We start from the raw sequence: 42,518 nt of genomic DNA on the forward strand, positions 1-42,518 counted from the left end.
TGAAAGAGGAAATATTACAATATATTTATTATTATAATCAAGAAAGACCACACCAAAGTTTAAATGGTGTGGCTCCTAATATTTTTAACCAAAATTGTCAACGAATTAGTTAACCTTTACAATTTCGTCTTCAATTAAAACACTATTATTATGAAACGAATTGCAACCATCTTTTTCTGCTTTTTTGTGTTAAGTTCTTTTGCACAAAAAGAAAACTTTAAAACATTTTACCGATCTAATAAAGGTAGAGCAGAGGTATCTTTAAATATTCCTAGTTTTTTTGCCAATATGTTCATCTCTGATGAAGATACTAATGAGTTTGGGGTCTTCTTAAAGAAATCTAAAAATTATAAAATCATGGTGTTCAATAACAACATGGCTTCAGTACAAAAAGATTTTAAAAAATATGCTCGAAGAAATAATTTAAAAACTTTAGTAAGAGTAAAGGATGGTAAGGAAAGGGTAACGGTGTATTTTAGAGAAACAAATGATCGTATTAAAGAAATTATCGTCAATGTTCATGATAAAAGTGACGAAATGGTATTGTTAGGAATTAAAACCAACCTTACTATGGATGAACTATCGGCTATGGTAAAAGCATCTACAAAAAATAAAAGTATAGCTTCAAATTAGAAGACTTCTATGTTCCCTGAACGTAGTCGAAGGGAAGTATATAAAGTAGCATTATAGAAAACTCCGACATTTTACAGTCGGAGTTTTTTGTTATTTAACCCACAAGTTCTTTTAGGTTCTCTACTACTTTTTTACTGTTTCCAATAAAAATTTGGTCATCAACAATAAAAACTGGGCGTTTTAAAAAAGTGTATTCATCTAAAATATACTGTTTGTAATCAGCTTCCGTTAAATTTTGATTCTTTAAATCCATTTCTCGATACAGTTTAGCACGTTTATTAAATAAACTTTCGTAGCTGTCTGTTAACTCGCGCATTGATTCCAGCTGAGCAACTGTAATTGGGTTGGTTTTTATTTCTTGCTTTTCAAATCCGTTAATATTTACTTCTTTTAAAATTCTTCGACAAGTATCACAAGTTTGTAAAAAATAAACTTTTTTCATCTGTTTACGTTTTTATTGTATTGGCTATAGTTTAGTTTTAACCATTAAATAACAAACACTCATTGTAGGTTTTCATGGCTAAATAGGTATCTTTGAAATAGCTAAAATAACTAGAAAAATGAACAAACAATTTGAAGTTTTAAAAAAATCGAGAGCGTTAGTTTTAAAAAGAATAGAAGGTTTATCGCATGAACAATTACATATAATTCCAGAAGGATTTAATAACAACATTGCTTGGAATGTAGCACACTTAGTGGTTACACAGCAACTATTGCATTATAAAATGTCTGGATTGGATTGCTTAGCACCTGATGAGTTAATTGAAGGATACAGAAAAGGAACATTTCCTACCAAAGATTTTACTGAAGAAGAATTTGAAGAAGTAAAAGAACTGTTAATTGGATTACCAGATACTTTAGAAGAAGATTTTGAAGCAGGAATTTTTAAAACGTATGAAGAATACGAAACCAGTACAGGTTTTGTGATAGATTCTTTTGAAAGTGCTGTAGCTTTTAATAATTTACATGAGGGAATGCACCTAGGAATTATCATGAACTTGAGTAAGTTAGTTTAGTTCTCTAATAATATAATGTTGATTTAAAGTAAGGCAACTATAAATGTTAACAGATGAAATTCAATACGAAAACCATACATGGAGGTCAAAAACCTGAAGAAGCTACAGGTGCAGTAATGCCTCCTATATTTCAAACATCAACCTACGCACAGTCGAGTCCAGGTGTTAACAAAGGATATGCGTATTCACGTTCAGCTAATCCAACGCGTACTGCTTTAGAAAGTGCGTTTGCTACTCTTGAAAACGGAACACACGGATTTGCTTTTTCCTCTGGTTTATCGGCGATAGATTGTGTGTTGAGAACGTTAAATTCAGGTGATGAGGTAATTGCAGGAGATGATATTTACGGAGGAACATATCGAATGTTTACCAACATGTTTGAAAAATATGGATTGAAATTTCGGTATGTGGATATGAATGAGGTTACGAATGTAACCAATGCTATTTCTGAAAAAACAAAACTCATTTGGATTGAAACACCAACCAATCCACTAATGAAAATTGCGGATATTGAGGAAATTAACAAAGCAGTAAAAAATATAAAAACATCTATTGTAGTTGCGGTTGATAACACGTTTGCAACTCCTTATTTACAGCGTCCGTTAGATTTGGGAGTTGATATAGTGATGCATTCGGCAACAAAATATTTAGGAGGGCATTCTGATTTGGTGATGGGAGCTTTAATGGTAAAGGATGCTAAACTTGCAGAACAATTACATTTTATTCAGTTTGCAGCAGGAGCTATTGCAGGACCTATGGATTCGTTTTTAGCACTACGTGGAGTAAAAACCTTACACTTACGTATGCAGCGTCACTGTGAAAATGGAAAAGCAGTAGCACAATATTTATTAGAACATCCAAAAGTAAGTGAAGTCTTTTATCCAGGGTTAGAAAAACATCCAAATCACGGAATCGCCAAAAAGCAAATGGATGATTTTGGAGGCATGGTTTCTTTCCGTTTAAAAGATCAGAGTAAACAAGCAGCCTTATCTTTCTTAGAAAATACTAAAATTTTCACCTTGGCAGAATCACTAGGAGGAGTAGAGAGCTTGGTAAGTCACCCAGTAACGATGACGCATGCATCAATTCCTGAAGCTGATCGTTTAAAAATAGGAATTACCGACTCTTTAATCCGTTTAAGTGTTGGAGTAGAAGATATCGATGATTTACTAGGTGATTTAGAGCAGGCACTTTCTAAATAAAAAAGACAACCAAGAATAAAAATGAAAAAAACCGAAGCATCAAAGCTTCGGTTTTTTTATCCTTTCAAGGATAAAATATACCGTTCAGTATATTTTGTGTATATTTGTATCTCAAACTTTTTTAAAAAATGTCTAAATCAGAAAGAACAAAGGCTTTTATAATAGAAACAGTAGCTCCTATTTTTAATAAGAATGGCTATGCAGCCATGAGCTTATCTAAAATTACAGAGGCTACAGGTTTGACTAAAGGAGCCATTTACGGACATTTTGAAAACAAAGAAGAGTTAGCCATAGAATCGTTTAAGTTTTCAGTAAGAAAAGTACTAAAAGACCTTAATGAAACTGTTAATAAGGGTGAGACACCTATAGAAATGTTACTTAATGTGGCACTTTTTTATGAAGGTTATTATGAATATAATAAGCAATTTGGCGGTTGCCCTATTTTAAACATCGGTGTAGATGCTAATAATCAAAATAAGGTAATTGCTCAACTGGTTCAATCGTACAATCACAGAATTTTAGAACAGTTTTCTATACTCATTGAAAAAGCAAAAGAAGCCAATGAGATTAAAAATTCAATAGATAGTATGTTATATGCTAAACGCTTTTTTTACATGATTGAAGGAGCGGTATATATGACACATATAATGAAAGATGACTGTTACTTAAAAGATGTATCTACAGTACTACAACAAATTATAAAACAAGAATTACAGAAATAACTATTTTTTTAATCAAAAATATACCGAATGGTATATTTCAAACTTAATACCATGGAAATACCAAAAATTTTAGAAAGCAAAACAAAAATCAGATTTCAAGATTGCGATCCTTTTAATCATTTAAATAATGCATCTTATTTTAATTACCTTATCAATGCTAGAGAAGATCAATTAATAGCTAATTATAATTTGGATATCTACCAACACGGAAAAGAAAGAGGAAAGAGCTGGGTGGTAGGTTCACATCAAATAGCTTATTTAAAACCAGCAACCTTAATGGAAACAGTAACAATAGATTCTCAGTTACTTAATTATGGAGAAAGAAATTTGTTAGTTGAAATACGTATGTGGAATGAAGAGAAAACAGAATTGAAAGCGATACTTTGGAGCTCTTTCGTGTATTTTGATTTGATAAAATTATCTACAGCAAAACACTCAGAAGATTTACTAGAGTTGTTTGAAAATGCTGTTTTACCAATAGAACAAACAAGTTTTGAAGAAAGAACAAAAAGTTTTCGATATCAAAAAGTATCATAATAAAAAAGACCTGCATTTTGCAGGTCTTTTTTATTTATTGCAAAAGCTAAAATTATTTAGCTGCAGCATATCTTCTTTCTACTTCGTTCCAGTTGATTACTTTAAAGAAAGCTTCAATGTAATCAGGACGACGGTTTTGGTAGTTTAAGTAATAAGCGTGTTCCCAAACGTCTAATCCTAAGATAGGAGTTCCACCACAAGTAACACCAGGCATTAATGGGTTGTCTTGGTTAGGAGTAGAGCAAACTTCTACTTTTCCTCCTTTGTGTACACATAACCAAGCCCATCCTGAACCAAATTGTGTAGCAGCTGCTTTAGAAAAAGCATCGATAAACGCTTCTTTTGAACCAAATTCAGCTTCGATAGCATCTTTTAATTCTCCAGATAAATAACCTCTATCTTCTGGGTTCATTACTGTCCAGAATAAAGAGTGATTGTAAAAACCACCACCATTGTTACGAACACCAGCGTTGTTCATGTCTAAGTTAGTTAAAATATCTTCGATAGATTTTCCTTCTAAATCAGTACCTTCAATAGCAGCATTTAATTTAGTAGTATATCCGTTGTGGTGCTTGCTATGGTGAATTTCCATAGTTCTAGCATCTATATGTGGTTCTAAAGCGTCGTAAGCGTATCCTAATTCTGGTAAGTTAAAAGCCATAATTATTTGTTTTTTAATAGATTAATTTTTTCGTTTTTCCGAATGTAAATTTAACCCAAAAAAATAAGGCAAACAACTGTTTGCCTTATGGATAATTTATTTGAGTATAAATAATAACTATTATTTAGTATATTGGTTTATCATCAGATGAAAATTTAGTCATAAACTCTTCCGCTTTTTCAACCATTTGTATACTTCCACAATAAAAAGGTACACGTTGGTGTAGTTCGGTTGGTTTAATATCTAAAATACGAGTAAACCCATCAGAAGCTTTACCACCTGCTTGCTCACAAATAAACGCCATAGGATTACATTCGTATAATAAACGTAACTTTCCTTTTGGTGTTATAGCAGTAGCAGGATAAATATATACACCACCTTTTATCATATTTCTATGAAAATCTGAAACTAACGAGCCAATATAACGTGCTGTATACGGACGGTTATCTGCTTCGTTTAATTCTTTACAGTGAATTAAGAAACGTTTCATTCCTTCTTGGAAATGTGTGAAATACCCTTCACTTACTGAGTAAATTCTACCAATTTCAGGATAACTCATGTTTGGGTGCGATAAGTAAAAAGTACCAATAGCAGGATTTAACGTAAATCCATTCACTCCATTACCAGTAGTAAAAACTAACATAGTTGAGGTACCATAAGCTACATAACCTGCAGCTACTTGCTCGCTACCCTTTTGTAAAAAGTCTTCTTTAGTTACAGGGGTTCCAACAGGAGAAATTCTTCTGTAAATAGAAAAAATAGTTCCTACAGAAACATTTACATCAATGTTAGATGACCCATCTAAAGGATCCATTAACAACACATATTTATTTTCGTTGGCTTTGTTTTGACCTTCAACTACAACAAAGTCGTCTTCTTCTTCACTAGCAATACCACAAACAATTTCACGATTAATCAATGTTTGTTTAAATAAATCGTTGGCTAAAACATCTAATTTTTGTTGCGCTTCACCTTGTACATTGATATCACCAGCAGCTCCAGTAATATCAACCAATCCTGCTTTTCTAATTTCGTGGTTTACTACTTTAGCAGCTAAACGGATAGAATTTATTAAACGAGATAATTCACCAGAAGAATATTTAAAGTCTTTTTGTTTGCTGATGATAAACTCACCCAGCGTCATATGCTTGTTACTCATGTCAAATTTTTGTGTTGTGTGTACAAAGATGCCAACTTTTATTTAGTATTTTAAAATTTTCAACAAAAAAATATGATGTGTTTTAATTTTTCATTTGTTTTATCAGAAAGTTTTAAGAGAAGTATCTTTACCAAAAAAAGTAAGAAATGAGTTTTATTATCAGATCAGGAGAGCAAAAAGATGCTCAAGCTATATTAGATTTAATCGTCGAATTAGCTGTTTTTGAGAAGGAACCCAACGCGGTTAAAATTACGGTAGAAGACATTGTTAAAGATGGTTTTTCTGAAAAACCGAAGTTTAAAACCTTTGTAGCTGAAGAAGATAATAAGATTATAGGTATGGCGTTGTTTTATGAACGCTATTCTACATGGAAAGGAAAAGCAATTCACTTAGAAGATCTAATGGTAACGCAATCTAAAAGAGGTATTGGAGCCGGAAAAGCATTGTATAGTGCTGTTATGAATTATGCACATAAAAACAATTGCAAAAGAGTGGCGTGGGAAGTATTAGATTGGAATACAGGGGCTGTTGATTTTTATAAAAGTACAGGAGCAACGGTATATGATGAGTGGAGAGTATGTCATATGAATGAACAAAGCTTAGAACAATTTTGTAATGAGAATATTTAAGTTTGGAGGAGCATCGGTAAAAGATGCGAATGGAGTAAAAAATGTTGCAAAAGTATTGCAACATGAAGGTACAGAAAATACGTTGGTTGTAATTTCTGCCATGGGAAAAATGACCAACGCTTTTGAGCAGGTGGTTAATGATTATTTCTATAAAAAAGAAAGTCTTAAAGATTCTTTGAGCTTTGTAGAAGGCTTTCATCAAAATATGTTGAACAATTTGTTCAGCACAAACCATGAAGTATATAATAAAGTAAATCATTTATTTGGTGAATTGAGTGGTTTCATGGCTCGAAACACTTCTAAAGATTATAATTATGTGTATGATCAAATGGTTGGTTTTGGAGAGTTTTTATCTACTACTATTGTAAGTGCTTATTTGTCTGAAATAGGAGTAGAGAACCTATGGTTAGATGTAAGAGAGTACATAAAAACCGATGGTACTTATCGTGATGCTAAAATTAATTGGGAGCAGACACAACAACAAATTCAAGAAAAAGTAGATGTATCTAAATTAAATATTACACAAGGATTTTTAGGAGGGTTTGGTACAGAAACAACAACGTTAGGAAGAGAAGGTTCCGATTATACCGCAGGTATTTTTGCGTATTGTTTGGATGCTGATAGTGTTACTATTTGGAAAGATGTTCAAGGAGTATTAAATGCTGATCCTAGAGTGTTTTCAGAAACAGCTTTATTACAAGAAATTTCGTATACAGAAGCTATTGAAATGGCATTTTACGGAGCCTCAGTAATTCACCCAAAAACAATTCAACCTTTAGAACAAAAGAACATCCCATTATATGTGCGTTCGTTTGAAGATGTTACAAAATTAGGAACATGTGTTGGGAGAGGGAAAAAAATAACACCAGAAGTTCCTTGTTTTATCGTAAAGAAAAATCAAATTTTAGTAGCAATTTCAGCAAAAGATTTCTCTTTTATGGTAGAAGATAATATTAGTGATGTCTTTAAAAAGCTACACGACTATAATTTAAAAGTAAACCTAATTCAGAATTCAGCGATTAGTTTTTCTGTTTGTATAGAAGATAAGTACAATAATTTTGAGAATTTTTACAATGATTTAAAAGGCGCTTACAAAATTAGAGCTTATAAGGATACTACTTTATACACAATTCGTCACTTTAATGATGAAGCGATAAAAACAATAAGAAAGCGAGGAAAATCAATCATTCGTCAAATAAATACTGAAACTGCACAGTTAGTGATTCAAGAAAACATGTAAAGCTTGCAAAAAATCGATTATATTTGCAGTTATGTCAATTGATAACTATGTATGGGATTAGTAACACCTAAAGAAGTTGCAAAAGCAATAGGAGCCGACAAGTTCGGCGTTTTCGGAACGTTTTCAGGTTGGTTGCTGATGAAAGTTTTGCGAATTTCTACCGCCAATGAAATTTATAACAAGCACAAGCACAAAAAAGATTTACCTTTTTTAAATGGTTTGCTTGATGAGTTTCAAATAGAGTTTGAAATTCCTGAAGAAGATTTAAAACGTATTCCTAAGGAAGGACCTTTTATAACAATTTCTAACCATCCGCTTGGAGGGATAGATGGTATTTTATTATTAAAACTCTTATTAGAGCATAGAACTGATTACAAGATTATAGCAAATTTTTTACTGCATAGAATAGAGCCTTTAAAGCCTTATGTAATGCCAGTAAATCCTTTTGAGAATCATAAGGATGCTAAATCGAGTGTAGCAGGAATTAAAAATGCCTTATTACATTTAAGAGAAGGAAAGCCGTTAGGACTTTTTCCTGCAGGAGAAGTATCTACGTATCGTGATGGAAAGCTAATGGTTGATAAAGAATGGGAGCAAGGAGCTGTACGCTTGATAAAAAAAGCGAAAGTACCTGTTATTCCTATTTATTTTCACGCTAAAAATAGTCAGTTGTTTTACACATTGTCTAAGATTAGTGATACGCTAAGAACAGCAAAGCTTCCGTCAGAATTATTATCTCAGAAAAATAGAGTTATCAAAGTAAGAATTGGTAAGCCTATATCAGTTAAAGATCAAGATTCATTTACTGAAATACCTGATTTTTACCAGTTTTTACGTAGAAAAACGTATATGTTGGCGAATCCGTATGAGAAAGCATCTCCGAAAATATTGTCAACACACAATTTAAAAATTCCGAAGAAAGCTAAAAAAATCACTTCTCAAAAATCACCAGAGTTATTTGTAAAAGAAGTTGACGCTTTACGAGAAAAGGGAAGTAGATTATTACAGAGTAAGAACTACGAGGTGTTTTTTGCTAGTGCAAAAGAAATACCAAATATTTTACATGAAATAGGTCGTTTACGTGAAATTACCTTTAGAGAAGTAGGAGAAGGAACAAATAAACCTATTGATTTAGATAGGTTTGATAAATATTACCACCACTTATTTTTATGGGATGACCAACAAAACAGATTGGTAGGAGCCTATAGAATGGGCTTAGGAAAAGATATTTTTAAGAAACACGGAATAAATGGTTTTTATATTCAAACATTATTTAGAATAGAGCCAGAATTATACCCTATGATGGAAAAAACCATTGAAATGGGACGTGCCTTTATTATTAAAGAATATCAACAAAAACCAATGCCATTATTTTTATTGTGGAAAGGGATTGTACATGTTACATTACGTTACCCAGAACATAAATATTTAATGGGAGGAGTAAGCATAAGTAATCAGTTTTCTGAATTCTCAAAATCGTTAATGATTGAGTTTATGAAATCTCATTATTACGATCCGTATGTGGCACAATACATTCGTCCGAAGAAAGAATTTAAAGTAAAATTAAAAGATGCTGATAAAGACTTTGTGTTTGATGCTACTGAGGCAGACATGCAAAAGTTTGATAAAATTATTGACGAGCTTGAGCCAGGAGAATTACGTATTCCGGTATTAATTAAGAAGTATGTGAAGCAAAATGCTCGTTTAGTTGCATTTAATGTAGATCCGAAGTTTAATAACGCAATTGATGGGTTAATGTATATTAAGGTAGCAGATATACCAGAAAGCACCGTAAAACCTGTTATGGAAGAATTTCAAGAAGAATTAGAACGTCGCGCAGCAGAGAATTTAAATAAGTAGAAGCCAAGTTAAAAATAGCATAAACTAAAAAAGCATCGTACTGAGTAGTACGATGCTTTTTTAGTTTGTATTGCTTATAGGTTATTTGAATAACCTAAATATATCGTTTCCGTTGGCAAATAATAATAAGGCAATTAATAAGATAAATCCTGTAATTTGAGCATATTCTAAGAACTTATCACCTGGTTTTTTACCAGTAATCATTTCCCATAAGGTAAATACCACGTGACCACCGTCTAAGGCAGGAATTGGTAGTAAATTCATAAATCCTAACATGATAGATAAGAATGCTGTAATGTTCCAAAATGCTTGCCAGCTAAACTCTGAAGGGAATATACTTCCAATAGAAATAAATCCACCTAAACCTTTATAAGCACCTGTACTAGGGTTTAAAATCTTTTTCATTTGCTTAATATAGTTGGTTAAGGTTGTCCATGCTTTTTTGGTACCAGCTGGAATAGCTTCTCCAAAAGAATAAGTTTTTTCAGCTAAATTGTAATACCCTAGCTTTTCTAAATCTGTTAAAGGTAAGTTTGTAGCATAAATTCCTAGTTTTCCTTCGTCAGAAACTTTAGCAGGAATAGTAATGTTTTGGCTATTTCGTTTAACAGTAACATTTATTTCCTGTCCTTTTTTACTTTCTAAAATTACTTGAACTTGATCAAAATAAGGAGTAGAAACGCCATCAATAGCGGTTATAATATCTTTCTTTTGTAACTCACTTTTGCTATTTGGAGAGTCTTCAGGAACTTGTCCAATTACAAAAGGTTGCCTGTACATTATAAAAGCTCCAGCATCTTTGCCTCTATCAACTAATTTCGAGATAAAATCTGTAGGAATTTCTTTTTCAAGAACAGTTCCGTTTCTTTCTATTGTGTAATTAGTACCATTGATGAACTCTAAAGGAAGCTCTCCGAACTTCTCAATTTTTTGTCCGTCAATAGTTAAGATTTTATCTCCAGTTTCTAAACCTAAATCTTTTCCTAATTGGTCTTGAACCCAAACTCCATCTTTTAAGCTTTCATTCGGTAAGTATTTCTCACCATAAGCCCACATTAAACATATATAAATTAAAATACCTAGTATAAAGTTTACAATAACACCACCTAACATAATAATTAAACGTTGCCATGCAGGTTTAGAACGAAATTCCCAAGGTTGCGCAGGTTTTTGCATTTGTTCAGTATCCATGCTCTCATCAATCATTCCCGCAATCTTCACATAACCTCCTAACGGAATCCAACCAATACCATAAACAGTTTCTCCTACTTTCTTTTTAAATAAAGAGAATTTATAATCGAAAAACAGATAGAATTTTTCTACTCGGGTTTTGAATAATTTGGCAGGAATAAAGTGTCCTAATTCGTGCAAAACGATTAAGAGCGATAAGCTTAAAATAAACTGTGATGCTTTTATTAAAATCTCCATAAATGGTGTTCGTCTAAATTTAAAATCTGACAAATGTACGTTTTTAACAACAGTTGTAAAAGTTTGCACGTAAGTTAGCCTTTGGTTTTAACAAAGTTTTTAGGATAGTGGTTTATAAACGCTGTTTTTAGTCGTATTTTTGTAGAAAATTTTAGTACTGTGGATATTAAATTCTTTAAAAAATCAAAAAGCACCTTAATTTTTATTTTAGTTTTTTGTGCTATTGGAGTTCCTGTTTTTTATCATTTGGTAAAAGTTGATAACAAACTGCCTATTTATAACCCTGCTGATATTAACCCTAAATTGGTGGATGCTTCTGTAAGAAACAGAACAAAAAACCATAGAGTAGGTGAGTTTAGCTTAATTAACCAGAATGGAGATACGATTACGAATGCTGATTATAAAGGAAAGATTTATATAGCCGATTTCTTTTTTACCCGTTGTCAAACTATTTGTATTGCGATGGCGTATAATATGAGTGAGTTGCAAGAGCATTATAAAAATGATGACGACATCATGTTTTTATCACACTCCGTGACTCCAGTAATGGATAGCGTTCCACAATTACGAAAGTATGCAACTGAAAAAGGGGTGATTGATGGAAAATGGAATGTAACAACAGGAGAAAAGAAACATATTTACAACTTAGCACGTAAACACTATTTTGCTGTATTGGATGAAGGAGATGGCGGAGAAAGCGATTGGGTTCACACAGAGAATTTTGTGTTAATTGATAAAGAAGGACGCATAAGAGGTTCGTATGATGGAACTAAAAAAGAAAATATGCAGAAAATTATTGATGATATTACACTGCTTAAAAAAGAGTATAAAAAGTAATTTGTAGAGGAGGTTTCTACAAAAGACACATATGAGTTGAAAAAAAGACCTTGATGTTTTTACAAAAACATCAAGGTCTTTTGGTTAAAACGTCTTGATGAGTTTTACTTCCTATTTCCATCCCCATCAAAGTTCTTATTTATTTCTTGTTCGGTTTTAACAACAGATACGGCTAATGATAATAACATAATTGCCATAGGTTGCCATGTTAATTCTTTTGATATAAAGGCTAAAACCAACGAAGCAACCAAAGAAACTGCTGAATACTTCATAAACTCTTTAGTGAAAAAAGTATTGGCAAATTGCCAAATAGTATCATTTTTCATAGTTTTATTAGTACGATACCCATAAATAGCATTGATTTTTTTAGGAGGGAAAAAATGAAAAATAATACTGAATAAAAAAAGCAATCCGTTTATAGAAAGCACATAATAAAATGGATTCATGGTTTAATTTTTAATAGAATTTATAATTCCTTTTAACAAGGTATTTACGTCTGCGTTTTTGGTAAGTCCTGTACGAACTACAACCAAATCTTGACTAGGCAAAATAAATACATTTTGACCTTTATATCCGTTAAAAGAAAACATATTTTTTGGAGCATCAGGATAACGCCCACCAGCATTTAACCAAATTTGTGCCCCATACCAACCATCAGAAGTTGGAGTAGGCGTTGTAGAGTAGTTTACCCAGTCTTTATCAAACAAATGTTCTCCGTTCCACTCTCCGTTATGTAAGTATAACAAACCAAGTTTAGCCCAATCTCTTGCCGTTGCCCAGGCGTATGAAGAGCCTACAAAGTGGTTACTCATATCCGTTTCAACAATCATTGAGTTCATGCCTATTTTATCAATCAAACCACTATACCAAAAATCAAGATACTCTTGGTGTGTGTTGAATTTTGTTTGTAAAATACCCGATAACAAATTAGACGTTCCAGAAGAGTAATTCCAAGTTTCGTTTGGTTTTCCTACCAATGGTTTGCTTACCTGTACCTTGGTCATGTCTTTTTCTAAAAACAACATTTTAGTAACGTCTGAAATAGTGTTGTAATCTTCATTCCATTCCAAACCAGAATTCATTTGTAGTAAATTATGAATCGTAATGTTTTTACGATTGTCGTTTTCCCACTCAGAAAATAAGTTGTTTTCTTGAACATCAATTTTTCCTTGACATTTTAAAATCCCGAACAAAGTACCTGTAATACTTTTGGTCATAGACCAACCTAACTGCTTCGATTCTTTGGTAAAACCAGTATCATATTTTTCAAAAATAACCTTGTCTTTATATACCACTACTACCGAGCGTGTTTGATTTCTATCATTAAAAATAGTATCAATAGTTTCGTTTAGTTTTGTATAATCAATGTTAGCGAAAATAGTGTCTTTATGATCTGCATTTCCATAAGGAAAAGGAGTGATATTATCAGGTTTTGAACGTTTTGGAGTAAGTTGAGGTTTGGTAACATCAAAATCATTAGTAACCAAAACAGCTCCAAGACCTTTTCTGTATACAGCTTTTCTTTTTAGCAATCCGTACACTGAACCTGTAGCTGACTTTTCTTCTGTATTAATTTGATCAGAAGTAATATTTATGGGAGAAAAATTGTTGTCATTTGTATCTGTAAAAGCTAAACTTCTTCCTGCCAAAAATACTGATGAAGCGGTATTTTTAGCGGAGTATCCTGCCAAAATATTTAACTTCGGATAGTTGTAAAAAACAGCAATTGTTAAAGCAATTAAAACGAGTAAAAGAATTCTTTTTAAATTTTTCATGGAATGGGTTTCTAGCAAATGTAAGAATTTAATTGTTTGATGTTTGTATTTAAAACGCAAGCCCTACCTTTGTACTAAATTTGATATTTTATATGTTTAGTATAGATAAAATTCGCGCTGATTTTCCTATTTTACAAAGAGAAGTACATGGAAAAAAATTAGTGTATTTAGATAACGGAGCAACTTCACAAACACCACAGGTAGTAATTGACACTATTGTAGATTATTACTCTAATTACAATGCAAATATTCATAGAGGTGTACATACATTAAGTCAGGAAGCAACTGATAAGTATGAGGAAGCCAGAATTAAGATTCAAAAACATTTCAATGCGAAGCATTCGTATGAAATTATTTTAACTTCAGGAACAACACATGGAGTTAATATTGTAGCATCTGGTTTCGCGTCTATTTTACAAGAAGGAGATGAAATAATTGTTTCAGCTTTAGAGCATCATTCTAACATTGTGCCTTGGCAAATGTTATGTGAAAAAACAGGAGCTATTTTAAAAGTAATTCCGATGGATGAAGATGGTTCTTTACGCATGGATATATACCATGAATTGTTGAACCCAAAAACAAAATTAGTTTTTTGTAATCATGTATCTAATGCATTAGGAACAATTAATCCAATAAAAGAAATTATTCATGCTGCACACAAATTTGGTGCTTATGTGTTGATTGATGGTGCACAAGCAGTACCGCACATAAAACCAGATGTACAAGCATTAGATGCTGATTTTTATGTGGCTTCGGCTCATAAAATGTGTGGGCCAACAGGTGTTGGAATGTTGTATGGGAAAGAAGAGCTATTGCAGTTATTACCACCATACCAAGGAGGAGGAGAGATGATTGAAACCGTAACTTTTGAAAAAACAACCTATGCAGGGTTACCTCATAAGTTTGAAGCGGGTACACCTAATATTTGTGGAGGAATAGCTTTTGGAGTTGCTGTAGATTATATGAATTCAGTTGGTTTTGACAACATAGAGAAGCAAGAAAACGAACTGTTATCGTACGCAACCCAAGAATTAGAAAAAATAGATGGATTAAAAATCTATGGAACAACTAACAAAACATCTGTTATCTCTTTTAATTTAGAAGGAATACACCCGTATGATGTTGGAGCAATTTTAGATAAGTTAGGTGTTGCTGTTCGTACAGGTCACCATTGTGCACAACCTATTATGGATTTTTATTGTATCCCAGGAACAGTACGAGCTTCTTTTTCTTTTTATAATACCAAAGAAGAAGTTGATGTATTGGTAAACGCAGTTAAGAAAGCGCAAATGATGTTAAGTTAGAAGAATTTAGCATAAGAATATAAAAAAGCCTCCAAATGGAGGCTTTTTTAGTTTATAATAGTTTTTTACTAATCTCTTGACATAAATATTTGTAATACATACCAGAATAATAGCATTAAAGAAGCAAATAAGCCTAATGCTGCAGGAATGTAATCATCCGTAGAAAACTTGTGAACTAAGTTAGATGTTTGGTATAAAATAGAACCAGCTGCTAACACACACATTCCAACAGAAAACCATAAACCTAAATTAAATCCGAATAAAGCACCAGCTATTATTAATCCGATAGCGATAAAGAAACCAACAGATAATCCAGCTCTAATAAAAGAAAAATCCTTTTTAGTAATAAAAACGATTGATGAAATTCCAACAAACAATGCTAACGTAACAATTCCTGCTTGTTTTATAACATCAAAATTATTGGTATAAGAAATAGCAATGTAAATTAAAGGGATAAAAATAAATGCTTCAGCAAAGATATACCCTGAATATGCTAAGTATTGTAAGTTTTTGTCAGAAGTTTTTAAGGCAGTACTTTCTGCATAGTTTGTAATTAACATAAAACCACCCAGTAACAATAACCATTTATAACCTTGGGTCATTGATAAGGCAAATTCAACAATCGTAGCACTTTGTAAAAATAAATATTCAAACAAAACAAACAATAATACACCACCAGCAACGTGCGCATAGGTTTTTTTGTAAAAAGCAATTCTGTCAGTTTCTGATACTTGTGCAACAAGCACTTTTGGTTCAAATGAGTTTTCCATAATTAATTTTTTAAATACGATGTAAATATAAATTTTTTGAAGGAACTTTAAACTTCTTTAAATATTAAAACAGCAAGTTTTTGTTACTTTTAACAAAAAATAATTTTACATTTTGAAAAACATTAAATTCCCAACTCCGCATACTATCTTATTATTAATTGCAGGGTTGGTAGCTATTTTAACATGGTTTGTACCAGCAGGTAAGTTTGACACGTTACAGTATCAGAAAAACAATAATTCATTTACGTATTTACACTTAGAGGAAGAGAAAACAATAGAGGCAAGTCAAGAAACATTAGAAGGCTTAGGAATTAAAATTCCATTAGAAAAGTTTATCAACGGTGATATAGCAAAACCAATCAGTGTACCAGGAACGTATACTCAGCTAGATCCAAAACCACAGGGTTTTTTAGACTTTTTTAAATCGCCAATAAAAGGAATCATTCAATCGTCAGATATTATTTTATTTGTCCTGATTTTAGGAGGAATTATAGGAATAATGAATTTCACAGGTGCTTTTGATGCTGGAATAGCTTGGTTAGCAAAAACATTGAAAGGAAAAGAGTACTGGCTTATATTTGTGGTAACAACCTTAATAGCTGTAGGAGGTACAACTTTTGGGTTGGCAGAAGAAACCATTGCCTTTTATCCAATACTAATTCCTATATTTTTAGCAGCAAAATACGATGCTATAGTAGCTTTAGCTTGTGTGTATATTGGGTCGTCGATTGGTACAATGTGTTCAACGGTAAACCCGTTTAGTGTTATTATTGCTTCAGATGCAGCAGGAATTAATTGGACTACTGGCTTTACAGGGAGGTTGTTAATGCTAATTGGAGGAATTATAATATGTGTAATTTATATTTTACGTTATGCAAACAAAGTTCAAAAAGACCCAACAAAATCCATTATTTACGATCAAAAAGAAATGATTGAAAGTCTTTTTGGCAGTTCAACATCAAGTACACATAGCTTAACAGGTAGACTACGAATTATATTAACCATTTTTACCATGTGTTTTGTAATTATGATTTATGGAGTATCTCGTTTAGGATGGTGGTTTGAAGAAATGACCGTGGTGTTTTTAATAGGTGCTATTTTAATAGGTTTTTTAGCTAAGATGAAAGAAGAAAACTTTGTAAACACGTTTATTAAAGGAGCAGGAGATTTATTAGGAGTTGCTTTTATTATCGGTATTGCACGAGGAGTTTCCGTATTAATGGAACAAGGTTTAATAAGCGACACTATTTTACAACACGCAAGCGAGTTTACTACAGGAATGTCTAAAGGAATTTTTACCAATGTAATGTTATTCATTTATTCAGGACTATCATTTTTTATTCCAAGTTCATCAGGAATGGCAGTGTTAACGATGCCCATCATGTCTCCATTGGCAGATACAGTTGGTGTTGGTAGAGAAGTTATTGTAAATACCTACCAATATGGTATGGGTTTGTTTGCTTTTATCAATCCAACAGGCTTAATTTTAGCATCTTTAGCTATTGTGAAAGTAGGATATGATAAATGGTTAAAGTTTGTAATTCCGTTAGTAATTATCTTAACCATTTTTACAATGCTAGTTTTAACCGCCCAAGTATACTTGTAAATAATGAAACAAATTTATGCGCTGTTTTTCTTGATATTTTTCTTCGGATGCAAGCCAGAAACTAAACTGACCAATATGAAAGAGAAAGTTGTAATCGCTCATCGAGGAGCCTCAGGATACTTACCAGAACACACGATGGAAGCCAAAGCCATGGCATACGCAATGAATCCTGATTATATAGAACAAGATTTAGTATTGAGTAAAGATAACATCCCAATTGTAATTCATGATATTTATTTGGATGATGTTACTGATGTTGCTGAAAAATATCCAGAAAAAAAACGAGAAGATGAACGTTTTTATGTAATTGATTTTACGTTTGGAGAATTACAAAAACTAAATGTAACAGAACGTTTTAATCCGAAAACAGGAGAACAAGTGTACCCGAATCGATTTCCGAAGGGGAGAGGCAACTTTAAATTACACTCTTTACAAGAGGAAATAGAGCTAATTCAAGGACTAAATGCTTCCACAGGAAAAAATATCGGAATTTATCCAGAAATTAAAAACCCAGCATTTCATCATAAAAATGGAAAAGATATTGCTAAAATTTCGTTGGATATCCTTTCAAGCTATGGCTACAAAACAACGAACGATAAATGTATGTTTCAATGTTTTGATGCGAAAGAATTGGAAAGAGTTCGAAAAGAATTGAAGTCCGAATTATTCTTAGTACAATTAATTGAGTTCCCTGAAGAAACCAAAGAATTAACACATTTTGCATCGTATGCAGACGGGTTGGGGCCTTGGTACAAGCAAATTTTAGATAAAAAAGTAGGAGAGAAGTGGCAGTTTACAACACTAGTTAAAGATGCTCACAAATTAGGACTACAAGTACATTCATATACTTTTAGAGCAGATCAACTGGGTGAATTTTCTTCTTTTGAAGAAATGATGCAAGTACTGTTTTTTGAAGCAAATGTTGATGGCGGTTTTACCGATTTTCCAGATAAAATGGTTCAGTTTTTAGCTACACAGTAACCTCTAACAATTTTTTTCTATATACTGAAAGTAGTTTTGATTTAGAAATAAAACCAATGTACACTCTGTTTTTTACCACGGGTAAATTCCATGCGCCACTTTCTTTAAATTTTTGCATGACTTTTTCAGTGGTGTCATTATAAAAAATAATTGCCGGAGCAATTTTCATAATATCTCTTACCTTCGTAGTTTCATATAATTCTTGATTAAACATCATAGGGCGGATATCATCTAATAAAACAATCCCCATAAACTTATCTTCATTATCAACCACAGGAAAAATATTACGTTTTGATTTGGCAACTGCTTTTTTTAGCATATCTCCAAGACTCATTTCAGGATGAATTTTCACAAAGTTTTTTTCAATAATTTGACTCGTTTTCATCATCATCATCACATTTTTATCTTTGTTATGCGTAATTAACTCGCCACGTTCTGCTAGTTCAATTGTGTAAATAGAATTTGATACAAAATACTTGGTAATAGCATAGGAAACAGCAGAAACAAGCATTAATGGAACAAATAAATCATAACCTCCAGTTATTTCAGCAATTAAAAAAATAGCCGTTAAAGGTGCGTGTAAAACACCAGCCATTAAGCCCGTCATACCAATCAATGTGAAGTTAGTTTCTGAGACATCAAACCCGAATTGATTGATAATTTTAGCAGTAACATTTCCCAAAGCACTTCCCATAACAAGTGTAGGAATAAAAATACCACCAACTCCGCCAGCAGCAAAAGTAGTAGTCATGGCAATTACTTTAAAAACACCAATAATTAACAGAAAAATAATAACCATCCAAACATTATTAAAATCAATGTTGTAATGAATATTCTTAAGAGCGGCACTGGCATTTTCAGACAATAAATTGTTGATAATTCCATAACCTTCACCAAATAAAGGAGGAATTAAAAACAGCATTATACCAATTGCAATTCCACCAAATACTAATCGTTTAAAAGGAGTGTATTTTTTGAAAAAATTAATAATTCTAAAATAGATTTTAGAAAAATATACAGAAGAAAACCCTGTAAAAATAGCCAAGGCTATGTAAAAGATAAGATCGTTAATTTCAAAAGCATCTTGTAGTTGTACACTAAATAATACATCTTTTCCTAAAAAGAAATAAGAAGTAATCACCGCTGAAACCGATGCTAATAATAAAGGAACTAAAGATGCAAAAGCAAGATCCAAACTAAAAATTTCCACTGCAAAAATGATAGCAGCAATAGGAGCTTTGAACATTGAAGACATCGCACCAGCGGTAGCACAACCAATTAGCAGCATACGAGTTCTCATATTCATATGAAAAAGCTGAGCAACACCAGAGCCTAAGGCAGCACCAGTACTTACAGCAGGGCCTTGTAGCCCTACAGAACCTCCAAAACCTACAGTTATAGGAGCGGTAATTAATGAAGCATAAATTTTATAACGTTCAATAATTCCATTCTTTTTAGAAATAGATTGTAAAGTAGTAGAAATACCATGATCAATATCTTTTTTAATTAGATATTTTTTAATGTAATACACTAAAAATAACCCGATGATAGGAAAAATAAAGTATAATGAATGATGATAATCTTTAATAAGTCCATCTTCTAAAATACGATGGAAGTAAAAAGTAAGATTCTTAAGAATTAAGGTACCAATACCCGCTAAAAACCCTACTAAAATGCTTAAAACATATACAAACTGTCGTTCAGAGATATGTTTGTATCTCCAAATTAATATTTTTTTATAAGCTTCTTTAGATGTAGGCATTGTGTTCTAGATGCTTAGTTAATTTTTGAAAAGCTAAATATGAATAATTAAAGATATAATTTATTAAGAAATGTTGTAGGTTTTTATAAAAAAGAAAAATCCCATTCTAATTCTAGAACGGGATTTTTTATTGGTTATTACGAAGTAAATTGTATTCGATGTGGTAACCCTCTTGTTTTGTAACAAGGTAGACTACCCTTTAATATCTAGTTTAATGCTCAATTCTTGTAATTGCTCATCGTCTATAGTTGCAGGAGCATCAATCATTACATCGCGTCCTGAATTGTTTTTAGGGAAAGCAATAAAATCACGAATGGTTTCTTGACCTCCTAAAATAGCTACCAAACGATCTAAACCGAAAGCTAAACCTCCGTGAGGTGGTGCTCCGTATTCAAAAGCATCCATTAAGAATCCAAACTGAGCTTTTGCCTCTTCTTCGGTAAATCCTAAATGCTTAAACATGATAGCTTGTGTTTCTTTATCATGAATTCTAATAGAACCTCCACCAATTTCGTTTCCGTTTAACACTAAATCGTAAGCGTTTGCTTTTACAGCTCCTGGATCAGTATCTAATAATGCTAACTGACCTGGTTTTGGAGAAGTAAATGGGTGGTGCATTGCGTGGTAGTGACCTGTTTCTTCATCTAACTCTAATAATGGGAAATCGATTACCCATAACGGAGCAAACTCGTTTGGTTTACGCAAACCTAAACGTTCTGCTAGTTCCATACGTAACGCACTTAATTGCGCGCGAACTTTGTTAGTATTTCCTGAAAGGATACAGATTAAATCTCCAGCCTTCGCTCCTGTAGCTTCAGCCCATTTAGCTAAATCTTCTTGGTCGTAGAACTTGTCTACCGATGATTTAAAGCTTCCATCTTCGTTACATTTCACATATACCATTCCTAAAGCTCCTACTTGCGGACGCTTTACCCAATCGATTAATTTATCAATTTCTTTACGAGTGTATGAAGCTCCTCCTGGTACAGCAATTCCTACTACTAATTCTGCTGAATTAAATACTTTGAAATCTTTGTGCTGTGCTACTTCGTTTAACTCACCAAACTCCATTCCGAAACGAATATCTGGCTTGTCGTTACCATATTTACGCATGGCTTCATCAAACGTAATTCTTGGGAATTTGTCTACTTCAACTCCGTTGATTTCTTTTAATAAATGACGCGTCATTCCTTCAAAAATCTCTAAAATATCTTCTTGCTCAACAAACGCCATTTCGCAGTCTATCTGTGTAAACTCTGGTTGACGGTCGGCACGTAAATCTTCATCTCTAAAACACTTTACAATTTGGAAGTATTTATCCATACCACCTACCATTAACAACTGTTTAAAGGTTTGTGGTGATTGTGGTAAGGCATAAAACTGACCAGCATTCATACGAGAAGGTACTAAGAAATCTCGTGCTCCTTCTGGAGTGGATTTGATTAAATATGGAGTTTCCACATCAATAAATCCTTTGTCAGATAAATATTTACGAACTTCCATCGATACTTTATGACGGAAAACTAAGCTGTTTTTAACTGGGTTACGACGAATATCTAAATAACGATATTTCATACGTAAATCTTCACCTCCATCCGTTTCATCTTCTATTGTAAAAGGTGGTAATTTAGCTTCGTTTAAAATTTCTAAACTAGATACTAAAACCTCTACATCACCTGTTGGAATATTTGCGTTTTTAGATTGACGCTCAATAACTTTTCCAGTAACTTGTACTACAAACTCACGCCCTAAAGTTTTTGCCTTCTCCATTAAGTCTTTAGAAGTGCGTTCCTCGTCGAAGATTAACTGTGTAATTCCGTAACGGTCACGTAAATCTACCCAAATCATAAAACCCTTATCACGTGATTTTTGTACCCATCCAGAAAGGGTAACTTCAGTATTAATGTGCGATGCTCTTAACTCACCACAAGTATGCGTTCTGTACATTTTTAAAAATTTTATTCTCGCATAGCGAGATTTCTTACAAATTTGTCATTCCGAACTTGTTTCGGAATCTAGAAATTTTTGCTGTGCAAATTTAACTATAAATGTTAGTTTGTAAAAAATTACCACGACTTAGTTTTTATGACTTTAAATCATTTGTTTTGCAGTATAAAAACCTTTTTCAAATGACATTAGACGTATTTAAACAAACCATACAAAATACACCAAAAAAAGTTGAGTTTTCTGACACTATTTCGGTAATTGAAAGTCTGTATAGTTTCACTCCTACTGCCTTTAAAAATGGAAGTTTATACAACGAAGCTGAAAAAAATCAAGGTTCGTGTAAAGTATTTTCGTTTGCTATACAGCAGGGATTTAGTAAAAAGGAAACCTTAGCGTGTTTTGGAAAGTATTATTTTGAAGATGTTTTAAATAATCCAGAAGGAACAGATCATCAAAATATTAGAAACTTTATAAAAACAGGTTTTGAAGGCTTACTTTTTGAAGGAGAGCCCTTGGCTAAACATTAAAAGCTCCTCTTTTTAACTTCTGAAAATACTTAGCAGCTTCTCTCTTTACTTTTGGCGCTAAAATTAGTGTTGAAAGCACAGTAGGAATTGCCATTAAAGCATAAGCACTGTCAATTAGGTTAATAACAAAGTCTAATTTTATAATAGAAGCAATTACAATAGTAATGATGTAAATATAATTGTATGATTTTCCAATCTTGGTGTTAGTTAAAAAGCTTAAACAACTCAATCCATAAAAAGAGTAGGTGAACAGTGTTGAGAAAGCAAATATTAATACACAAATGGTTAAAATAATACTTCCAATCTTGTAAGGAAGTACCGCATCAAATGCAGCCAGTGTCATAGAAATTCCATTACCTTCAAAGTTTTCCCAAACTCCTGAGGCTAAAATGGCTAATGCAGTTAAAGAACAAACTAACAAGGTGTCAATAGCAGGCCCCAGCATAGCGACTAATCCTTCACGGATTGGTTCTTTGGTTTTTGCAGTCCCATGCATCATAGGTGCAGTACCTAAGCCAGCTTCGTTAGAAAAAGCAGCACGTTTTACTCCAGTGATTATCAAAACCCCTAAAGCACCACCTAAAACAGATTTTCCTGAAAAAGCATCCTCAAAAATTAAAGAAAAAATAGATGGAACTTGTTCTAATCGCAAAAATAAAATGGTTAAAACAGTAAGTAAATAAATAACAACCATTATGGGAACTAATTTTCCTGCAACACTACCAATTCGTTTAATTCCACCAAAAATAACCATGGCCACTATAATAGCAGTAGAAATACCTAATAGTAATTTAGCTGTAAAATGGCTAGATTCTTGTATTTGAAAAACATCTACTAAGGTTTGTGTTAGTTGGTTGGCCTGAAATGCAGGTAGTGTACCTATCAATCCAGCTGCTGAGAAGAATAGTGCTAAAGGTTTCCATTTTTTTCCTAAACCCTCAGTAATTACATACATAGGACCTCCTTTTACGTTTCCGTTTTCATCTTTTCCGCGATACATTACTGATAAGCTACAGGTGAAAAATTTGGTAGCCATACCTACAAAAGCACTAATCCACATCCAAAAAATAGCACCCGGACCACCTGTTGCAATAGCAATGGCAACACCACTAATATTTCCCATTCCTACCGTAGCTGCAATAGCAGATGATAAGGCTTCGTAATGTGATAAATCTCCAGGAGAGTCTACTTTGTCATATTTTCCTCTTAAAATAGCAATAGCATGACCAATGTACCTGAACGGAATTAACCCTGAATAGATAAAAAGGTATAATCCACCACCAATTAATAAAATTAGTAAGGGAATTCCCCATACCCAAGAAGAAAATTGAGCAATTGAGTCTTGAATGTTTAAAAACATGAAATAGGATTTTTACGAAAGTACTAAAAAGTGATAGTAAAAAAAGAACGATAGCTGTGATTTAACAACTATCGTTCTTTTGTGAATTTTTATTTACAAACAATTCCTTTTTTTCCTAAGAATTCAATGTCTCTTAAAAAGCCTTTTTGAATGGTTTCTGCTTGAAAAATAAAAGTTTTATCATGTAGTCTGTTGTCTTCAAAAAATGTTACCTGAAAACGGTTGTCTAAATCGAACAATTCAGGTTGCATTAATTCAAACTTTTGATAACTATTTGCAGGAAGAGTATCTATTTTTCTTCTGAAAATAGAAGTAGTTTTAGTATCTGAAAATCCTTGTGAAACAATTACGACCATTTCTAAATCAACATCTTTTCTGTTTAGAATGTATACATTCCAATCCTCTTTACCATCAATTTCATTAGTTTCTAAAACTACTGCGATTTCTACACCTGTTACTTTAGGGATTTCAATATCTTTTCTCATTGAAAACTTTTTAAAATGGAAAGACGAAAGTTTAACGCTTTCGTCTTTTATTTTTTGAATTTATCTTTAAAATTAAATTACAGATTTAAACTGTTCTAAGAAACGTTTGTCATTTTCATAGAACATACGAATATCTGGAATTTGGTATAATAACATTGCAATACGTTCAATACCCATTCCGAAAGCATAACCACTATATTTTGTAGGGTCGATATTACAGTTCTTTAAAACATTAGGATCTACCATACCGCATCCCATAATTTCTAACCAACCAGTTCCCTTGGTAATTCTGTAATCGGTTTCAGTTTCTAATCCCCAGTAAATGTCTACTTCTGCACTTGGCTCAGTAAATGGGAAGTACGACGGACGTAAACGTATTTTAGATTTACCAAACATTTCTTTGGTAAAGTATAATAAGGTTTGTTTTAAATCGGCAAAAGAAACGTCAGTATCTATATATAACCCTTCTACTTGGTGGAAAATACAGTGTGCACGTGCTGAAATATCTTCGTTTCTAAATACACGTCCTGGAGAAATTGTACGAATTGGAGGTTCGTTGTTTTCCATATAACGCACCTGAACTGATGAGGTATGTGTTCTTAGTAATGTGTCAGGATTCTTTTCAATAAAGAAAGTATCTTGCATATCACGTGCCGGGTGATATTCTGGTAAATTCAAAGCAGTAAAGTTGTGCCAATCATCTTCAATTTCTGGTCCTTCAGAAACAGTAAAACCAATACGGTTAAATACTTCTATAATTTGATTCTTTACTAAAGAAATCGGGTGTCGAGAACCTAAGTTGATTGGTTCAGATGGACGCGTTAAATCACCATAAACACCTTTTTCCTCAACAGCATTCTCAATAGCCTCTTTTAAAGAATTTACTTTATCTTCAGCTGAAGTTTTAAGTAAATTTATGGTTTGCCCAAATTCTTTCTTTTGGTCGTTAGGTACATTTTTAAATTCAGTAAATAAATCTTTTAAAATTCCTTTACTTCCTAAATATTTAATTCTAAATGTTTCAATTTCTTCTTTTGAAGTGGTATTAAAAGCTTTTACCTCTTCAATCAATTCTTTTACCTTGTCTAACATAATCTTTCCAAAAGTTAAGGTGCAAATTTACGTTTTTTTGTCTAAAAAAAAGGACTTTTAATAGGGTTTGCATAAACACCAATAAAATAAGGGAAATAAACGGTAAAATAGAAATTAACGAATAGTAAAATAATTATATTTGCATAGTAAAATTGTTAATATTATAAAATAACAGAACAACAACTAAGTTTATGGAATCTAACATACAAGCATTTATGGATTACGTAAAAGAACGTAATGCATACGAACCAGAGTTTTTGCAAGCTGTACATGAAGTAGCAGAAACAGTAATTCCGTTTATAGAAAATAATCCAAAATATCAGGGTAAGAAATTACTAGAGCGTATGGTTGAACCTGAACGTACTATTATGTTTAGAGTGCCTTGGGTTGATGATAACGGAGAAACTCAAGTAAACAGAGGATATAGAGTTGAGTTTAACTCAGCAATTGGTCCTTATAAAGGAGGGTTACGTTTTCATCCTTCAGTAAACTTATCAATCTTAAAATTTTTAGGATTTGAGCAAGTTTTCAAAAACTCATTAACAACCTTACCAATGGGTGGTGGTAAAGGAGGATCTGACTTTAACCCTAAAGGAAAGTCTGACCGTGAAGTAATGGCTTTTTGTCAATCATTTATGACAGAGTTAGCACGTCATATTGGTCCTGATACTGATGTTCCTGCTGGAGATATTGGTGTTGGAGGTCGTGAAATTGGTTACATGTTTGGTCAATACAAGCGTTTACGTAACGAATTTACCGGAGTATTAACTGGTAAAGGAGCTTCTTGGGGAGGTTCATTAATCCGTCCTGAAGCTACAGGTTATGGTGATGTTTACTTTGCAGAAAACATGTTAAAAACCAAAGGAGATTCTTTCGAGGGTAAAACTGTAGTTGTTTCTGGTTCTGGTAACGTAGCGCAATATGCTACTGAAAAAGCAACTCAATTAGGAGCTAAAGTGGTTACTTTATCTGATTCATCAGGTTATATCTATGATGAAGATGGTATTGATGCTGAAAAATTAGCTTTTGTACAAGAGTTAAAGAATGTAAAACGTGGAAGAATCCATGAATACGTAGAAAAATACCCATCAGCAAAATTCTTCAAAGGTGAAAGACCTTGGGGAACTAAGTGTGATGTGGCTTTGCCATGTGCAACTCAAAATGAGTTAAATGGAGATGAAGCAAAAGTATTAGTTGATAATGGATGTATTTGTGTTGCAGAAGGAGCAAACATGCCATCTACTCCAGAAGCTATTGAAGTATTCCAAAATGCAAAAATCTTATTTGCACCAGGAAAAGCTTCAAACGCAGGAGGTGTAGCAACATCTGGTTTAGAGATGTCTCAAAACTCTTTACGTTTATCTTGGACTCGTGAAGAAGTAGATAGTAAGTTACATTCTATTATGAATAATATTCACGAAGCTTGTGTAAAATATGGTACACAAGAAGGTGGGTATGTTGATTATGTAAAAGGAGCAAATATTGCTGGTTTTGTTAAGGTTGCTGATGCAATGTTGGATCAAGGAGCGGTATAATTTTATAGATAATAACATTAAAGCCTCATAGAAATATTTCTATGAGGCTTTTTTATTAGGGGATAATCGGGAAGTAATTACTTACTACTACTTTTCTGTATAGTTAAAGGCATTTTATAAATATGGTTTTTTAACTTAAATTCATTATTTATAAACTTATAATTTAATCTGCTTTTTACATAGTGACAAACTTGTTCAGTATCACAATTAACATTCAAAATAACTATTTCTCCGTTTTTGTTTATTAAAAATTCTACGGTAGTTTTTACTTCTTTATCTAGAACAAAGTTAGGGTTACCTAATAGTTCAACGATTTTTGTTCTAATTTTCTCTTTTGCAGGATTTTCGTTTGTTGAAAAAACTGAAGTACTCATTAGAGTGACGAACATTAATACAAATAACTTTTTCATTTTTTAGAGTTTTAGGGTTTGTTTTAAGTTTGTTTGTTAAAATTTAACACTGTAAAAGTATTGTAAATGAGGCTTTTAATTGGATGTTGGTAATTAATAAAATATTGTTTTAAAGTAAAATAAATAAGCGCTTTATAACTGTTTTACAAATAATTAATATTGAATATATTTCTTTTTTTAAGTTTCTTTTTTGATGAATTTTAAACAGTTTAGTGATTTTTATTAAAATATATAAGATTGTTTTTTAAAATTTATCGAATACCTAAATACTTAAGGTTAGCTTTATGTTATAAAGCTTGCTTGATTTTTGTATTTTCGAATGATAATTTTTTTAAATGACAGCAAATAAGAGAAAAAATAGATATACGATTGCTTTTTATAATGTTGAAAATTTATTCGATACTGTAGATAATCCAAATACTTTTGATGATGATTTTACACCAAATGGTAAACTAAGATGGAATAGAAAAAAGTATGGTCATAAACTTAGAAAAATAACATCTGTTATTAGTCAGTTAGGAAATAACCAATCAGCATATCCACCCGTTATTATTGGATTGGTTGAGGTTGAAAATGCCATTGTTGTAAACAATTTAGTAAAGCACAAAAACCTGTCAAGATTTAATTATGATTATGTTCATTACGATTCACCAGACGAAAGAGGTATTGATGTTGCTTTGATGTATAACAAAGATTTTTTTAAGGTTATATTTTCAGAAACGCATTCACTTTTATTAAACGATGAAGAAGGTGGGGTAGATTATACGCGTGATTTATTAGTGGTTAAAGGGATGCTTAATGATGAAATAGTATACGTTTTAGTTAACCATTGGCCTTCACGTAGAGAAGGGGTGTCAGAAACTGAAAATAACAGGATAAAAGCAGCCCAATTGACTCGAAGTGTTATGGATAAGATTAAAGAAGAAGAAAGTACTGCAAAGTTTATTATTATGGGAGATTTTAATGATAACCCCGTAAATAAAAGTGTTGAAGAGTATTTGATGTCAGATGATTTGTATAACCCAATGAAGCCTTTATATAAAAGAGGTAAAGGAACAACCACTCATTTCAAAGAATGGCATTTATTTGATCAGATTATGTTTTCTAGAGATTTTTTTGATGAGAAAAAAAGTAAGTACACATTTTTAGATGCAAAAATTTATAATAGGGATTGGTTAAAAATATTCAATGGGAAATATGAAGGAAGTCCGTTTAGAACTTTTATAGGGCCTTTTTATAAGGGCGGGTTTTCAGATCATTTTCCTGTTTATATTACTCTAGAAAAAGATAGATAAAAAATCCTGAGAAAACTCTCAGGATTTGTATTTTGAATAAAATCAATTGTTACTCTACAGTAACCGATTTTGCTAAGTTTCTTGGTTGGTCAACATTTTTATCCAACATTACTGCTATATGGTATGAAAGTAATTGGAGTGGTATTGTAGTTAATAAAGGAGAAAAAGCTTCTTCTGTATCTGGTATTTCAATTACATGGTCAGCTATTTCCTTAACTGTTTCATCACCTTCCGTAACAATTGCTACTATTTTACCGCTACGAGACTTAATTTCTTGAATATTACTTACTACTTTTTCGTAATGTCCTCTACTTGTTGCAATGACAAAAACAGGCATGTTTTCATCAATTAAGGCAATCGGCCCGTGTTTCATTTCAGCAGCAGGATACCCTTCAGCATGAATGTAAGAGATTTCTTTTAGTTTTAAAGCCCCTTCTAAAGCAACAGGAAAGTTAAACCCTCTACCTAAATATAAACAGTTTTTAGCATCTTTATATACGGTTGCTATTTCTTTAACTTGGGAATCAATTTTCAATAAACTCTCTACCTGAGTAGGAATTTGTTGCATCGTTTGTAAATAAGTATTTACTGCAGATGTTGATAAAGTTCCTTTAGCTTGTGCTAGTTTTAAAGCAATTAGAGAAAGTACTATTATCTGTGTTGTGAACGCTTTAGTTGAAGCTACTCCAATTTCTGGACCAGCATGCGTATAAGCACCAGCATGTGTTTCCCTAGCAATTGAAGAACCTACTACGTTACAAATACCAAAAACAAAAGCTCCTTTAGATTTAGCAAGTTTAATAGCAGCTAAAGTATCAGCTGTTTCACCAGACTGAGAAATGGCAATTACTACATCTTTTGGGGTAATAATAGGATTACGATATCTAAACTCTGAGGCATATTCAACTTCAACAGGAATACGTACCATATCTTCAAAAAGGTATTCTCCAACCAATCCTGCATGCCAGGAAGTACCACAAGCTACAACGATAATTCTGTCTGCATTTAAGAATTTAGACATATTATCATCAACACCAGCCATTCGTATAATTCCCTCATTGGCTAGCATTCTTCCTCTATAAGTATCTATAATAGCTTTAGGTTGTTCATATATTTCTTTCAACATAAAGTGATCATAACCACCTTTTTCTATCTGTTCAAGACTTAATTGTAGTTTTTGAATATTCGCATCAATTTCTTTATCACTCTCAATTTTACGAACTTTAATCCCTTTATCCTTTTTTATAATAGCTAATTCACCATCTTCAAGGTAAATAGCATCTTTTGTATATTCAATAAAAGGAGAAGCATCAGAAGCTACGAAAAACTCTTCGTTGTTTTTTCCAACCCCAATAGCAATAGGGCTACCTAATCGAGCTACGACTAATTCATTAGGTTTTGTTTTGTCAAAAACAGCAATTGCATAAGCTCCAATTACATTGGTTAAAGCTAATTGAACAGCTTTTCCTAATTTACATTCCTCGCTTTTTTTTATTTCTTCAATAAGGTTTACTAAAACCTCAGTATCGGTATCACTTTTAAATTCATAGCCTCTAGAAAGCAATTCTTTTTTAATGGTATCATAATTTTCTATAATTCCATTATGAACAATTACAAGATTTCCAGATTGAGAAAAATGAGGATGAGAATTTACATGATTAGGAACGCCATGTGTTGCCCAACGAGTATGTCCTATGCCTATTTTTCCATTTTTTCTTTTTTCTTCTTTGTTTGTAATTATTTCTAAATCAGAAACTTTTCCTTTGGTTTTTGATAAGTGCATTGTTTCACCATCATACATCATGATTCCCGCACTATCATAACCTCTATATTCCAAACGTTTTAATCCATTAATTACAATTGGATAAGCTTCTCTATGTCCAATATATCCAGTAATTCCACACATACAACTTACTTTTCTTTTGAATATGATATTTTTAAAACAGCTCTTTTAGTTCCGTTAGTAGTCTCATTACCATCTAATAATGTTACAGCCCTTGGGTTCCAGTTATAGGATTTAACAGAGGTTGTTAAAACATTATTAACTACAGGGGCATCTGTAGGATTGTATACTTTTAAAACTAAAGGATCAGTAGTTGTGTTTTCTTCTCCCGATAATAGTTTGGAAATGTAATCGGTAATTCTAAAAGTATATTTTTCAGGGTTATCATCGTCAGTTTTCTTTAAAGACCCCCCAAAAGAAGCAGCGTCAACATAAGCATCTGTTAACTGAGTTGGTGAAATGCCGCCTGTCTCGTTTTTCTTATTTTGATATAAGAATAATTGCTGAGGAATAACATTGGCATCATTGTTAATTGTTTGATTTATATAAAAAGTAAGTGAGGCATCGTTGATTAGCCAGTTATTACTTTTTAACTCTTGAACTTTTGTATCGTCTAAAATTTCAACTTTTGCCATACTTCCTGCTGTTCCTTGAATAACAAAGTTGTTAGTGGGAGCAGGATTTGCAGCAGGAGTCATTTTATAAATACTGTTTCTTACTCCTGCAAGGGGGAAGGAATATTCTTTTTGTATAGTGTCTTTTACTGTAGTTCCATCTACTACTGATTTAGTGTAGTAAAAATCTACTGAAGGAGTCGGAGAAGCTGCGAGATTCAGAGGGACTAAAGAACCATCGTTTCCAGTAGCCATAATTTTTAAACCCCTGAAGTAATTATCAAAAGCCTCTTTTGAAGCAAATTCTCCATTTTCAAATTTATCCCAGAATAAAGTTTTCATTTTTGCTAAATCTAAAGGAATTGCTAAAAATGGAACTTTAAGCTTTTGTGAGTTTTCTGCTTTAACGGTGTATTTATAAGTGGTTGTGTTTGTTAATGAAGAAGACCTGTCAATTCTATCAAAAATGAATGTAGTGTCTGTAGCTTTAGGTTTCATTTCATAAACTCCATCTTCATTTAAAATAGTATTACCTAAGTATTCACTATCAGAAAAAAAAGTGTTTCTTTTAGAAGGGTCACTTGGGTTTAGTGTATTTAAATAGGTTTCATTTTGAAATACTTGTATAGAAGTAGCAATATTTGGGTTACCTAATACCGAATCTAATTTAAAAGTAGTAATACCATTTGTAGTACCCTTAGATGTTGCTTGGTACGGAATTTTTAAAATTACTTTATCTAAATTAAATATGGTATCACCATCGGTAACATTTTCTTTGTTTTTTAAACCAGATAAATAACCAAGTTGAGAAATGATTGATGCTTCAATTTTTTCAGCATTAGGATTGTTATACACTCCTAGCCAATAATCACTAATAGTAGCGTTAATATTATCAGCTTGTACATTTTTTGTGTCTATTGGAGTTATTTTAACATCCAATAGAATTTCTCCTGTTTCAAACTTGTCATTATTAATAACATTTGTCCCAACTTCACTAAAGTCTTTTTCACAAGATGTAATAGTTGCTAAACATAGCAAGCTAATACCAAGTACACCAATTTTTCTAATCATTATTCGCTTAATTCTAAAACGTTCTCTTTATAAAATTCTAAATATGCTTCAGTTAAGGTTTCTTCCGATTGAAAATCTAAAACTTTTACATTATTGTTATTAATATAGGTTTCAACTTCTTCCGGTAAAACTTCACTGCCTTTTATGATAGCATCTGAGTTTTCAATAGCACTTTTCAAAATGTTTAAATGACTCGGTGTTTCGATAGTTGCTACCTTTGATTCCTCAATCTTATCAAAACGAACTTTATTAGCCATTTCTTTATTTAAATCTTCAATGTCGCTATTGTAAAGCGAAGTTACAATCTTACTTTCTGCAAACAAAGGTTCTTCTTTATAATATTCTCTTAAATATAGAGGTAATAAAGATGCCATCCATCCATGAACATGAATAATATCAGGAGCCCAGTTTAATTTTTTAACGGTTTCAACTACACCTTTAGCGAAGAAAATCATACGCTCATCGTTATCTTCAAAAAGCTTATCGTCTTCGTCAGAATAAACTGCTTTACGCTTAAAATATTCATCATTGTCAATAAAGTATACTTGCATTCTTTCTTTAGGAATGGATGCAACCTTAATTATTAAAGGCATATCCATGTCGTTAATAATTAGGTTCATACCCGATAGACGAATAACTTCGTGTAACTGATGCCTTCGCTCATTAATCACCCCAAATCGAGGCATGAAAATACGGGTTTGAATTCCTTTAGAATGTGCATTTTTAGCAACGTTAAATGCGGTAGACGATAATTCTGTTTCTGGTAAATATGGTGTTACCTCTGATGAAACATATAAAATTCTCTTATCCTTCATTAAATCGGTCTCTTTTATTGAAGGTGCAAAAATACGAAAATTAATGCAAAAATCGTGTTAAATTGCTAATTTTGCATGCATTTCAATTAAATAACAATGAAAATTTTCACAAGAAAATCTGAAATAAAAGAGTTTTTATCATCTCAAAAAAAGGATAAAAAATCAATCGGGTTTGTTCCAACTATGGGGGCTCTTCATCAAGGGCATTTATCGCTTATTAGAAGAGCAAAAAAGAAGAATGATATTGCAGTAGTTAGTATTTTTGTAAATCCTACACAGTTTGATAATAAAGAAGATTTAGATAAATATCCCAAGACTTATGAAAGTGATGTGGAGTTGTTAACGTCTGCTAATTGTGATGTGTTGTTCTTTCCTTCAGTAGAAGAAATATATGCCGAAAATATTACATCAGAAAAGTTTGATTTTGATGGGCTAGAACATCAAATGGAAGGGAGGTTTAGAGATGGTCATTTTGATGGTGTTGGAACAATAGTAAAAACGTTATTTGAAATAGTAGAACCAGATACTGCTTATTTTGGTAAGAAAGATTTTCAGCAATTGCAAATTATTAAAAAGTTAGTAGAAAAATATAACTTACCAGTAAAAATTAAAGGAAGACCAATTTTTAGAGAAGATGATGGGTTGGCTATGAGTTCTCGAAATACGAGATTAACAAAAGAATACCGTGAAGCTGCACCATTTATTTATAAAACATTAAAAAAAGCAAAAAAGAAATTTGGAGTAAAAGATCCAAAAGAGTTAACAAAATGGGTGAAAAAACAATTTAAAAATCATCCGTTACTTGAATTAGAATATTTTACCATTGCAGATGAAAAAACATTGCAAACGGTAACAGAGACTAAAGAAAATATGAAGTATCGTGCGTTTATAGCTGTTTTTGCTGGAGACATTCGCTTGATAGATAATATTCGTTTAAAGAGTTAATGTTTGAGCTTAAGAATGAGCTTTGTAATAATGTTAAAATCATCAAAAAACAATCTAGTATTCATTAAAAAACAATTATTTTTGCAGCATGTTAGTACAAGTAGTAAAATCTAAAATACACCGTGTTAAAGTAACCAACGCGGATTTAAATTATATAGGAAGTATCACCATTGATGAAGATTTAATGGATGCTGCTGGAATTATTGAAGGAGAACGTGTACAGATTGTGAATAACAATAATGGAGAGCGTTTAGAAACCTATGCAATTCCAGGACCAAGAAAGAGTGGTGAAATTACTTTGAATGGAGCTGCAGCTCGTAGGGTTCAAAAAGGAGATGTACTTATCTTAATTGTATATGCTTTTATGGAGTTAGAAGAAGCCAAAAAGTTTAAACCACAATTAGTATTTCCTAACGAAGAAAACAACTTGCTAGAATAGTTTGAGTATATCAGTAAAGAAAATCACAAAAATACTATTACCTCTCATTTTGGGAGGTTTTTTAGTTTGGTATTCATTGTCAAAAATTTCAATTGAAACCTTAGTACAATATTTTAAAGATGCTAATTACGGATGGATAGCTTTAGGACTGTTTTTTGGGGTGTTAAGTCACTTATCTCGTGCTTATCGTTGGAAGTTCTTATTGGAGCCTATGGGGTATAAACCAGATTTTGGCAATAGTACTATGGCGGTTTTAGTAGCGTATTTAGTAAACTATGCAGTCCCAAGAGCAGGAGAAGTGTCTCGTGCAGCTGTAATGACTAATTATGAAAACATTCCGTTTGAAAAAGGTTTTGGTACTATCGTTGCCGAACGAATGGCAGATTTACTAATGATGTTGAGTATTATAGTAATTACACTTTTTGTACAATTTGATTTTATTTATGAATTACTGACTAAAAATTTTGATCCAATTAAAATAGGAGTTCTTATTGGTGGCTTGGTTTTAGTGTTTATGATTTTTACAAGGTTTGTAAAAAAAGCGCAATCAGGAATTGGACTAAAAATCAAAAATTTTGTAGCAGGATTAATTGAGGGAGTAACCAGTATTTTGAAAATGCAACATAAATGGGCATTCATATTTCATACCGTATTTATTTGGGTAATGTATGTGTTAATGTTTTGGGCAACCATTCCAGCAATTGATGGATTACAGGTTCCGTTAGGAGGTGTTTTAATCGGGTTTATCGCTGGTGGATTTGCGATTGCGGCGACTAATGGAGGGATAGGATTGTATCCTGTTGCCGTAGCTGGAGCTTTGGCTTTATTTGGAATTGCTGAAGAACCTGCAACAGCCTTTGGTTGGATTATGTGGACAGCTCAAACGGCTATGATTATTGTCTTTGGAGGGTTAGCATTTTTGTTCTTACCCATCTATAATAAAAACAAATAGTTTTCTTTTCTTTGTAAGTAAATCTTACAAATCGAATGGCAAAAACCAAAACAACTTTTTTCTGTCAAAACTGTGGCGCGCAACACGCGCAATGGGTAGGGCAATGTGGCTCATGTAAAGAATGGAACACTATTGTTGAAGAAGTGATTCAAAAAGAAGAAAAAAGAAGTTGGAAATCGCCATCAAACACACAAAAAAGAATAGCGAAACCTTTACGAGTTGAAGATATTCAATTGAATCCAGAAGAGCGTTTTGGCACTAAAAACCAAGAATTAGACACTGTTTTAGGTGGCGGATTGGTGAAAGGAGCGGTAGTGTTATTAGGTGGAGAGCCAGGAATTGGTAAATCAACTCTGTTGTTACAAATTGCTTTACAAATTCCGCAAAAAGTATTGTATGTGTCTGGAGAAGAAAGTCAGTCGCAGATTAAAATGCGTGCTGAACGTATCGAAGGAAAAAATCCTAACTGTTTAATTCTTACCGAAACGAATACCCAACAGATTTTTAAAAATATTGAAGAAGTTCAGCCAGATGTGTTGGTAATAGACTCTATCCAAACTTTACATACGGATACAATTGAAGCGTCACCAGGAAGTATTTCCCAAATACGAGAAACTTCCGCAGAATTGATAAAATTTGCGAAGGAAACGGCAACTCCAGTATTGTTAATTGGACATATCAACAAAGAAGGACATATCGCAGGCCCTAAGATTTTAGAACACATGGTAGATGTGGTATTACAATTTGAAGGAGACCGAAATCATACCTACCGAATTTTACGCTCACAAAAAAACCGTTTTGGTTCTACTGCTGAATTAGGAATCTACGAAATGCTATCAGATGGGTTGCGAGAAGTTTCTAATCCTTCAGAAATCTTAATTTCAAAAAAAGATGCCGATTTAAGTGGAACTGCGATTGCATCCACTTTAGAAGGTATTCGTCCGTTAATGATAGAAATTCAAGCGCTTGTTTCAACAGCGGTTTATGGAACACCACAAAGAACCACCACAGGTTACAACCTAAAACGCTTGCATATGATTTTAGCAGTGTTAGAAAAACGTGCGGGATTTAAATTAGGAGCTAAAGATGTGTTTTTAAATGTAACAGGAGGAATTCATGTAGACGATCCTGCGATAGATTTAGCGGTAGTGGCAGCGATTTTATCGTCAAATCAAGATTTAGCGATCAATCCTGATGTGTGTTTTGCAGCTGAAGTTGGTTTAGCAGGTGAAATTCGTCCTGTTTCTAAAATAGATCAGCGTATTACCGAAGCTGAAAAGTTAGGATATAAAACCTTTGTAACCTCAAAATACAACAAGATTACGAGCAAAAACCATTCTATAAAACTGATTTTAGTAAGTAAGATTGAAGAGGCTTTTGCTACCTTGTTTGCTTAAATTAATGTAAATGTGAGTTAGCTTGTTAAAGTGTCACGTCGAGTGATTCCGATATTGTATCGGAATTGTATCGAGACGTCATTAGTTGGTTCTCGATACATCTTCCTTCGGTCGATACTCGAACTGACAGCATTTTTGTATTGTTTGCATTAAATTATTCTCCCTTTTTCTTTCCAAAAAGTCTGTTGAAAAATCCTTTAATTCCTTTTTCTCTGTAAGGAGGGCAGTCTATTGACGAAGAAATCTCTTCAGGAATACCAAAAGAGGTTAAGTATCTTTCCTTTAGTTCGGGTGTGTTTTCTATTTCCTTAAGAATGTTGGCTACAATAGGCAGTGCTAAAGAAGAACCAGAACCATTTCCGCTAGTAAAATGTACATCGTTTTTAGAGGTCCCAACCCAGGTTCCGAGAACAATATTCGGTGTATACGCCATAAACCAAGCGTTGGTATAGTTTTGAGCGGTACCTGTTTTACTGGCTAACGGACTTTTAATTTTATACCTATTTCTTATGCTAGCTCCTGTTCCTTGCTCTACAGCTTGTTGTAAAATAGTAGTTAACGTTTGTGTACTTTCTTCTGTAAATACTCTTTCTGCCTTTTGCTTTTCACTTTCGTAAATGATATTTCCTTCTTTATCGGTAATCTTGCTAATCATATATAAGTCATTCATTTCACCATTATTGGCAAAGGCACCGTAAGCTCTTGTGGCTTCAAAAAGCGATAAATCTAGTGTGCCTAAAGCAATAGAAGGAGCGTCGTCAGTAACTTCTGGGAATAGTAACTTTTCACAAGCATTAATCAACCACTCTTTTTCTAGTTTAAAGTATAGGTTTACACTAGGGATGTTCATAGATTTTATCAACGCATACCACATGGCAACTTTTTTATCGGGAGTTGAGCTATGGTCGGCATTTTTCGGTTTCCAATTATCGTATTCAGGATAGGTTTTTTCCTCGTTTTCAAAATAATCACACGAAGAAATTCCATTTTCTAGCGCTGTAGCGTATAAAAATGGTTTGAAGGCAGAGGCTATTTGACGGTGTGATAGGACCATATCAAAAGGAAGTGTGTTAAAGTTATTTCCACCCACCCAACTAATCACTGCTCCGTTTTTTGGATTCGTAATCAAAATAGAAGCATTTAGCATTTTATCATAATACCAAAGGCTATCAATTTTATTACCAGTAATGGTTTTTGTGCTATCCCAATCAAAGAGTTGAATAGTTCTATTTTGTTTGTCGTCTTCTGTAAACTGCTGCTTTTTTAACCATTTGTTTTTTAGTCTGTTTGAAGCTAATTCTTTGTCTAACTGTTGTTGCTTGATGATGAGTTGTTCCTTAGCAGATTTTTCTGCAATTTTTTGAATGTCGTAATTCAGTGTTGTATGAATTTTTAATCCGTCGGTTTCTAAATTATAAGAAGTATTGGTGCTGTCATTTATTTTTTTTACAATTTCTACTGCTTTTTTCTTTACTTGATAGGTAAAATAACCAGCGGTGGCATTTACATCAAGGTTTTTGTAGTTAAGTGTAATAGGTAGTTTTTGTAAACTATCAGCAACTTTATTACTTAAATAGGCTTCGTTATTCATTAACTGAAGAACTGTATTACGGCGCTTTTTAGCATTTTCTGGATTCAATCTTGGATTGTAATAGGTGTTGGCTTTTAACATTCCTACCAATACCGCAGATTCCTCAATGTGTAATTCACTAACTGATTTGTTAAAAAATCGATTAGCAGCCGATTCTACCCCAAAATTGTTTTCTCCAAAAGGAACCGAGTTTAAATACAATAACAAGATCTCATCTTTGCTGTACAGTTTCTCCATACGACTGGCAATGATGAGCTCCTTGATTTTGTTGATAGGCATGCTTAAAAAACCATGATATTGCCTTCCGTAAAGGTTTTTAATTAACTGTTGTGTAATAGTACTACCGCCACCACCTGAGGCGTCTTGTAGTAAAATACTTCTAAAGAAAACGCGTGCATAACTTTGACCATCGTAGCCATTATGGGAATAGAATCGCTTATCTTCAGTAGCTATTAAAGCTTCTTTTAGGTGATTTGGAATTTGTTCTAGTCGAACATTGGTTCTGTTTTCAGCAAATATTTTACCTATAATTACCTCGTCTGATGAATAAATTAAAGAAGCTTCTTCATTGATGATAGATGTCAATTCTTCTTTATTAGGGAGCTTCCCAAAGACTTCAAAATATACTAACGAAAATAATACTACTACTAAAAGAACTCCAAACAGTATTAATCCTGTAGCGTATTTTAACAAAAGAGTTAATTTCTTATTTCCTTTAAGTTGAAGTTGTATTTCTTTCAATATTTTCATTTGTACAAAATAACGAATTCTAGTTGGTAAAATTGTAAGAGTGTAATATAATGGTTTGGGTTAAGAGAGGTGTGATTAGAGATTGGCTTTAATTTGTTAGAGCGCTTTCAATTATAGAAAAAGTTTTATCTACGGGGTTTATTTCTGCTTTTATTCCGTAGGGAATTGTGAAAGTAGGGCAAGTATGTCCAAAATCCATTTCTGTAATTATTGGTAAATCTGTTAAACCAGCTTCGTCTCTAATTACTTGAATTAATGCTTTCTCATATTCTACTACATATTGATTATTGTAAGGTCTACCAACTATTAATCCTTTAATATTATGTATAATACCAGAAGCAACATAGTTTCTTAAAATCCAAAGAAAATAATGGGGAGGCATCATTGCTTCTGATGTTTCAAAAAACAATATTTTACCTTTCCAATCTGAAGGGCTTACCCATAATTTGGTGTCTTTTAAGGTTTCTAAAACATCAAAACACCCCCCTAATAGTTCTCCCGATACTGTTTTTGTACCTTGTAAAAATTTCCATCCTTTAGGTTTTGTTAATTTTCTTGATATATTTTGGTTTTCTGGATTCTCCCATTCTAATCGTTCAGATGTCCAACCTTCAGTATTAGGGCTAATTTTCCCTATAATTTTATTAGAAAATAAAGTTTGGTTAATGTCATCTATTTGGTATTGATGCATTCCATTATTTTCAGCAAATCCAACAAGTGTTGAAGTTCCATAAAAAGAAGTTACTCCCGCTTTATAAAAACAAAAATGTGTTACAGTAGAATCTGAGAAACCAATAAAAATTTTCGGGTTTTTTCTCATAATATCTAAATCGATAAAAGGTAGCATTCTTATGCTGTCGTCTCCTCCAATGTTAGAAATGATTGCTTTTATAGACTTGTCCTCAAGAGCTTCTATTAAGTCTTCAGCTCTTGCTTTTGGGTTTTCATAAATCCATTTAGCAGGTTTTAACGCATTTCTAGTTTCAACAACTTCTAAATCAAAATTATCTTGTATCTGTTTTTTTCCTATTTGATATCTATTAGGTATTTCTCCAGCACCTCCCCATGATAAAGAAATTGTAGCTACTTTATCTCCTTTTTGTAATTTTTTTGGTTTTATCATGGTTGTTTTTAAAAGTGTTTTTATGGTTGTAAGTTTATAAAAAACTTTATTTTTTGGAGGCGAAGTTAACCTTTTTTGCAATAAAAAACCTCGCTAAAGCGAGGTTCAGAACTAAAGTAGTTTATGTCTAACAACATCCACCACCATCGTAATGATAGGTAGATTCTGAGAAAAATATATCGTCTCTTCCTAACGCTTTTAAAGCTGCGGCTGTTTTATCACAAATCGCTAACGGTTGGTTTTTTAATAATGTGTGTCCTGCTCCGTCATCAAAATAGTCTTCATCTCCAAAGTAAATGGCAGCTTTTCCTGTAAATACACATGGGCCATCAGCAGGCATCGGGTCTTTAATAGCAGCTACTTCAATCGATTCGATATAAATCAATTCATCGGTAGGGTAATTTTTGGGGTCTAAAATTCTGTATGGTTTACGTGCTCTTATTTCAATGGTTCCAAAACCAGCATCCGTCAGCATTTTTACGTATTCCTTAATCGGTAAACTTCCGCTTAAGCATAAGGCACGTAAACGTTCGTCATTACGCAAGGTTTCGTTCATAGGTTGCTCACACGTAGGATCACTCATAACCAAACGTCCGTGAGGTTTTAACACGCGGTACATTTCAGCAATGGCTTTTTTCAGTTCTTCAGCTTTAAAAATGTTAAACAAACAGTTTTGAGCAGCTACATCAATAGAGTTGTCCTCCACAGGTAAGTGTAAAGCATCACCTTTTCGTAAATCGACAAACTCACTTTTAAACCAAGGATTTTGAGCTTCTGCTTCCACAAAATTTTTTCGAGAAGCCTCTAGCATTTCATCTACCACATCAATTCCAATCACTCCGTTTTTCTGACGTGAGAAATAAGAGAATTGTAACAATTCCATTCCGCCACCAACACCTACATATAATATTTTAGGATTGTTGGTTAAATCACGAGCATGTACGGTAGAACCACATCCGTAGTTCATTTCTTGCATGATTTTCGGAATTTTTAATCCTGGTAACTCCCAAATAGGGTTTGTTGTACAGCATAAACCAACATCAGGGGTTAACGCTGCTTCTTTGTATACATTTTTGGTGGTTTCTAAGTAACTCATATTTTTTAAGATTAAAGACCGCTACGCTGTTAGATAAAAGAATAAAGGCTTGTGTTGTTTGTCTAGGTTCTTGATTCTAATAGTCTTGCTTTATAATTTGTTTTGTTATTTCGAGCCTTTCGACTGCCGCTTAAGACATGCTAAAGCGAGAAACCTCAAGGTTGGATGCTACTTCCATTAAAAAGATTCCTTCACTATGTTCGGAATGATGTTATAATTCATTAATTAATTCTTTAAAAAGCGTGATCATTTTAGGTTCTGCTTTTCCTGCAACTTCAATGATTTCGGTAATATTTACAGGGTGTAAATTTTTGGGATCGCATTCATCGGTTAATACCGAAACAGCTGCACACGGAATGTTGAGTTGTTTTGCTACGATAACTTCAGGAACAGTGCTCATTCCTACCGCATCTACTTCTAAAATTTGTAACATTCTATACTCAGCTCTAGTTTCCAATTGCGGACCTACAACACTAGCATATACACCTTCTTTCAGGTCTATGTCGTTAGCTTTGGCAATAGCTTTCATTTTTGTATTCAATTTTTTTGAATACGGTTCAAGCATATCGGCAAAAATATTTCCAAACTCATTAGCTCCTTTAAAGGCTAGGGGAGAACCACCTTGTAAATTCAAATGATCTTCAAGCAACATCAAATCCCCCTTTTTATAAGAAAGGTTGATAGCGCCTGCAGCATTAGAAACTAACAAAGTTCTAATATCTAGTGCGTGCATAGTTCTAATACCGTAGGTCACTTCCCATAGATTATACCCTTCGTACATATGAAAACGACCAGACATCACTACCACTTTTTTACCCGATAAGGTTCCGTAAATTAATTTTCCTGAATGAAATTCTACAGTTGCTTGTGGAAAATGTGGAATGTCAGCATACGGTACTTCTTGTTCAATGGTTATTTCATCGACTAATTTTCCTAATCCTGTTCCTAAAACTATTCCTATTTCTGGGTTGGTAATTCCTTTATGTTGAAGAAATTCTTGTGTTTCTTGTAGTTGTTGTTTTTTTAGCATTTTATATTGTGTTTGTCATTGCTGTAAAGGTTAACTAATTCGTTGACAATTTTGGTTAAAAATATTAGGAGCCACACCATTTAAACTTTGGTGTGGTCTTTCTTGATTATAATAATAAATATATTGTAATATTTCCTCT

General features: G+C 32.8%; 39 protein-coding genes. 19 read left to right on the forward strand and 20 right to left on the reverse strand.

What is annotated here, in order from left to right; translation table 11 throughout:
* Positions 1-150 precede the first annotated feature (150 nt).
* Positions 151-633: a DUF4252 domain-containing protein gene (locus ABMY20_RS15820; protein ID WP_349265791.1), complete on the forward strand. Its 483-nt coding sequence runs from the start codon at positions 151-153 to the stop codon at positions 631-633.
* 94 nt (positions 634-727) lie between these two features.
* Here the strand turns inward: ABMY20_RS15820 and ABMY20_RS15825 are convergent, their stop codons facing one another.
* The gene (locus ABMY20_RS15825; protein WP_349265792.1) at positions 728-1,075 is read right to left on the reverse strand and encodes an ArsC/Spx/MgsR family protein; all 348 of its coding nucleotides are present in this window, start codon (positions 1,073-1,075) and stop codon (positions 728-730) included.
* 118 nt (positions 1,076-1,193) lie between these two features.
* On the opposite strand from ABMY20_RS15825, the gene ABMY20_RS15830 reads away from it, so the two are divergent.
* From ABMY20_RS15830 to ABMY20_RS15845, 4 genes are all read left to right on the forward strand, one after another.
* Positions 1,194-1,649, forward strand: a complete 456-nt coding sequence (locus tag ABMY20_RS15830; protein WP_349265793.1) for a DinB family protein — start codon at positions 1,194-1,196, stop codon at positions 1,647-1,649.
* 53 nt (positions 1,650-1,702) lie between these two features.
* Positions 1,703-2,851 carry a cystathionine gamma-synthase gene (locus ABMY20_RS15835; RefSeq protein WP_349265794.1) on the forward strand — a complete coding sequence of 383 codons (1,149 nt, stop codon included), beginning with the start codon at positions 1,703-1,705 and terminating at the stop codon, positions 2,849-2,851.
* Between the two features lie 128 nt (positions 2,852-2,979).
* Positions 2,980-3,573 carry a TetR/AcrR family transcriptional regulator gene (locus tag ABMY20_RS15840; protein WP_073182450.1) on the forward strand — a complete coding sequence of 198 codons (594 nt, stop codon included), beginning with the start codon at positions 2,980-2,982 and terminating at the stop codon, positions 3,571-3,573.
* A gap of 51 nt (positions 3,574-3,624) precedes the next feature.
* A complete protein-coding gene (locus ABMY20_RS15845; protein ID WP_349265795.1) occupies positions 3,625-4,110 on the forward strand; it encodes an acyl-CoA thioesterase in 486 nt (161 codons plus the stop codon).
* Positions 4,111-4,162: 52 nt separating this feature from the next.
* Here the strand turns inward: ABMY20_RS15845 and ABMY20_RS15850 are convergent, their stop codons facing one another.
* Both ABMY20_RS15850 and fbp read right to left on the reverse strand, forming a co-directional pair.
* Positions 4,163-4,771 carry a superoxide dismutase gene (locus ABMY20_RS15850; protein ID WP_047788194.1) on the reverse strand — a complete coding sequence of 203 codons (609 nt, stop codon included), beginning with the start codon at positions 4,769-4,771 and terminating at the stop codon, positions 4,163-4,165.
* 124 nt (positions 4,772-4,895) lie between these two features.
* A complete protein-coding gene (gene fbp, locus ABMY20_RS15855; RefSeq protein WP_159488919.1) occupies positions 4,896-5,930 on the reverse strand; it encodes a class 1 fructose-bisphosphatase in 1,035 nt (344 codons plus the stop codon).
* A gap of 146 nt (positions 5,931-6,076) precedes the next feature.
* On the opposite strand from fbp, the gene ABMY20_RS15860 reads away from it, so the two are divergent.
* Genes ABMY20_RS15860 through ABMY20_RS15870 form a run of 3 tightly spaced genes read left to right on the forward strand, consistent with a single transcriptional unit; the run spans position 6,077 to position 9,659 of the window.
* Complete coding sequence (locus ABMY20_RS15860) at positions 6,077-6,559, forward strand: GNAT family N-acetyltransferase (RefSeq protein ID WP_349265796.1); 483 nt, start codon at positions 6,077-6,079, stop codon at positions 6,557-6,559.
* Positions 6,546-7,799, forward strand: a complete 1,254-nt coding sequence (locus ABMY20_RS15865) for an aspartate kinase (protein WP_349265797.1) — start codon at positions 6,546-6,548, stop codon at positions 7,797-7,799. Before ABMY20_RS15860 ends, ABMY20_RS15865 begins: the two co-directional genes overlap by 14 nt.
* 51 nt (positions 7,800-7,850) lie before the next feature.
* Positions 7,851-9,659 carry a lysophospholipid acyltransferase family protein gene (locus ABMY20_RS15870; RefSeq protein WP_047788198.1) on the forward strand — a complete coding sequence of 603 codons (1,809 nt, stop codon included), beginning with the start codon at positions 7,851-7,853 and terminating at the stop codon, positions 9,657-9,659.
* A gap of 81 nt (positions 9,660-9,740) precedes the next feature.
* On the opposite strand, the gene rseP is transcribed toward ABMY20_RS15870, so the two are convergent.
* The gene (rseP, locus tag ABMY20_RS15875; RefSeq protein WP_349265807.1) at positions 9,741-11,087 is read right to left on the reverse strand and encodes an RIP metalloprotease RseP; all 1,347 of its coding nucleotides are present in this window, start codon (positions 11,085-11,087) and stop codon (positions 9,741-9,743) included.
* Positions 11,088-11,246: 159 nt separating this feature from the next.
* Here rseP and ABMY20_RS15880 point away from each other — a divergent pair, with 159 nt between their 5' ends.
* The gene (locus ABMY20_RS15880; protein ID WP_349265798.1) at positions 11,247-11,924 is read left to right on the forward strand and encodes an SCO family protein; all 678 of its coding nucleotides are present in this window, start codon (positions 11,247-11,249) and stop codon (positions 11,922-11,924) included.
* A 104-nt stretch (positions 11,925-12,028) separates the two neighbouring features.
* On the opposite strand, the gene ABMY20_RS15885 is transcribed toward ABMY20_RS15880, so the two are convergent.
* Together ABMY20_RS15885 and ABMY20_RS15890 are read right to left on the reverse strand one after the other, a co-directional pair.
* On the reverse strand, positions 12,029-12,370 hold the full coding sequence (locus ABMY20_RS15885; protein ID WP_349265799.1) for an SdpI family protein: 342 nt from the start codon (positions 12,368-12,370) through the stop codon (positions 12,029-12,031).
* A 3-nt stretch (positions 12,371-12,373) separates the two neighbouring features.
* Positions 12,374-13,699 carry a serine hydrolase gene (locus ABMY20_RS15890; RefSeq protein ID WP_349265800.1) on the reverse strand — a complete coding sequence of 442 codons (1,326 nt, stop codon included), beginning with the start codon at positions 13,697-13,699 and terminating at the stop codon, positions 12,374-12,376.
* Between the two features lie 92 nt (positions 13,700-13,791).
* Between ABMY20_RS15890 and ABMY20_RS15895 the strand changes: the two genes are divergently transcribed.
* The gene (locus ABMY20_RS15895; protein ID WP_047788203.1) at positions 13,792-15,003 is read left to right on the forward strand and encodes a cysteine desulfurase; all 1,212 of its coding nucleotides are present in this window, start codon (positions 13,792-13,794) and stop codon (positions 15,001-15,003) included.
* Between the two features lie 68 nt (positions 15,004-15,071).
* Here ABMY20_RS15895 and ABMY20_RS15900 read toward each other — a convergent pair whose 3' ends face one another.
* On the reverse strand, positions 15,072-15,773 hold the full coding sequence (locus tag ABMY20_RS15900; protein WP_082118594.1) for a Bax inhibitor-1 family protein: 702 nt from the start codon (positions 15,771-15,773) through the stop codon (positions 15,072-15,074).
* Between the two features lie 112 nt (positions 15,774-15,885).
* On the opposite strand from ABMY20_RS15900, the gene ABMY20_RS15905 reads away from it, so the two are divergent.
* Entirely contained in the window at positions 15,886-17,379 is a 1,494-nt protein-coding gene (locus ABMY20_RS15905) for a YfcC family protein (protein ID WP_253055489.1), read from the forward strand.
* Positions 17,380-17,454: 75 nt separating this feature from the next.
* Positions 17,455-18,360, forward strand: coding sequence for a glycerophosphodiester phosphodiesterase (gene glpQ, locus ABMY20_RS15910; protein ID WP_349265801.1), 906 nt, complete (start codon positions 17,455-17,457; stop codon positions 18,358-18,360).
* Here glpQ and ABMY20_RS15915 read toward each other — a convergent pair.
* Both ABMY20_RS15915 and aspS read right to left on the reverse strand, forming a co-directional pair.
* Positions 18,350-20,122 (reverse strand): chloride channel protein, encoded by a 1,773-nt coding sequence (locus tag ABMY20_RS15915; protein ID WP_047788208.1) that lies wholly within the window; start codon positions 20,120-20,122, stop codon positions 18,350-18,352. The two genes, glpQ and ABMY20_RS15915, sit on opposite strands and share 11 nt — an antisense overlap.
* A gap of 192 nt (positions 20,123-20,314) precedes the next feature.
* A complete protein-coding gene (aspS, locus tag ABMY20_RS15920) occupies positions 20,315-22,069 on the reverse strand; it encodes an aspartate--tRNA ligase (RefSeq protein WP_047788209.1) in 1,755 nt (584 codons plus the stop codon).
* Positions 22,070-22,251: 182 nt separating this feature from the next.
* On the opposite strand from aspS, the gene ABMY20_RS15925 reads away from it, so the two are divergent.
* Complete coding sequence (locus tag ABMY20_RS15925; protein ID WP_167712516.1) at positions 22,252-22,596, forward strand: HopJ type III effector protein; 345 nt, start codon at positions 22,252-22,254, stop codon at positions 22,594-22,596.
* Here the strand turns inward: ABMY20_RS15925 and ABMY20_RS15930 are convergent.
* From ABMY20_RS15930 to pheS, 3 genes are all read right to left on the reverse strand, one after another.
* Entirely contained in the window at positions 22,586-23,956 is a 1,371-nt protein-coding gene (locus ABMY20_RS15930; RefSeq protein WP_073182466.1) for an alanine/glycine:cation symporter family protein, read from the reverse strand. The two genes, ABMY20_RS15925 and ABMY20_RS15930, sit on opposite strands and share 11 nt — an antisense overlap.
* 89 nt (positions 23,957-24,045) lie before the next feature.
* Complete coding sequence (locus ABMY20_RS15935; RefSeq protein ID WP_073182467.1) at positions 24,046-24,441, reverse strand: hypothetical protein; 396 nt, start codon at positions 24,439-24,441, stop codon at positions 24,046-24,048.
* Positions 24,442-24,513: 72 nt separating this feature from the next.
* Entirely contained in the window at positions 24,514-25,533 is a 1,020-nt protein-coding gene (gene pheS, locus ABMY20_RS15940) for a phenylalanine--tRNA ligase subunit alpha (RefSeq protein WP_073182468.1), read from the reverse strand.
* A 191-nt stretch (positions 25,534-25,724) separates the two neighbouring features.
* Here pheS and gdhA point away from each other — a divergent pair, with 191 nt between their 5' ends.
* Positions 25,725-27,068, forward strand: coding sequence for an NADP-specific glutamate dehydrogenase (gdhA, locus tag ABMY20_RS15945; RefSeq protein ID WP_047788213.1), 1,344 nt, complete (start codon positions 25,725-25,727; stop codon positions 27,066-27,068).
* A gap of 77 nt (positions 27,069-27,145) precedes the next feature.
* Here gdhA and ABMY20_RS15950 read toward each other — a convergent pair whose 3' ends face one another.
* Positions 27,146-27,478, reverse strand: coding sequence for a hypothetical protein (locus ABMY20_RS15950; RefSeq protein ID WP_125064411.1), 333 nt, complete (start codon positions 27,476-27,478; stop codon positions 27,146-27,148).
* A gap of 335 nt (positions 27,479-27,813) precedes the next feature.
* Between ABMY20_RS15950 and ABMY20_RS15955 the strand changes: the two genes are divergently transcribed.
* Entirely contained in the window at positions 27,814-28,773 is a 960-nt protein-coding gene (locus ABMY20_RS15955; protein WP_173359276.1) for an endonuclease/exonuclease/phosphatase family protein, read from the forward strand.
* Positions 28,774-28,822: 49 nt separating this feature from the next.
* Here ABMY20_RS15955 and glmS read toward each other — a convergent pair whose 3' ends face one another.
* From glmS to ABMY20_RS15970, 3 genes are read right to left on the reverse strand one after another with little or no spacing between them, the layout of a single operon-like run.
* Positions 28,823-30,679, reverse strand: a complete 1,857-nt coding sequence (gene glmS, locus ABMY20_RS15960) for a glutamine--fructose-6-phosphate transaminase (isomerizing) (protein WP_349265802.1) — start codon at positions 30,677-30,679, stop codon at positions 28,823-28,825.
* Positions 30,680-30,684: 5 nt separating this feature from the next.
* Positions 30,685-32,241, reverse strand: a complete 1,557-nt coding sequence (locus ABMY20_RS15965) for a DUF4270 family protein (RefSeq protein WP_349265803.1) — start codon at positions 32,239-32,241, stop codon at positions 30,685-30,687.
* Complete coding sequence (locus tag ABMY20_RS15970; RefSeq protein ID WP_253679168.1) at positions 32,241-33,056, reverse strand: glycogen/starch synthase; 816 nt, start codon at positions 33,054-33,056, stop codon at positions 32,241-32,243. The genes ABMY20_RS15965 and ABMY20_RS15970 overlap by 1 nt, the downstream gene beginning before the upstream one ends.
* A 96-nt stretch (positions 33,057-33,152) precedes the next feature.
* Here ABMY20_RS15970 and panC point away from each other — a divergent pair, with 96 nt between their 5' ends.
* The 4 genes from panC to radA all read left to right on the forward strand — a co-directional run bounded on the left by panC (position 33,153) and on the right by radA (position 36,789).
* Positions 33,153-34,001, forward strand: coding sequence for a pantoate--beta-alanine ligase (gene panC, locus ABMY20_RS15975; protein WP_253679166.1), 849 nt, complete (start codon positions 33,153-33,155; stop codon positions 33,999-34,001).
* An 88-nt stretch (positions 34,002-34,089) separates the two neighbouring features.
* Positions 34,090-34,440 (forward strand): aspartate 1-decarboxylase, encoded by a 351-nt coding sequence (panD, locus tag ABMY20_RS15980; protein WP_028891458.1) that lies wholly within the window; start codon positions 34,090-34,092, stop codon positions 34,438-34,440.
* A 1-nt stretch (position 34,441) separates the two neighbouring features.
* Positions 34,442-35,392, forward strand: a complete 951-nt coding sequence (locus ABMY20_RS15985) for a lysylphosphatidylglycerol synthase transmembrane domain-containing protein (RefSeq protein ID WP_231128361.1) — start codon at positions 34,442-34,444, stop codon at positions 35,390-35,392.
* 35 nt (positions 35,393-35,427) lie between these two features.
* Positions 35,428-36,789, forward strand: a complete 1,362-nt coding sequence (gene radA / locus ABMY20_RS15990; protein ID WP_047788221.1) for a DNA repair protein RadA — start codon at positions 35,428-35,430, stop codon at positions 36,787-36,789.
* A 154-nt stretch (positions 36,790-36,943) separates the two neighbouring features.
* On the opposite strand, the gene ABMY20_RS15995 is transcribed toward radA, so the two are convergent.
* The 4 genes from ABMY20_RS15995 to ABMY20_RS16010 form a co-directional block, all read right to left on the reverse strand.
* Positions 36,944-39,130 (reverse strand): transglycosylase domain-containing protein, encoded by a 2,187-nt coding sequence (locus ABMY20_RS15995; RefSeq protein ID WP_349265804.1) that lies wholly within the window; start codon positions 39,128-39,130, stop codon positions 36,944-36,946.
* An 88-nt stretch (positions 39,131-39,218) separates the two neighbouring features.
* Complete coding sequence (locus tag ABMY20_RS16000) at positions 39,219-40,253, reverse strand: S66 peptidase family protein (RefSeq protein ID WP_349265805.1); 1,035 nt, start codon at positions 40,251-40,253, stop codon at positions 39,219-39,221.
* Positions 40,254-40,380: 127 nt separating this feature from the next.
* Complete coding sequence (gene arsM / locus ABMY20_RS16005; protein WP_073182475.1) at positions 40,381-41,349, reverse strand: arsenosugar biosynthesis arsenite methyltransferase ArsM; 969 nt, start codon at positions 41,347-41,349, stop codon at positions 40,381-40,383.
* A 211-nt stretch (positions 41,350-41,560) separates the two neighbouring features.
* Positions 41,561-42,379: a purine-nucleoside phosphorylase gene (locus tag ABMY20_RS16010; RefSeq protein ID WP_349265806.1), complete on the reverse strand. Its 819-nt coding sequence runs from the start codon at positions 42,377-42,379 to the stop codon at positions 41,561-41,563.
* Between the last annotated feature and the right edge of the window lie 139 nt (positions 42,380-42,518).

It is taken from the genome of Tenacibaculum sp. SSH1-16, from assembly GCF_040104435.1.
Taxonomy (GTDB): Bacteria; Bacteroidota; Bacteroidia; order Flavobacteriales; family Flavobacteriaceae; genus Polaribacter; species Polaribacter mesophilus.

Bases quoted from the DNA above. Each gene is read 5' to 3' on its own strand.
- ABMY20_RS15820 (WP_349265791.1), top strand. From the start codon at position 151: ATGAAACGAATTGCAACCATCTTTTTCTGCTTTTTTGTGTTAAGTTCT.
- ABMY20_RS15825 (WP_349265792.1), bottom strand. From the start codon at position 1,075: ATGAAAAAAGTTTATTTTTTACAAACTTGTGATACTTGTCGAAGAATT.
- ABMY20_RS15830 (WP_349265793.1), top strand. From the start codon at position 1,194: ATGAACAAACAATTTGAAGTTTTAAAAAAATCGAGAGCGTTAGTTTTA.
- ABMY20_RS15835 (WP_349265794.1), top strand. From the start codon at position 1,703: ATGAAATTCAATACGAAAACCATACATGGAGGTCAAAAACCTGAAGAA.
- ABMY20_RS15840 (WP_073182450.1), top strand. From the start codon at position 2,980: ATGTCTAAATCAGAAAGAACAAAGGCTTTTATAATAGAAACAGTAGCT.
- ABMY20_RS15845 (WP_349265795.1), top strand. From the start codon at position 3,625: ATGGAAATACCAAAAATTTTAGAAAGCAAAACAAAAATCAGATTTCAA.
- ABMY20_RS15850 (WP_047788194.1), bottom strand. From the start codon at position 4,771: ATGGCTTTTAACTTACCAGAATTAGGATACGCTTACGACGCTTTAGAA.
- fbp (WP_159488919.1), bottom strand. From the start codon at position 5,930: ATGAGTAACAAGCATATGACGCTGGGTGAGTTTATCATCAGCAAACAA.
- ABMY20_RS15860 (WP_349265796.1), top strand. From the start codon at position 6,077: ATGAGTTTTATTATCAGATCAGGAGAGCAAAAAGATGCTCAAGCTATA.
- ABMY20_RS15865 (WP_349265797.1), top strand. From the start codon at position 6,546: ATGAGAATATTTAAGTTTGGAGGAGCATCGGTAAAAGATGCGAATGGA.
- ABMY20_RS15870 (WP_047788198.1), top strand. From the start codon at position 7,851: ATGGGATTAGTAACACCTAAAGAAGTTGCAAAAGCAATAGGAGCCGAC.
- rseP (WP_349265807.1), bottom strand. From the start codon at position 11,087: ATGGAGATTTTAATAAAAGCATCACAGTTTATTTTAAGCTTATCGCTC.
- ABMY20_RS15885 (WP_349265799.1), bottom strand. From the start codon at position 12,370: ATGAATCCATTTTATTATGTGCTTTCTATAAACGGATTGCTTTTTTTA.
- ABMY20_RS15890 (WP_349265800.1), bottom strand. From the start codon at position 13,699: ATGAAAAATTTAAAAAGAATTCTTTTACTCGTTTTAATTGCTTTAACA.
- ABMY20_RS15895 (WP_047788203.1), top strand. From the start codon at position 13,792: ATGTTTAGTATAGATAAAATTCGCGCTGATTTTCCTATTTTACAAAGA.
- ABMY20_RS15900 (WP_082118594.1), bottom strand. From the start codon at position 15,773: ATGGAAAACTCATTTGAACCAAAAGTGCTTGTTGCACAAGTATCAGAA.
- glpQ (WP_349265801.1), top strand. From the start codon at position 17,455: ATGAAAGAGAAAGTTGTAATCGCTCATCGAGGAGCCTCAGGATACTTA.
- ABMY20_RS15915 (WP_047788208.1), bottom strand. From the start codon at position 20,122: ATGCCTACATCTAAAGAAGCTTATAAAAAAATATTAATTTGGAGATAC.
- aspS (WP_047788209.1), bottom strand. From the start codon at position 22,069: ATGTACAGAACGCATACTTGTGGTGAGTTAAGAGCATCGCACATTAAT.
- ABMY20_RS15925 (WP_167712516.1), top strand. From the start codon at position 22,252: ATGACATTAGACGTATTTAAACAAACCATACAAAATACACCAAAAAAA.
- ABMY20_RS15930 (WP_073182466.1), bottom strand. From the start codon at position 23,956: ATGTTTTTAAACATTCAAGACTCAATTGCTCAATTTTCTTCTTGGGTA.
- ABMY20_RS15935 (WP_073182467.1), bottom strand. From the start codon at position 24,441: ATGAGAAAAGATATTGAAATCCCTAAAGTAACAGGTGTAGAAATCGCA.
- pheS (WP_073182468.1), bottom strand. From the start codon at position 25,533: ATGTTAGACAAGGTAAAAGAATTGATTGAAGAGGTAAAAGCTTTTAAT.
- gdhA (WP_047788213.1), top strand. From the start codon at position 25,725: ATGGAATCTAACATACAAGCATTTATGGATTACGTAAAAGAACGTAAT.
- ABMY20_RS15950 (WP_125064411.1), bottom strand. From the start codon at position 27,478: ATGAAAAAGTTATTTGTATTAATGTTCGTCACTCTAATGAGTACTTCA.
- ABMY20_RS15955 (WP_173359276.1), top strand. From the start codon at position 27,814: ATGACAGCAAATAAGAGAAAAAATAGATATACGATTGCTTTTTATAAT.
- glmS (WP_349265802.1), bottom strand. From the start codon at position 30,679: ATGTGTGGAATTACTGGATATATTGGACATAGAGAAGCTTATCCAATT.
- ABMY20_RS15965 (WP_349265803.1), bottom strand. From the start codon at position 32,241: ATGATTAGAAAAATTGGTGTACTTGGTATTAGCTTGCTATGTTTAGCA.
- ABMY20_RS15970 (WP_253679168.1), bottom strand. From the start codon at position 33,056: ATGAAGGATAAGAGAATTTTATATGTTTCATCAGAGGTAACACCATAT.
- panC (WP_253679166.1), top strand. From the start codon at position 33,153: ATGAAAATTTTCACAAGAAAATCTGAAATAAAAGAGTTTTTATCATCT.
- panD (WP_028891458.1), top strand. From the start codon at position 34,090: ATGTTAGTACAAGTAGTAAAATCTAAAATACACCGTGTTAAAGTAACC.
- radA (WP_047788221.1), top strand. From the start codon at position 35,428: ATGGCAAAAACCAAAACAACTTTTTTCTGTCAAAACTGTGGCGCGCAA.
- ABMY20_RS15995 (WP_349265804.1), bottom strand. From the start codon at position 39,130: ATGAAAATATTGAAAGAAATACAACTTCAACTTAAAGGAAATAAGAAA.
- ABMY20_RS16000 (WP_349265805.1), bottom strand. From the start codon at position 40,253: ATGATAAAACCAAAAAAATTACAAAAAGGAGATAAAGTAGCTACAATT.
- arsM (WP_073182475.1), bottom strand. From the start codon at position 41,349: ATGAGTTACTTAGAAACCACCAAAAATGTATACAAAGAAGCAGCGTTA.
- ABMY20_RS16010 (WP_349265806.1), bottom strand. From the start codon at position 42,379: ATGCTAAAAAAACAACAACTACAAGAAACACAAGAATTTCTTCAACAT.